41 protein-coding genes and 1 tRNA gene (2 of these 42 cut by a window edge) are annotated in these 57,671 nt (G+C 72.2%); 20 read left to right on the top strand and 22 right to left on the bottom strand.

Annotated elements, in window-relative coordinates; genetic code table 11:
* The 4 genes from WMF24_RS07195 to WMF24_RS07180 all read right to left on the bottom strand — a co-directional run.
* Positions 1 to 1,040, bottom strand: the 5' portion of a protein-coding gene (locus tag WMF24_RS07195; protein ID WP_437735619.1) for a hypothetical protein. The gene continues 547 nt to the left of window position 1, outside the view; the window shows 1,040 of its 1,587 coding nt (coding positions 1-1,040); it begins with the start codon at positions 1,038 to 1,040; the stop codon falls past the left edge of the window.
* Positions 1,041 to 1,121: 81 nt separating this feature from the next.
* The gene (locus tag WMF24_RS07190) at positions 1,122 to 2,651 is read right to left on the bottom strand and encodes an amidohydrolase family protein (RefSeq protein WP_437735618.1); all 1,530 of its coding nucleotides are present in this window, start codon (positions 2,649 to 2,651) and stop codon (positions 1,122 to 1,124) included.
* A 128-nt stretch (positions 2,652 to 2,779) separates the two neighbouring features.
* Positions 2,780 to 2,953, bottom strand: a complete 174-nt coding sequence (locus tag WMF24_RS07185) for a hypothetical protein (protein ID WP_437735617.1) — start codon at positions 2,951 to 2,953, stop codon at positions 2,780 to 2,782.
* 409 nt (positions 2,954 to 3,362) lie between these two features.
* Complete coding sequence (locus WMF24_RS07180) at positions 3,363 to 3,995, bottom strand: hypothetical protein (protein WP_437735616.1); 633 nt, start codon at positions 3,993 to 3,995, stop codon at positions 3,363 to 3,365.
* Between the two features lie 115 nt (positions 3,996 to 4,110).
* On the opposite strand from WMF24_RS07180, the gene WMF24_RS07175 reads away from it, so the two are divergent.
* Positions 4,111 to 4,926, top strand: coding sequence for a TetR/AcrR family transcriptional regulator (locus WMF24_RS07175; protein WP_437735615.1), 816 nt, complete (start codon positions 4,111 to 4,113; stop codon positions 4,924 to 4,926).
* Positions 4,927 to 4,980: 54 nt separating this feature from the next.
* Here WMF24_RS07175 and WMF24_RS07170 read toward each other — a convergent pair whose 3' ends face one another.
* Complete coding sequence (locus WMF24_RS07170; RefSeq protein ID WP_437735614.1) at positions 4,981 to 5,487, bottom strand: winged helix-turn-helix transcriptional regulator; 507 nt, start codon at positions 5,485 to 5,487, stop codon at positions 4,981 to 4,983.
* Between the two features lie 229 nt (positions 5,488 to 5,716).
* Here WMF24_RS07170 and WMF24_RS07165 point away from each other — a divergent pair, with 229 nt between their 5' ends.
* Complete coding sequence (locus WMF24_RS07165; RefSeq protein WP_437735613.1) at positions 5,717 to 6,919, top strand: serine hydrolase domain-containing protein; 1,203 nt, start codon at positions 5,717 to 5,719, stop codon at positions 6,917 to 6,919.
* A gap of 61 nt (positions 6,920 to 6,980) precedes the next feature.
* Here WMF24_RS07165 and uxuA read toward each other — a convergent pair whose 3' ends face one another.
* The 6 genes from uxuA to WMF24_RS07135 all read right to left on the bottom strand — a co-directional run bounded on the left by uxuA (position 6,981) and on the right by WMF24_RS07135 (position 16,874).
* A complete protein-coding gene (gene uxuA / locus WMF24_RS07160) occupies positions 6,981 to 8,036 on the bottom strand; it encodes a mannonate dehydratase (RefSeq protein WP_437735612.1) in 1,056 nt (351 codons plus the stop codon).
* Between the two features lie 348 nt (positions 8,037 to 8,384).
* Positions 8,385 to 11,780, bottom strand: a complete 3,396-nt coding sequence (locus WMF24_RS07155; RefSeq protein WP_437735611.1) for a glycosyl hydrolase 115 family protein — start codon at positions 11,778 to 11,780, stop codon at positions 8,385 to 8,387.
* A gap of 903 nt (positions 11,781 to 12,683) precedes the next feature.
* Positions 12,684 to 12,923, bottom strand: a complete 240-nt coding sequence (locus WMF24_RS07150) for a hypothetical protein (RefSeq protein WP_437735610.1) — start codon at positions 12,921 to 12,923, stop codon at positions 12,684 to 12,686.
* A gap of 25 nt (positions 12,924 to 12,948) precedes the next feature.
* Positions 12,949 to 13,338 (bottom strand): tautomerase family protein, encoded by a 390-nt coding sequence (locus WMF24_RS07145; protein WP_437735609.1) that lies wholly within the window; start codon positions 13,336 to 13,338, stop codon positions 12,949 to 12,951.
* 187 nt (positions 13,339 to 13,525) lie between these two features.
* Complete coding sequence (locus WMF24_RS07140) at positions 13,526 to 14,722, bottom strand: FIST signal transduction protein (protein ID WP_437735608.1); 1,197 nt, start codon at positions 14,720 to 14,722, stop codon at positions 13,526 to 13,528.
* A 223-nt stretch (positions 14,723 to 14,945) separates the two neighbouring features.
* On the bottom strand, positions 14,946 to 16,874 hold the full coding sequence (locus tag WMF24_RS07135) for a D-glucuronyl C5-epimerase family protein (protein WP_437735607.1): 1,929 nt from the start codon (positions 16,872 to 16,874) through the stop codon (positions 14,946 to 14,948).
* Positions 16,875 to 17,287: 413 nt separating this feature from the next.
* Between WMF24_RS07135 and WMF24_RS07130 the strand changes: the two genes are divergently transcribed.
* From WMF24_RS07130 to WMF24_RS07110, 5 genes are all read left to right on the top strand, one after another.
* Positions 17,288 to 20,452 carry a beta-propeller domain-containing protein gene (locus WMF24_RS07130; protein WP_437735606.1) on the top strand — a complete coding sequence of 1,055 codons (3,165 nt, stop codon included), beginning with the start codon at positions 17,288 to 17,290 and terminating at the stop codon, positions 20,450 to 20,452.
* A gap of 205 nt (positions 20,453 to 20,657) precedes the next feature.
* Positions 20,658 to 21,824 (top strand): RtcB family protein, encoded by a 1,167-nt coding sequence (locus WMF24_RS07125; RefSeq protein ID WP_437735605.1) that lies wholly within the window; start codon positions 20,658 to 20,660, stop codon positions 21,822 to 21,824.
* A 228-nt stretch (positions 21,825 to 22,052) separates the two neighbouring features.
* The gene (locus WMF24_RS07120) at positions 22,053 to 23,894 is read left to right on the top strand and encodes a Rieske 2Fe-2S domain-containing protein (protein ID WP_437735604.1); all 1,842 of its coding nucleotides are present in this window, start codon (positions 22,053 to 22,055) and stop codon (positions 23,892 to 23,894) included.
* Between the two features lie 293 nt (positions 23,895 to 24,187).
* Positions 24,188 to 25,045 carry a serine/threonine-protein kinase gene (locus WMF24_RS07115; protein ID WP_437735603.1) on the top strand — a complete coding sequence of 286 codons (858 nt, stop codon included), beginning with the start codon at positions 24,188 to 24,190 and terminating at the stop codon, positions 25,043 to 25,045.
* Positions 25,046 to 25,050: 5 nt separating this feature from the next.
* Positions 25,051 to 26,373 (top strand): GNAT family N-acetyltransferase, encoded by a 1,323-nt coding sequence (locus tag WMF24_RS07110; protein ID WP_437735602.1) that lies wholly within the window; start codon positions 25,051 to 25,053, stop codon positions 26,371 to 26,373.
* 146 nt (positions 26,374 to 26,519) lie between these two features.
* Here the strand turns inward: WMF24_RS07110 and glgX are convergent, their stop codons facing one another.
* A complete protein-coding gene (gene glgX, locus WMF24_RS07105; RefSeq protein WP_437735601.1) occupies positions 26,520 to 28,649 on the bottom strand; it encodes a glycogen debranching protein GlgX in 2,130 nt (709 codons plus the stop codon).
* A 68-nt stretch (positions 28,650 to 28,717) separates the two neighbouring features.
* Entirely contained in the window at positions 28,718 to 28,972 is a 255-nt protein-coding gene (locus WMF24_RS07100) for a hypothetical protein (protein ID WP_437735600.1), read from the bottom strand.
* A 737-nt stretch (positions 28,973 to 29,709) separates the two neighbouring features.
* On the opposite strand from WMF24_RS07100, the gene WMF24_RS07095 reads away from it, so the two are divergent.
* Complete coding sequence (locus WMF24_RS07095; RefSeq protein ID WP_437735599.1) at positions 29,710 to 30,843, top strand: hypothetical protein; 1,134 nt, start codon at positions 29,710 to 29,712, stop codon at positions 30,841 to 30,843.
* A gap of 79 nt (positions 30,844 to 30,922) precedes the next feature.
* Here the strand turns inward: WMF24_RS07095 and WMF24_RS07090 are convergent, their stop codons facing one another.
* Together WMF24_RS07090 and WMF24_RS07085 are read right to left on the bottom strand one after the other, a co-directional pair.
* Complete coding sequence (locus WMF24_RS07090; RefSeq protein ID WP_437735598.1) at positions 30,923 to 32,110, bottom strand: glycosyltransferase family 4 protein; 1,188 nt, start codon at positions 32,108 to 32,110, stop codon at positions 30,923 to 30,925.
* Between the two features lie 14 nt (positions 32,111 to 32,124).
* A complete protein-coding gene (locus tag WMF24_RS07085) occupies positions 32,125 to 33,297 on the bottom strand; it encodes a glycosyltransferase family 4 protein (RefSeq protein ID WP_437735597.1) in 1,173 nt (390 codons plus the stop codon).
* 195 nt (positions 33,298 to 33,492) lie between these two features.
* On the opposite strand from WMF24_RS07085, the gene WMF24_RS07080 reads away from it, so the two are divergent.
* From WMF24_RS07080 to WMF24_RS07065, 4 genes are all read left to right on the top strand, one after another.
* The gene (locus WMF24_RS07080; RefSeq protein ID WP_437735596.1) at positions 33,493 to 34,383 is read left to right on the top strand and encodes a hypothetical protein; all 891 of its coding nucleotides are present in this window, start codon (positions 33,493 to 33,495) and stop codon (positions 34,381 to 34,383) included.
* Positions 34,384 to 34,428: 45 nt separating this feature from the next.
* On the top strand, positions 34,429 to 35,511 hold the full coding sequence (locus tag WMF24_RS07075; protein ID WP_437735595.1) for a nucleotidyltransferase domain-containing protein: 1,083 nt from the start codon (positions 34,429 to 34,431) through the stop codon (positions 35,509 to 35,511).
* On the top strand, positions 35,511 to 36,227 hold the full coding sequence (locus tag WMF24_RS07070; protein WP_437735594.1) for a hypothetical protein: 717 nt from the start codon (positions 35,511 to 35,513) through the stop codon (positions 36,225 to 36,227). Before WMF24_RS07075 ends, WMF24_RS07070 begins: the two co-directional genes overlap by 1 nt.
* Positions 36,228 to 36,557: 330 nt before the next feature.
* The gene (locus WMF24_RS07065) at positions 36,558 to 37,991 is read left to right on the top strand and encodes an ATP-binding protein (protein ID WP_437735593.1); all 1,434 of its coding nucleotides are present in this window, start codon (positions 36,558 to 36,560) and stop codon (positions 37,989 to 37,991) included.
* A 160-nt stretch (positions 37,992 to 38,151) separates the two neighbouring features.
* Here WMF24_RS07065 and WMF24_RS07060 read toward each other — a convergent pair whose 3' ends face one another.
* From WMF24_RS07060 to WMF24_RS07050, 3 genes are all read right to left on the bottom strand, one after another.
* Positions 38,152 to 39,375, bottom strand: coding sequence for a glycoside hydrolase family 113 (locus WMF24_RS07060; protein WP_437735592.1), 1,224 nt, complete (start codon positions 39,373 to 39,375; stop codon positions 38,152 to 38,154).
* Positions 39,376 to 39,426: 51 nt separating this feature from the next.
* A complete protein-coding gene (locus WMF24_RS07055; protein ID WP_437735591.1) occupies positions 39,427 to 41,445 on the bottom strand; it encodes a serine/threonine-protein kinase in 2,019 nt (672 codons plus the stop codon).
* 299 nt (positions 41,446 to 41,744) lie between these two features.
* Positions 41,745 to 42,092 (bottom strand): transcriptional regulator, encoded by a 348-nt coding sequence (locus WMF24_RS07050; RefSeq protein WP_437735590.1) that lies wholly within the window; start codon positions 42,090 to 42,092, stop codon positions 41,745 to 41,747.
* Positions 42,093 to 42,290: 198 nt separating this feature from the next.
* On the opposite strand from WMF24_RS07050, the gene fusA reads away from it, so the two are divergent.
* The gene (gene fusA, locus WMF24_RS07045; RefSeq protein ID WP_437735589.1) at positions 42,291 to 44,402 is read left to right on the top strand and encodes an elongation factor G; all 2,112 of its coding nucleotides are present in this window, start codon (positions 42,291 to 42,293) and stop codon (positions 44,400 to 44,402) included.
* A gap of 131 nt (positions 44,403 to 44,533) precedes the next feature.
* Here fusA and WMF24_RS07040 read toward each other — a convergent pair whose 3' ends face one another.
* On the bottom strand, positions 44,534 to 46,042 hold the full coding sequence (locus WMF24_RS07040; protein ID WP_437735588.1) for a L,D-transpeptidase: 1,509 nt from the start codon (positions 46,040 to 46,042) through the stop codon (positions 44,534 to 44,536).
* 397 nt (positions 46,043 to 46,439) lie between these two features.
* Between WMF24_RS07040 and WMF24_RS07035 the strand changes: the two genes are divergently transcribed.
* A tRNA-Arg gene (locus WMF24_RS07035) sits at positions 46,440 to 46,513 on the top strand.
* A 264-nt stretch (positions 46,514 to 46,777) separates the two neighbouring features.
* On the opposite strand, the gene WMF24_RS07030 is transcribed toward WMF24_RS07035, so the two are convergent.
* Complete coding sequence (locus tag WMF24_RS07030; protein ID WP_437735587.1) at positions 46,778 to 47,812, bottom strand: GNAT family N-acetyltransferase; 1,035 nt, start codon at positions 47,810 to 47,812, stop codon at positions 46,778 to 46,780.
* Positions 47,813 to 47,903: 91 nt separating this feature from the next.
* On the opposite strand from WMF24_RS07030, the gene WMF24_RS07025 reads away from it, so the two are divergent.
* The 3 genes from WMF24_RS07025 (at position 47,904) to WMF24_RS07015 (ending at position 51,182) form a co-directional block, all read left to right on the top strand.
* Positions 47,904 to 49,361: a PLP-dependent aminotransferase family protein gene (locus WMF24_RS07025; protein ID WP_437735586.1), complete on the top strand. Its 1,458-nt coding sequence runs from the start codon at positions 47,904 to 47,906 to the stop codon at positions 49,359 to 49,361.
* A 440-nt stretch (positions 49,362 to 49,801) separates the two neighbouring features.
* Positions 49,802 to 50,308 carry a Kazal-type serine protease inhibitor family protein gene (locus tag WMF24_RS07020; RefSeq protein ID WP_437735585.1) on the top strand — a complete coding sequence of 169 codons (507 nt, stop codon included), beginning with the start codon at positions 49,802 to 49,804 and terminating at the stop codon, positions 50,306 to 50,308.
* 211 nt (positions 50,309 to 50,519) lie between these two features.
* Positions 50,520 to 51,182 carry a methyltransferase family protein gene (locus WMF24_RS07015; protein WP_437735584.1) on the top strand — a complete coding sequence of 221 codons (663 nt, stop codon included), beginning with the start codon at positions 50,520 to 50,522 and terminating at the stop codon, positions 51,180 to 51,182.
* A 284-nt stretch (positions 51,183 to 51,466) separates the two neighbouring features.
* Here WMF24_RS07015 and WMF24_RS07010 read toward each other — a convergent pair whose 3' ends face one another.
* Positions 51,467 to 52,783, bottom strand: a complete 1,317-nt coding sequence (locus tag WMF24_RS07010) for a serpin family protein (protein ID WP_437735583.1) — start codon at positions 52,781 to 52,783, stop codon at positions 51,467 to 51,469.
* Between the two features lie 347 nt (positions 52,784 to 53,130).
* Between WMF24_RS07010 and WMF24_RS07005 the strand changes: the two genes are divergently transcribed.
* Positions 53,131 to 53,616 carry a gluconokinase gene (locus WMF24_RS07005; RefSeq protein WP_437735582.1) on the top strand — a complete coding sequence of 162 codons (486 nt, stop codon included), beginning with the start codon at positions 53,131 to 53,133 and terminating at the stop codon, positions 53,614 to 53,616.
* 19 nt (positions 53,617 to 53,635) lie between these two features.
* On the opposite strand, the gene WMF24_RS07000 is transcribed toward WMF24_RS07005, so the two are convergent.
* Positions 53,636 to 54,955, bottom strand: a complete 1,320-nt coding sequence (locus WMF24_RS07000) for a hypothetical protein (protein ID WP_437735581.1) — start codon at positions 54,953 to 54,955, stop codon at positions 53,636 to 53,638.
* Between the two features lie 324 nt (positions 54,956 to 55,279).
* On the opposite strand from WMF24_RS07000, the gene WMF24_RS06995 reads away from it, so the two are divergent.
* Complete coding sequence (locus tag WMF24_RS06995; RefSeq protein ID WP_437735580.1) at positions 55,280 to 56,533, top strand: twin-arginine translocation signal domain-containing protein; 1,254 nt, start codon at positions 55,280 to 55,282, stop codon at positions 56,531 to 56,533.
* A gap of 207 nt (positions 56,534 to 56,740) precedes the next feature.
* Positions 56,741 to 57,671: the start of a GAF domain-containing protein gene (locus tag WMF24_RS06990; protein WP_437735579.1), read on the top strand. 2,000 nt of this gene lie beyond the right edge of the window; the window shows 931 of its 2,931 coding nt (coding positions 1-931); its start codon is at positions 56,741 to 56,743; its stop codon lies off the right edge, out of view.

Raw genomic sequence — 57,671 nt, 5'->3', positions numbered from 1 at the left:
GTGAACGCCAGGCGACCGATGATGTCCTTCTCGCTGTTGTCGTCGGGCGTGTTCGGCCCGCTCCCGTTGACGAGGCCCACCGCGTACGCGAGGATGGGCGCGCGGTAGTTGTAGCCGTAGTCCACCTGCGGCAGCACGTCGCCCCGGACGATGAGCCCGAGCTCGCGCCGGTTGAGCCCGAGCCTCGTCGTGAACTGCGCGTTCGTGATCACCGGCTTGAGCTCCTCGCTCGCCGGGACCTCCAGCCCGAACGGCAAGAGCTGCTGGCCCAGGGTGATCTGAAGGACCCAGTCCTCGGGGGCGAGCGTGGAGAGCACGGAATACGAGATCTGGGCGTCCAGCAGGTTGAGGAAGCTGTTGTTGCTCGCCTGCTGCGGCGAGGCGCCGAAGCGCAGCGAGTAGGTGAGGTTGCGCCCTTCCTCGTAGTCCTTGTAGAGGATGCCGTTGAACGAGAGCAGCGCGGCGCCCGTGTCGAACGTCACCTTGCGGTCGTTCGACGTCGCCGTGTTCACCGGCTGCTCCGTCCATCCGATGCGCGTCTGGATGACGCCGCCGATGAGGAGGGAGCGGGTCGAGATGGCGGTGTGGAGATCGCGCTCGCGCTGCCACTGGAACTTGAAGTTCTCGAGGTCGGTGACCAGCCCTTGCAGGTCGTCGCGCGTGACGGCGTTGGGGTCGGGCTCGACGAAGGCCTCGGCGGTCGGGTCCCCCGCGGGCGAGGTGGCGGGCGACGGGACGCCCGGGACCGCGCCAGGCGCCGTCGGCGCGGCAGCCGCTGCGCCAGGCGTGGCGGCCGGGGCGGCGCCGGCGGGGGCAGGCGCCGCGCCAGCGGGCGCAGGCGCCGCGCCGGCGGGGGCAGGCGCCGCGCCAGCGGGCGCAGGCGCCGCGCCGGCGGGGGCAGGCGCCGCGCCGGCGGGCGCAGGGCGCTCCCCCTGGGCTCTTCCGGGCTGGTTCTGCGCGCTCGCGTGGCTCGCGCAAAGGACGACGGTCGTCGCGAGGATCGTGGAGAAGGCTGTTCTTGAACGGTCAAGCAAACGCATGAATGGATCCAGGGAGGTTCGTTTTCTCGAGATCACGGCCGCGCGGGGCCGCGCTCGTCGGCCCCGCGCGGCGCCTGTCCGTCAGGCAGCCTTGCTCTTCGGCAGCTTCTGCTCGACCGCGGTGCCGGCGAAGAAGTCGGGGTTCTTGCCGGCGAAGAAGTTGTAAGGATGCGTGAACACGAGGTCGCGGAAGTTCGCCTCCGTGAGCGCCCCCCGCTCCACGAGGCTCCACGTGTCCGCGAGGACCTCGGTCAGATCCGGCACGTCCCAGTGGCCGCTGTCCGACGCCCAGAAGGCGTTGAGCTGCACGCCGAGCGGGTTGACCTTCGTGTTGAACGCGTACGCGATCGTCGGGTCGTCCGCCTCCGAGCCGAAGTAGAAGTTCGGCACGTACCGGTCGCGGATGTCCTCGATCCGCTCGATCCCCGCCGCCGCGAAGTCGTCGAGCGCGCCCGGGTCCTGCGGCTGGCGGCGCGAGTTGTTCGACACCCCGAGCGCCCCGCCGAGGACGGCGTTGATGTCGCCGAGCCGCGCCTCGACCTCCTGGCCGCCGTACTGCTGGTACAGCGCGTAGAGCAGCTTCGCGTCGATGAGGTCAGGGTTGTAGTTCTGGACGGCCCTGCCGTTGCGCTTCTCCCAGTGGCCGACGAGATCGGCGAAGAGCGTCGCGCCCCACGCGGCCCCCCCCTCGAGGAAGCCGACGCGGAGGTCGGGGAACCGCCGGGTCACGCCGCTGAAGAACAGCGACTTCGCGAGCGCCTCGGAGGCGGAGGCGAAGTGGCCGATGTGGTTGTACATGTAGCTCGACACCGAGCTGCGGCTCGTCCACCCCATGCCGGCAGAGTGGGTGGTCAGCACCGTCTTCAGCTCGACGGCCTTGGCCCAGAACGGGTCGTAGTTGTACTCGCTGTCCACGCCGAACGTGTCGAGCCAGTTCGCGTGCCGCGCGACGTCCGGGTGGTGGCGCGACGGGTACTTCTCGGCCACCGCGCGGATGGGCCGGCGCAGGTTGCCCGGGATGAGCGCGACCTTCAGGCCGAGCTCGCGCACGGCGAACTCGAGCTCCTCGACCCCCTCCTCCGGCGTGTGCAGCGGAATGGCGGCGACGGGCGTGAGCCGGTCGGCGTACGGCCGGTACGCGTCGGCGTGATACGCGTTGACGGCGCGGATGAGCACCCGGCGCAGGTCCTCCTTGCCGACATGGGTGGCGAACGTGGAGACGTTCGGGAACAGGACCGCGTAATCCGTCCCCGACTCGCCGAGCCGCTCGTGCAGCAGCCTGGGCAGCGACACCGTGGCGAGATCGAGGGTGTTCTTCGTCGGCAGGGCCCACCACGGCGGCCTCACCGAGCGCTGCGCCGCGCGCTGCTCGGGCGTGAGCTCGTACCACTCGTTGCTCAGGTAGCCGAACCCCCGGTTGATCGCCTGGCGGAACTCGTCGACGTACTTCGCGCCGCCGTACTTCGCGATGTAGTCCTCGAGGATCGGGGCGAACTCGATCGTGTGCAGATCGGTGTCGATGACCGGATAATCCAGCTTGTCGCGCACCGCCCGCGAGCGAGAGGTCTTCTTGCCATCTTTGAGCGAGAGGTGAGAGGATGAGATGCTCATGACGATGTCTCCATGGTTCGGTCGCGCGCCCGCGCGGCCGCAGCAGCGCTGCGCAGCGATCGACGCGCCCCGGGCGGCGCGCCGACGTGGCGCCCGCTCCTGTCCTGTGAACGTGAGAGGCCTTCGGGCTAGAGCGCCGCGAGCGCGGCGCCCCGACAGCGCGTGGCGGTCCATCGCTCGACGTCGACGGCCGCCGCGGCGCGACACCGCACGACGGCGGGCTTGCCCGCGAGGGCGTTCGTCACGGTCGTGCTGGCGGGGACGAGTGAAATCGCGGCGCGCGCGACCACTGGACTTTTCATGGCGGCCTTCAGGTGAGCAGTCGCCCTGACGCGTTGCACTGCGCGGACCAGACCCGCGCGACGGCCACAGAGCCTCGCGCGAGCCTCGGAGGTGCGCCCGCACGACAGCCGCCCGCTCTCTCCTAGGCGCCGTCCCGGGGGAAACGTGAGGAGGCCCAAGTGGACGCCTCCCGGTGGCGAAGGAAGATCAGCGGAGCGCCGCAGGCGCCGCGCCCCCTGTCAGCAGGGCAATTCGACGAACGTTGCTCCGTCGACGCTTTGCACGCGGCGTACCAGGCTTACGTCCGCTGCGCAAGACGCGGATCCGCTATACCGGAGGCCCCCCTGCTGCTCCCGCAGCAGGCGCGTGCTGCGGAGGTGCTGCTGGAGCAGCAGTCGGCGGACGGCGCAGCGCCCTCCTGGAGGTCGGTCAGGTGCAGCGAGCAGCGGTCCGCGCCTCGATGTGGGCGCGGAACGCTGCGGGCGTCCGCACGCCGTGCTCCACGACGGCCGCGTAGATGTCCACGCCGCCGATCTGCTCGGGGTATTCGGGCCGGCGCGACCACACGTCCTTGATCCAGAGGATCGCCTGCCGGAGCGCGGGATCGAGGTCGCGCAGGCGCCGCGCTGACTCGAGCTGCTGGCGCGGGGCGTCCGATTGCCACACCGAGATATCTATCTTCCAGACGTTTCCCGCGGGCGTGCGGTAGCGCAGCACGAGGTAATGGCGCTCGTCCTGCGGCCGCCCCGTCGGGCTGCGCTCCCCGGTCTCCTCGCGGTAATGCACCTCGATGACGCCCGGATGCGCCAGCACCGGCAGGAGCGCGGCGAGCACCTCGCGGGCGCCGGGTGCCCGGCAGCGAACGCCGATGTCGAGATCGCGCCAGACCATGAGCCCGGACGCCGCGCTGCCGATCTGCTCCGGCACGCCGAGGCGCGACGCGCAGGCGAGCAGATCGAGCTGCGCGAGCACCTCGGCGGCCTCGGCCTCAAGCGCCGCCTGACGCGCCCAGAGCGCGTCGGCTTCCTCGGAGGAGAGTCGGGTGGGGACATCGTCTCGCATTGACGTGCTGCCTGGAACCCGCTCATACTGCCATCATGCGGCGTTCCGTAATCTGTGCGGTACGATGTACGATGGAGGGGGCCTCCGTCAAGCCCGACGCCTCGGGAGCGGCTCGATGAGCAAGAGCCCCGCGAAGCCGGCGAGCAAGCGCGCGCCGCGCGAGGCCGAGGCGCGGTCGCCCGACCCGGCCCGGACGCTCGCGCTGCTCTGGGGCTCTCACGGCAAGCCCGGGCGTTCGGGGCTGACGGTGCGCGCCATCGTGTCGGCGGCCATCGAGCTCGCCGACGCGGGCGGGCTGGAGGCCGTCTCCATGCGCCAGCTCGCCGATCGCCTGAACGTCGGGACCATGTCGCTCTACACCCACGTCCCCGGCAAGGCCGAGCTGACCGATCTCATGATCGACACGGTCTTTGGCCATCTCTACGACGACGTCGACGCGCCGTCGCGGCAGCCGGGCGGGTGGCGCGCGTCGCTCCGGTACATCGCCGAGCGCAACTGGGCGCTGTACCAGGCGCACCCGTGGCTCCTCGAGATCGTCACGGCGCGCCCCGTGCTCGGCCCGAACGTCTCGCTCAAGTACGAGGCCGAGCTGCGGCCGCTCGACGGCCTGGGGCTCACCGACGTGGAGATGGATTCGGTGCTCACCCTGCTCCTCATGCACGTCGAGGGCACGGCGAGGACCCTGGCGAACGCGAAGCGCACCCGCCAGGAGAGCGGCATGACGGACGTGGAATGGTGGGTCGCCACAGCCCCGCTTCTCGACAAGGTCATCGACGCAAAGCGGTTCCCCGTCGCGACGCGCGTCGGGCAGTCGGCGGGTCAGGCGTATCAGGGCGTGTCGAGCCCCGAGCACGCGTTCCGCTTCGGCGTCGATCGCATCCTCGACGCCGTCTCTCTCCTGATCTCGGAGCGACAGCGCAGCTCGACATGAGGAGGATCGGCGTCCACGAGCACGCACGGCCGGGCGGATCGCCGCGCGAACGCGTCACCGCCGCGCCGCGCGGCGCGCGCAGACCGCCTCGTAGGCCGCCTGCAGCCGCTCGGCGACGGTGGGCCCGTCGCGCTTCGCCGGCGCGCCGAGGTGGGCCTCGCGCAGCTCGGCCATGAACTGATCCCACATCGCCGGACCGCCCTCCTCCAGGAGCTGCGCGCGGATGCTGAGCTCCTCGCTCACCGGCATGTACCGGCGCCCCCAGGCGCCCAGGTGCGCGAAGATGGGCACCAGGGCGATCGCCTTCTCCGTCAGGCTGTAGACCGCCTTCTGCCTGTGCGTGGGATCGTCGGCCTTCGTGATCATCCCCGCGTCCTGGAGCGACTTCAGGCGGTCGGCGAGGATGTTGGACGAGATCCCCTCCTCCGAGCGGGTGAGCAGCTCGCGGAAGTGGCGGCGGCCGCCGAACATCATGTCGCGCAGGACGATCAGGCTCCAGCGATCCCCGAACACCTCGAGAGAGAGGTTGATCGGACAGCCCGATCGGTACGTGCTGCTCATCGGCGGCTCCCCGTCAAAAACCGGTTGCACTTTCGCAACAGATGGCGCACCCTGCAACCGGTTGCATTATACAACTGGTTCCAGATTCGTATCACGAGCGCCGATGTGGGCTGAAGGCGAGGGCGCGACGCCGGCGTGCGTCGATCGCCGCCGCGTGCTGGCGGGGATCGCGGCGCTGTTGGCCGCAGGGATGGGGGGCGCCTGTCGCCCCGGAGAGGAGGAGCGTGCGATGAGCGAGGGCGGGTTCTCCGAGGCGGGGCTGGAGCGGATGCACGCGGCGATGGCGGCGCACGTGGAGCGGGGCGACCTGCCCGGCGCCGTCACGCTGGTCAGCCGCGGTGGCGCGACGCACGCCGACGCCATCGGCAAGATGGCCTTCGGCGGCGCCGGGCCGGTGCAGCGCGACACCCTCTTCCGGATCGCGTCGCTCACAAAGCCCATCGCCGGCGCGGCGGCGATGATGCTTGTCGATGACGGCGCGCTGCGGCTCGATGAGCCGGTGGACTCGCTGTTGCCGGAGCTCGCGAACCGCAGGGTGCTGAGGGCGCTGGACGGGCCCGTGGACGACACCGAGCCAGCGCGGCGCCCGATCCTTGTCAGCGACCTCCTCACGCTGCGCATGGGCGTCGGCGCGATCATGGCGCAGGGCGACCATCCCATCGTCCAGGCCATGATGGACAGGGGCGTGGCGGTCGGGCCGCAGCTCCCGGACGCGCCGAGCCCCGACGCCTGGCTGGAGAGCCTGGGCTCGCTGCCGCTGATGCGTCACCCGGGCGAAGCGTGGATGTACGACACGGCCCTGAGCGTGCTGGGCGTGCTGATCGCCAGGGCCGCTGGCCAGCCGCTGGAGGCCTTCCTGCGCGAGCGCGTCTTCGAGCCCCTGGGGATGAAGGACACCGGCTTCAGCGTGCCCGCGGACAAGCTTCATCGCCTGCCGGTCTGTTATGCTCGAAACCCCGAGACAGGGGCGCTCGATGTCTTCGATCCCGCCGGATCCGAGAGCCGGTTCAGCCGCGCGCCCGGCTTCCCGTCGGCCGCCGGCGGCCTCATCTCGACGGCCGACGACGTCCTCGCGTTCGCCAGGATGATGCTGAACAGGGGCGAGCACCGGGGCAAGCGGCTCCTCTCCGAGCGCTCGGTCGCGCTCATGACGACCGACCACATCACCCCGGACCAGAAGGCCATCTCGCCGTTCAGCCCCGGCTTCTGGGAGCGCCGCGGCTGGGGCTACGGGCTGTCCGTCGTCACCAGATCGGAGCCGGGCGAGCCGCGCGGCCTCGGCTGGGACGGTGGATATGGCACCTCGTGCTACTGGGATCCGCAGACGGGCGTGATCGGCGTGCTGATGACCCAGCGCCTGATGGATTCGCCCAGCGCGCCGCCCGTCTTCGTGGACTTCTGGCGCTCGACCTACGAGGCGGCGGGCGCGTGAGCGCAGGGGCACGGCCGCCGCCCTGCGGCTGGCCCCGCGCGGCCCCCTCCGGAGAGCACTATCAGACAGCCGCCTTCGACGACAGCTTGCACGTGGCCTCCCACAGGCCGTTGATGTAGACGAGGCCCAGCGCGCGGTCGTACAGCCCATATCCGGGCTTGCCGGTCTCACCCCAGATCATGCGGCCGTGGTCCGGACGCACGTAGCCGTCGAAGCCGACGTCATGGTACGCCTTCACGATGGCGGCCATGTCGAGCGAGCCCTCGCACGACAGGTGGGCCGACTCGAAGAAGGTGCCGTCCTCCTGGACGGCCACGTTGCGCAGGTGGCCGAAGGGAATACGGCCCATCCCGCCGAACTCGTACACCAGCGACACGATGCTGTTGCACAGGTCGGCGCCCAGCGATCCGGAGCACAGCGTGATGCCGTTGGCCGGAGAGTCCACGGTCTTCACGAGGCGCATCAGATCGTCGCGGTTCTTGACGATGCGCGGGAGGCCGAAGATCGGCCGGGGCGGGTCGTCCGGGTGCATGGCCATGCGGACGCCGACCTCCTCGGCGACCGGGATGATGCGCCTGAGGAAGTATTCCAGGTGCTCCCACAAGGCCTCTTCCCCGATGTTCCTGTACGCGTCGAGGATGGCGCGGAGCTGCTCCGGCCGGTAGCTCGTGTCCCAGCCGGGCAGCGCGATGCCCTGCTCCGGGTCGATCTGCGCGACGGCCTGCGCGTCGAAGGCCAGGGTCAGCGAGCCGTCGGCGAGCTCCTTGGCCATCTCCGTGCGGGTCCAGTCGAAGACGGGCATGAAGTTGTAACAGATCACCTTCACGCCGGCGGCAGCGCAGTTGCGGATGTTCTGGCAGAAATTCTCGATCAGCCGCTCGCGGCTCGGCCTGCCGAGCTTGATGTCCTCGTGCACCGGGACGCTCTCCACGACCTCGAATTTGAGGCCGGCGCCCTCGATGCGCGCCCTGAGCGCCTGCAGCTTCTCGACCGGCCACACCTCGCCCACCGGGACATCGTAGATCGCGGAGACGATACCGTAGATCCCCGGGATCTGGCGGATGTACTCGAGCCGCACGGGGTCGTCCTCGCCGTACCAGCGAAACGTCATCTTCATCGTTGCGATCTCCTCAGGCGACGTGCTCGGCGAGCGAGCGCGGCGCGGCCCCTCCGCCCGGCCCCCGGGCCGGTCAACCTTCGTCCAGGTACGGAGCCTCCACGTCGCGCGTCTCACGGCTGCCCACCGCGACAACGCGCTCGATGGTAGCTCCGGCCCCCCGCCGCATCAACCGCCCGTCGTCGAATCGGCCCACCCCCCCGCGCGGCCCGCTCGCTCCCCTGGCGACGACGCTCGCCCCGCCTCGCGACGCGGCCCATGCCGGCGCGCACGAAAGACGAGGGCCCGCCGCGCACCTCGTGCGCGGCGGGCCCTCGGGTCGCCCGCGGAAGGCGCTCTACGACTCCGCTACTCCGCGCCGCTGCCCATCCAGTAGCTCTCGGGCGGACCCAGGTAGCTGTCCTGCACGCCACCCGCGTCCACGACGATCTTCTGCAAGATCACGCCCGGATGGACCATCCAGAACTTCAGCGTGTGCTCGCCCGGCTCGTCGATCGTGAACTTCGCGCGCATGATGTTGGCGTTATCCGAGGTGTGCCGCTCCCAGATCTTGTTCCCGTTGCCGTCGAGGTCGATGGCGTAGGTCGTGTTGATCTTCTGGACCTCGCCGTCGTCGATCGACACGCCGTACTGCAGCCCCTCTTCCCACTTCTGGAAGTTGTTCCTGGGCGAGACGTACACCCAGACCGTCACCTCGCCGCTGCTGAAGAGGTGCATATCGTACTCGAGGCGAGGCGACTCGCCGCCGGGCTCCTGGGGCTCCACCGTCACAGGGAACGGCGTCATGCCCGCGCCGGTGCGGCCGATGTCCGGGAGCCGCTTCCACCAGACGTCCTCCGTGCCGACGGCGCGGCTGTACCGCTCCGCCTCCATCGACACGTAGCCGTTGGCCTCGATGTAGCGGTTGGGCTTCCAGGCGACCTTCCTCGGGTCCTCGACGCGCGCCGTGACGACCACCGAGCTGCCGTCCGACCCGGTGACCGTGATCGGGATGTCGAGCGGGAACGTCAGCGGCAGCCACCGCGACGGATCCTCGGGATCGGGGTAGCTCGTGGGGGCCATCGTCCAGTCGACCCTCACCGTCGCGCGCACCTCCTTGTCGACGACGCCGCGGCTCGGGTAGATGGTCAGCCACGGCGGGCACGGGGTGTTCGCGGCCCAGCCGGAGGGGCACTCGACCGGGAGATCGGCCTCGATCGTGTACTCGAGCGGCTCGCTGCCGCGGTTGAACACCTCGATGTACTGCTCGGGCTGGGTCTGGTACGGGCTGAACACCGGCAGCTCGGCCTTCGCCTCGCTCCCGTCACCCGCCCCGTTCGCCGTCCAGTAGTTGCTCGATCCGTCGATCGCCACGCCGAGCTCCGCCGCCGCCGGGACGGCGATGGACACGAGCTCGGGCCAGATGAACTCCTGGATGTTGTTGTACTGGTACTCGGGCTGCTGCCAGGACGGGTTGCCCGGCGCGCCGTAGCCGATGTGCGGCTGCGTCTGGAAGCCCTCCCACTTGCCGTCGGCGAGCTCGTGATTGTAGTAGTAGGAGAGGGCCAGATCGTCCTGGAGCCGCTCCTCCGCGATGACCGCCATGTCGTTGGTGGCGGCGCGCCCCTGCTGCGCGTAGAGCCGGTTCTTGAACCCGGCCAGGCGCAGCGCGTACAGGTTGGCCGTCGCCTTCACCTGGTAGAGCACGAGCTGGAAATAGGCGTCCTGCGCCTCGTGCGGCAGCAGGTGGGCGACGAACTCGGCCTGCGTGGCCAGCGCCTCCCACTCCTCCGTGACCCGCTCGAGCTCGCGGTAGCTCGTGAGGCTGAACGGGCTCGCGCTGTCGTCGTAGGTGACGGCCGCCGTGTCGGGATCCGGGACCTGGGTCGTGGGCTGGGTGAACAGGAGATCGTAGTCGACGGTGATCTTCCGGTTCGTCAGCTCCGGCTTGCGATCCGACTGCAGCAGCGCGTAGCTGTGCAGGATGTCGGCGATGATGTCCGAGTGCTCCGGGCCGAACTGCTGCTCGGTCCACTGGCGCTCCCACTCGCCGAGCTTCTCGACCGGCCAGCGCGCCGGGTTCCAGGCGTAGTCGAGGAAGAACTGGAGCGGGAGCTCCTCGTTCTTGAAGTCGCCGACGTTGACCACCCAGAGCCGATCCACACCGTAGCTGTAGGCGAGGTGGAGCTGCTCCCAGATGTTGGGCAGGAGGTTCGTGTCGACCCACTTGTAGTTACGGCCGCCGCCGACGTAGTCGAAGTGGTAGTAGAGGCCGTAGCCGCCCTCCCGCTGCTCACCCGGCTTCGGCAGGCGCTTCATGTTGCCCCAGTTGTCGTCGGCCCAGACGACGGTGACGTCGTCCGGCACGCGGATGCCGGCGTCCCAGTACCCCTGGATCTCCTTGTAGAGCGTCCAGACCTGGGGAATCGTCGTCACGTCCTCGCCGGTCACGTCGGCGAGGATCTTGCGCTGGGAGGCGATGATCTCCTCCATCAGCGGGATGCCGTCCTCCGGGGGCAGGCTGACGTCGCCCGGGCCGCGCATGCCGAGGGTGACGACGCCCTCGATGTTCTCATCGACCATGCGCTGGATGCCCTTCGTCCAGTGCTTCTTCAGCGCCTCGGCGTTCACCGAGAAGCGCCAGTCGCCGGTGCCGCCGTACGGATCCGTCTTCGGGGTGACGACGTTGCCGTTCGCGTCCTTCACCTCGGGGACCACGTGGCGATTCCACTCCTCGATGCCCTGCATCATCGGGGCCTCGTGGGAGGTGCCCATCACGATGCCGTAGCGCGTCGCGGTCTTGTGGTTCTCGGGATCGTCCTCCCCGAAGGCACGGCCCCACACGGCGGGCCAGATGTAGTTCGCCTTCATGCGGAGCGCGGCCTCGAAGACCTTCTCCCAGTAGAGGTGGTTGAGCCCGCCGGGGTGGTTCGGCGCCTTGCCCGGCCCGAACATCTTGGCCGCCCAGTTGCCGGTCGCGGGGTTCTCGTCGTTGATGAAGAAGCCGCGGAACCTCACCGCGGGCTCACCCTGGGTGTGGAGCCCGGGCAGCACGTACAGCGCTTGCTTCTTCTGGGGCGGGACGTCATCCCACCAGTAGAGGGGCGACACGCCGATCTGCGAGGAGAGATCGTACGCGCCGAAGATGGCGCCGCGCTGGTCGCTGCCCGCGATGACGAGCGCTCGCTCCACGCCCTCCATCGGGTCCTCGACGATCTGGGTGACGAAGGTCTCCCACTTGCCGGTCACCCCGGAGACGTCGAGCTTGCCGTCCTCCTCGAGCTGATCGATGAGCGGGCTCCTGCCCAGCGTTCCGATGAGGACCACCTCGGTCGCCGACTCGGGGACTTCCTCGAAGACCTCGGCCTCGATGTCGGTCACCCGCTGGATGTCGGCGGCGAGATCGCCCGCGACGCGCTTCACGCCGTCGTAATCGTCCTCGCTGACGACCAGCGGAGCGGCCTTGCCGCCCGCGGCCAGGGGAAAGCGACCCGCTCCCCCCTCGGTCGAGACGTACCTGGCCGGCGCGGCCTCGGCCTCGTCGACCGGGTCGACCGTGCCGCCCTCTCCCGGCGGGCCCTGCGGGCCCTGCGGGCCCGGCTCGCCCTGATCGCCCTTCGGTCCCGCCGGCCCCTGCTCCCCCGGCTGGCCGTTCGCGCCGTCCGACCCGCAGGCGGTCAACGTGGCGAGCGACAGGGGAATCAACAAGCAGAGCAGCGAGGGTCCGATCCGACCCTTCCTGATGGTGGTGCGTGCGTAGCTCATGACGGTGCTTTCCTCGTTGGTGCGGCTGACCGGTGTCGTCGGCCCGCCCGCGCTGCGCGCCGGCCGCGACATCCGGCGCTTGGGCCGGCCGCACGTATGCAATTGTCCAAGTCCCTCTAAGACGAGCGCCTGCGGTGATCCGGGTCGTGTTGGTCGGCGAAGCCGCGAGCCACGCCGTCGACCGTGGCTGGATTTTTCTTCCAGGAGTGTCGACACACGAGCCCGCCAGAAAGAATGAACCGATGAGTCCGGAGCGTAGCTTTATGCCCGCGGAGAGCCGTTCTGATCACACAATCTGCTCTCCCGACACAGGATGTAAGCGGCGCAACCCCCAATGCGCCGCCACAGCGAAGCTCGCCGCCATGATCGACGGCTCATGAGCAATCCGGAGCGCGCAACACAGCGTGTGCGACCGATCGACGCGTCGATGACGAGGCGATCTGCGCCGCCCGACGCGCGGCCGGCACGCCGCCTGCGCCGCCTCATCACGCGATCGTCATTCTCGATCTCGCGATGCTGGGCCCCGCTGGCTGTGGCGTGGAGACCGTCCCTCGCCGCGGGGACAGGTACTCGATGGTCCGTCGCTCATCCAGGTGGGTCGGCGGATCGCACAAGGGATCTTCGATCACCCGCGCCCGGCATGGCGGTTCGGCCTTGACATCCTCGAGTCGTTTTGCCTCTCTCCTCCTCTGCGCCGGCTCCGCCGGTGCCGGTGCCCCCGACGCCGCCACCGGCCCTGCCCGCGCCCGCGCCGATCGCAGCGGAACCGCCGCCCGGCTCATCGCCCGAAGAGCGGCCGGCTGCGGCGCGCAAGGCGAGAGGACGCAGGGCAAGAAAGCGGCGACCCATGCCCGGCAGTGTACACCGAGGGCCGGGGAGCTGGAAGCCGTGTGTGGCGCGCTGCTACCCGGCGATGGCAGCCGATCGCCCGCGCGGGAGCCCGGGGCCGGCCGGGCGGGGAGCCGGCGCGCCGGCCGGCCATGTCTTGACGGCGGCGCTCTCCCACCGGGCGTACAGATCGGGGCGCGTGACGAGCAGGAGCGCGCCAGCCGCCGCGGCGCGCCGGGCTGCGGCGTCGATGCGCGCGAGGTTCGCGCCCACCTGCCCGGGGACGGCGCTGGCCTGGAGCACGGCGAGCTTCACGCGGAGGAGCCCGGGCGGCGGGAGGCTAGAGGTTGACCTTGTAGTTCAGCTTGACCTCGTCGCCGTGCATGCCGCGGAAGCCCCAGTCGTGGGGCGGCGACTCCGAGATGCAGATCTCGATGTCCTGGTGGTCGATGCCGACCTCGTCGCGGATCCTGTCGAACAGGAGCCGTACGAGCTTCTTCTTCGTCTCGACGCTGCGGCCGGTCATCATCGAGATCTCGATGATCGTGTAGGCGTCGGTGCGCCCGCCCGGGGCGAGCATGTCCTCGCGATCCATCGGGAAGAAGCGGTGCGCCCGCTTGTCCTGCGGGAGCTGCAGCGCCTCCATGACGCAGGCGTGGATCACCCGCGACAGGGTCTCCTTCACCGGGTTGAGCCTCTCCTTGATTCCGTAGATCTTGACCTGAGACATCAACGATTCTCCTGGATCACCTGGCCATTCGAGCCGCGGCTAGAACACCGATCATGTTGAGCGAGCGAGAAATGAACCGCCAAGGCGCCAAGGACGCCAAGAAGAAGACGACGAGATCTTGGCGCCCTTGGCGCCTTGGCGGTTCGAAATTCTGCTTGTTTCAGGCGGGTTCAACCCGTTTGTCGCGCTAGGTCGCCGGCTGCCCGAGCAGGACGACGGCGATGGACAGGTTGGCGTGCTGGTTCTTGCCCCGGACGAAGCACCCCTGCTCGCCGAACGTGAAGCTGCCGAGGAACGGCGTCGGGCCGAGCGCGGCGGTCATCCCCTGGACCACGCGCTCGATGTCGTCGCGCACCGCGAGCATGCAGCCGGCGCAGAAGATCACCAGCGCGCCCTCGGGCCGGAACGAGGGCCGCGCGGACGCGAGCGCGGCGCCCGCCACGGACTGGATCCGATCGAGCACGTCCTCCCGCGTACCCTTCATCAGCACGAGCTCGTCTCCCTCGTTGATGTGCACGCCGAAGGTCAGCGCGTTGTCCTCGTCCACCGCATTGGGGTGGATGAGCACGAATTGCGGGACCTTGCCCGCCCAGCCGGCGGGCCTGCCGAGCGGGCAAAGCGTGCTCTCCGCCGCGATGGATCCGCCGCCGAGCTGCGCGGAGAGCGCGCCGCCGGTCCAGCGGTTGTAGACCTCCGCGGCCGGGAGCCCGTCGATCTCGGGCACCCGCCGGCCCTCCGAGCGGGTCACCCAGCCCCGGTGCTCGGTCGCCGTGTAGCCGGAGCCGAACGCGAAGGCGAGCTCGCCCGAGGGATACAGGGCCGACAGGAGGACCGCGTCGCGGTGCGCCGCCCCGCGCGCGAGCTGCGACAGCACCCCGCCGAGCGAGTTCGCCGCGGAGGAGCCGCCGAACACGGGCACGTCGGGCCCCGCAGCGTCCTCGATCCCGCAGAGGACTTGCTCCTCCACGCCGGGCGGCGCGGTCAGCCAGAACAGCGCCGGCGGCTTGCCGCCGCGGCCGGCGTCCTCCATCGCGCGGCGCGCCGCGCGGGCGGCCGCCGCGCGGGGCGATTCGCCGACCGGCTCGGCCGCCGTGCCGTAGGCGCCCTGCGCGTCCGCGATGCCGAACACGGCGAGGCCAGGGCCCCCGGCGCCGTGGATCCCGGCGGAGGTCATGACCGAGAGGCAGGAGCTCGATCCGTGGACCCGCACGGAGGACGGCAGCGCCGCCGTGGCGCGCGCGAGCTCGCTGAGATCATGGGATTCGGTGTAGCTCAGGACGACGTGATCCGGCTCCCCGCCCAGGCTCGCGCGGAGCGCCGACATGGCCTCCGCGAGCGCGGCGTCCGCCGAGCCCGCCGAGGAGGACGCGGTGGCGATCCGCATTCGCGCCGCAGCTTGCTCGGCGCCCGCCCGGCCCGCACGGGGAGCCTCCTTCACGTCGCCATTCCCCGCGGGAAGAGCGGCGCTTTCCCTGCTCAGATCGCTGCTATCCATCGGCATCTTGACCTCCTGCCGTGCCCCCCCAGGTCGGGTCGACCACGCCCGATCCATATACACGAACCCGCGCCGACCCCGGCCGGATTCGAGCGCTGGAATGAGGCCTGCCTCAATCGTCCGGGTCCTCGCCCTTCGGCCCGGACTGCCCAGCGGCGGCCTCGTCGTCCTCCTCCCCGTCCTCCTCGGAGAGCTCGGCGCTCGCCGCGCCCGTCGCTTCCCCGGCGAGCGCCATGCGCTCGGCGAGCGGCCGCTCCGGCAACGTGAGCAGCGGGCCATCGCCGAGCTCGCCCATCATGTTGAGGTACGCGTTCATCGCGTGACACACCGAGTCGGTGCGCACGTAACGATCCCGGACGCTCCAGAACACCCCGCCGGCGGACGCCCGCGGGTTCTTCACCACGAACGAGTTCTCCGGCCCGTACGTGTATTGCAGGAGCAACCGGATCGCGGCGACCACCGCGTCCTTGTACCGCTCGCAGCCGTCCATGCCCTTCTGGCGGCAGTGATGATAGACCTCCGACATCACCTCGGCGAGCCAGCCTGTCCCGCTGCTCGACAGCGATCGCTGCCAGCGGCCGTAGCGGTAGGCGTCCTCGGGCCTGCGCCACTGCCGCTTCACGAGGTCGTCGGCGCAGCGGAACACGGCCTGCTCGGCGCGCGGATCGCCGCTCGCCTTCGCGAAATCGAGCAGCGACTGGACGGCCCACGAGCTCGAGATCGGGTTGGGCTTCCTGTAGTCGTCGCCGAGGAAGCAGCCCTTCTTGGCGATCCTGGCGAGCACGAAGTCCGCGGTCTGCGCCGCGGCGTCGAGGTATTTCTTGTTGCTCGTGGCCCGGTAGGTGCGCGACAGCGCGGAGAGGACCTGTCCGGTGTAGAGCGTCGACTCCTTGCCCTGGACCTTCCACGCGCCGCCTTCTTGCCCGCTCAGGGCCGAGCGCACGCTGCCGTCGGGCCGCTGCATCTCGATGAGCCAGTCGGCCGCCATCACGGCGGACTCGAGGTATTTCTTCTCCTTCGTCAGCCCGTGGAGCTCGAGCAGCGTGAAGATCGTCTTCGACGCGGTGCCCACGACGAGCCGGCGCTCGGGCCGCTTGCGCTCGAGGTCGAACGCGTAGAAGAAGCCGCCGGCCGTGCGATCGCGCACCTCGCGGCTCTGCATCGCCATCATGAAGCCCGCGGCCTCGGTCGCGAGGCGGAGCAGGCGGTCGTCCGGCTTGTAGGCGTGCAGCTTCAGCAGCGTCAGCGCCGTGGACGCGGTGTAGATCGTGTGGAGCTCGTCCTCGAACCGGTCCGAAGGGGCATGGTAGTACTTGTGAACCCCCTTGTGCTGCGGGTCGATGACGCGCAGGAGATAGCCCTTGCCGTCCTCGATGCGCTTCGCGAGCAGGGCCTTGTCGAGGAAACGGACCGGCACGAGGCCGTGCGTGAGCTCGACCGCCTTCCCCTTCCCCTCGACGCTCTCGACCATCGACTGGTGATGATCCGGCAGCTCCACGACGAGCCGCGCGCCGTCGAGCGCGTCGCGCGCGCCGCCAGCCGCCGCGAGCGCCCGGCGCGCGGCGCCCTTCAGCGCGACGCAGAGCCCCGCGTCCGACGCGTCGCCGCGCGCGATCTGCTTCCCTTCCTGGAAGCCCATCACGACAGCGCGGAAAGGGCGATTGGACGACAGGGACAGATCGCATGTCACCTTGTCACCGCCCGCCATCACCTGGCGAACGAACGCCATGGTGCGATCGCGGAAGGTGGCATTGTCGAGCTCGGCGCCCGCGCCGCCGCCCTCCGGGAGCTGGATCGCCGGGTCGGGCACCCGGGACAGATTCGCGGCGATCTGGGTCGCAAAGCGGTCGTCGCCCGGCGGCGCGGCGGCCCTCCGGGCCTGCGGGGCGCCGGTCGACGCGGCCGGGGCGGCCGACGCGGCCGCGGGCTTCGCCGCTGCCTCGTCGGCGCGCTTGCGGCTGTCGCATCCGGTCGTGAGCGCCGAGGACACAGCGGCGAGCGCCGCCAGGGTTGCGATGGTGAGAGCGCGTGAAGGCGGCATGGACAGGTACCCCGGAAAGCAGCGAGTTCGACGCGTATCAGCAACTCCGAGGCTCCGCAAGACCGAAGCCGAGCGGGGCACGCCGGCTCGCGGATGTCGGACGTGCGGACGCGTGCCCGCGCGCCCCGCTCGCTGTCGGCGTGTCGGCGACACAGCGATGCTCACATCGGCGCCGTTTGTGCGCAAACGACTGCCTGTCTTGCACGTACGCGTGCCGCCTGTGACAACCGCGTAGCAGAGCGATTCCTCGATGTACCCAGGCCATTTCTCGCTTGCGTCGAACGTCGCGCGGGGGCGATATAAGCGAGTTTCGCTCCCTTATCGGATACGAGAGAAAGGGGCCAGGTGGCGGGATGAGATTCTTAACACAACGCAACGCGGCGTTAACCTGCTGGCTCGGGGGGTCGCTCCTCGTGATCGGCCCGGGATGCACGGCCGGCGCGGATCGCGCCGAGGTAAGCGGCACCGCGGAGGACGCGGCCGAAGTCGCCGAGTTCCTCAGCGGGACGACGTCGTTCGTGTCTGCGGACGATCTGCCCAGGGTGTTCTACGGGGAAGAGGAGGAGGAAGAAGAAGAAGAAGAAGAAGAGGAGGAGGAAGAAGAGGAGGAGGAAGAACGCGAGCTCGAGGAGGGCGATATCTACCGGGTCCTCCGGGACGGGCACCTCCTGAACCTCAACGGCTATCGGGGCCTCCAGGTCATCGACATCCACGATCCGGAGAGCCCGACGCTCGTCGGGCAGATGCCGGTCGCCGGGACGCCGGTCGAGATGTACGTCGACGGCGATCGCGCCGTCGTTCTGATGAACAACTGGGTCGGGTTCCGCGCCACGCCGGGCAGCCTCGCGGTGGAGCGCCGGGAGGGCGGGGCCGTCCTCCTCATCGACATCTCCAACCGGAACGCGCCCGAGCTCCTATCGCAGTTCGACGTGCCCGGGTACATCGCGACGAGCCGGTACGCGAACGGCGCGACCCGGGACGCCCTCTACGTGGCCAGCACCGAGTGGGGGTGGGTCGACCTCGGGAACGGCAACTCCGAGTATCGCAACCAGGCGGTGGTCAAGAGCTTCGACGTGACCCGGCGCGGGCTCGTCGAGCGCAGCCGGCTCGACCTCGGCGGGTACGTGACGGGCGTCCACGCGGAAGGCGACGTGCTGCTCGTGGCGCGCGGCCCCGAGGACTGGGATCACGAGAACAGCCAGGTGTCGATCGTCGACATCTCGAACATCGACGGATCCATGACGCTGCGGGACACGGTCACCGTGGACGGCTACGTGCGCTCGCAGTTCCACATGGACTTCCGCGACGACACGCTGCGCGTCTTCTCGGGCCCGCAGTGGGGCGGGGGGACGAGCCACCTTCAGACGTGGGACGCGTCGGATCCCGACGACCTCGCGCCGATCGACAGCGAGGACTTCGGCGAGGGCGAGTCGCTCTACGGCGCGGTCTTCCTCGACGACCGGGCGTTCGCCGTCACCTACTTCCGCACGGATCCCTTCCACGCCTTCTCGATCGATCCCGACGGGAACGTCGAGGAGAAGAGCGAGTTCATCGTCTCCGGATGGAACGATTTCCTGCGCCCGGTGCTCGGCGCGACCCGCCTCATCGGGATCGGGGTGAACGACGAGGGCGGGACGCGCAGGCTCGCGGCCAGCCTGTACGACATCACCGACCTGACAAACCCGAACCCGATGATCGCGCGCTCCGAGGTGGCGGGGAACGACGACGGCTGGAACTGGTCGGAGGCCAGCTGGGACCACCGCGCGTTCACCGTGCTCGACGGGGCCGTGAGCGTGGCGGCGCCGACCGGCGAGATCGAGACGGGCCTCGTGCTCCTGCCGTTCACCGGGTACAGCCGGGAGAGCGGCCGGTGGAGGATGAACTCTGCCGTGCAGATCTTCACGTACTCGAGCGCGACGCTGACCCGCCGCGGCGTGATGAAGCACGCCAGCCCCGTGCGCCGCACGTTCCGCGCCGGCCCGGACACCGCGGCGAACGTGTCGGAGACGCAGCTCAGCCTCTACGATCAGCGCGATCTCGACGACCCGAAGAAGCTCGGCGACCTCGATCTCGCGCCCAACTACGCCGCCGTCCTCGGATACGGCGATCACCGCGTGCGCATCCGCAGCCCCGAGCAGGACTCCTGGGAGCGCGACGCCGGCGAGATGGCGGTGGCGGAGGTCATCGCCGCGTCGGACGTCGCCGACGTCGCGGCGCCGCTCGCGACCTTCCCGGTCACGCCCGAAGCGAGCTATTACAAGGTCGGGGACGACCTCCTCGCCGTCGTGACCTCCAGGTACGTGGGCTGGCCCAGCTACGAGACGACGATCAGCGTCGTCGATCTCTCGGATCCGGTGCGGCCGCGCGCCGCGGGGCAGCTCGTCACGACGGATCTGCCCCCGAGCTACGGCGCTTATTATGATGTTTACGACTACGTGCCGACGAGGCTCCATGTCACGAACCGGTCGCTCACGTTCGTGAGCAAGACCGGCACCTGGACCGACATCGGCCCGGCAGAGCATTGCCAGTCGTACGTCGCGTACGAGCACGGCGAGAGTGCCTGCTCCGGCGTGGACAACTGCACGTACATCACGGGGCTGCGCACCTGCCACGCGCTCGAGGGCGGGCCGGAGTACTGCGAGGGCGGGTTCGCGACGTGCACGACGCGGCTCGTCGAGGGCGAGGACGACTGTACGCCCATCGCCGACGAGGCTGCGCTCGACGGGCTCCTCGAGTCGTATTGCTACGACGGCACGGCGCGCCGCGAGGTCACCGGGATCACCGTCCACGTCGTCGACCTGTCGGACCCGGATCACCCGGCGGTCGTGCCGCCCCTCGCGCTCCCCGCGGACGAGTCCGGCGTGAGCTCGCTGGCGCACAAGGGCGACGTCTACGTGTCCGTCAAGCTGCCCGCCGCCGTGCCCGACGACCCGCGCCCCCACGCGCGCTACTTCCTCCGGCGCGTCGACCTGTCGCGCCCCGCGGCGCCCGTCCTCGGCCCGGCGATCAACGTCCCTGGCGAGGTCCTCGCGATCCGCGGCACGAAGGTGTTCACGCGCGACAGGGTGTGGGGGAGCCACTTCATCGAGCCGGCGATCGCGCGATCGACGCTGCACGACGGGCGCGCGCACCTGAACCACTACCAGGAGCTCTTCGGCAAGACGATCAACAACACCCTCCTCATCGACGAGCACCAGCGGGCCCTCATGATGTACGGCGACCGGATCTGGCCGTCGTACTGGCGGTGGAGCTACGGCTACGAGGCGGACACCCTCGCGATCCTGCGGCCGAGCGACACGAGCTCGTCGACCGGGTTCGACGTGCTCTCGGAGACGCCGATCGATGGCTGGATGACGCTGATGCCCTTCGTCGCCGAGCGCCGCGCGTTCTTCAACGTGGATTACGGCACGCTGATGGTCGACTACGAGGACCCGCGCCGGCCCGTGGCGCAGGCGTTCTTCATGGGCGCGTGGCAACCCCAGGTGCTCGTCGACAGGGCCCAGGACGAGGTCCTTGTCAGCGCGCAGCGGTACGGCATCCACCAGCTCGACCTCGACGTCACGAACCTCCTGCAGTAGCGCGAAGCGCCCCTCCCCCTCGGCAGCGCGTTGAGCGCGCCTCCCCCCAACCTCCAGACAAGCCGCCACGCCGGCACCGGGCCCATCGCGGCGCGCTCGTCGATGGCAGGCATCTGCCCAGCAGAGCTCGGCGAGGGCCCCGCCTCGCCGGCGCGCGCCCCCAGGCCGGCGCTGCGGGCGCCGCGCGGCGCGCTATCTTGCCGGCATGGGACCCGCGCAGATCAAGGGCAGGAACGTGGACATCAAGATGTGGACCCGGCCGGAGGAGGTCGAGCCGGTCGCCCTGGAGCAGCTGCGCAACATCAGCGCCCTGCCCTGGGTGTTCCACCACGTCGCCGCGATGCCCGACGTCCACTTCGGCAAGGGCGCGACCGTCGGCTCGGTGATCGCGATGCGGGACGCTGTCGCGCCGGCCGCCGTGGGCGTGGACATCGGCTGCGGCATGGGCGCGCTCCGCACGAACCTCACGGCCGCCGACCTGCCCGACGATCTCAAGCGGATCCGCGGCGACATCGAGCGGGCGATCCCCGTGGGGTTCGCCGCCCACGACGCGCCGCCGAAGGAGTTCGCGAGCCTGCCGCTCTGGGAGGAGTTCTCGAGGCTGACCCCGAAGGTCAAGGGCCTGTTCACGAGGGCGCGCTGTCAGCTCGGCACGCTGGGCGGCGGCAACCACTTCATCGAGCTCTGCCTCGACACGGAGGGCGGCGTGTGGCTGATGCTCCACTCCGGCTCTCGCAACATCGGGAAGGAGCTCGCCGAGATCCACATCGCCACGGCGAAGAAGCTCGCCCACAACCGCGACCTGCCCGATCGCGACCTCGCCGTGTTCCTCGCCGGCACCCCGGAGATGAAGGCCTACCGTCACGACCTCTTCTGGGCGCAGCGCTACGCGCGCGCGAACCGCGAGGCCATGTTCCACCTCGCAGAGGGCGTCCTGCGGCGGCACTTCCCGCAGCTCGAGATCCAGGAGGCCATCTATTGCCACCACAACTACGTGGCCGAGGAGCGCCACTTCGGCGAGGACGTGCTGGTGACCCGCAAGGGCGCGATCCGCGCGGGGCGGGGCGAGCTCGGCATCATCCCCGGCTCGATGGGCACGCGCTCGTACATCGTCCGGGGCCTCGGCAACCCCGAGGCGTTCGAGAGCGCGTCGCACGGCGCGGGGCGCAAGATGAGCCGCGGCGAGGCGAAGCGGCGCTTCACCGTCAAGGACCTCGCCGCGCAGACCGCCGGCGTCGAGTGCCGCAAGGACGGCGGGGTCCTCGACGAGATCCCCGCCGCGTACAAGCCGATCGAGCGGGTCATGGAGGACCAGCGCGATCTCGTCGAGATCGTGGCCGAGCTGCGGCAAGTGATGTGCGTGAAGGGGTGAGAAGGGGGATGTAACATCGAGGCGGCGAGCCGTCCGGGCGGGCGACCGGCGCGGCGATGGGCCGCGCCCGACGCGCCCGACGCGCCCGGCGCGCCCGGCGCGCCCGGAATGCTTTCCCGCCTTTTCCACGGCGCGCGCCGCATTCGCGCCCCCCGCCCGCCGTCGCGTCGGCTACGATGCGCGTCGCCGGCGCGACGCACGCCGCGTGCGCCGCCGCGCGGAGACGTCATGAAGTCGGACTGGATCGATCTCGGCCCCCTCTCGGAATTTCCGGCCGAGGAGCCGGTGCTGCGCAAGGACGACGCGGGGCGGCGCTTCGCCTGCGTGCGCCGGGGTGGAGAGGTCCACGCGCTCGACGATCGGTGCCCGCACCAGGGGTACCCGCTCTCGCAGGGCGCGCTGCGCGGCGGGGTGCTGACCTGCGCGTGGCACAACTGGAAGTTCGACGTCGCCACGGGCGCCTGCTCGTTCGGCGGCGAGGCGGTGCGCCGCTACGCGACGCGGGTCGACGGCGGGCGCGTGCTCCTGAACCGCGCCGTCGACAGAGCGGCCGAGGTGCGGCGCCTCGTCGCCGGCCTGCGCGAGGCGGTCCTGCGCGACGATCCGGCGCGCGCCCTGCGCGAGGGCCTCCGGCTCGGGGCGCTCGGGCTGCACCGGGGCGCCGCGACCGGCCTCGGCAGCCTGCACCTCGCGTTCGAGGTGCTCGCGAGGGACGGGGCGGAGCGCGCCGAATACGGCTTCGATCACGGCCTCGCCGTGCTCGCGGACCTCTGCGCCTGGGTCGAGCGCGGCTGGGTGCCCGCCGAGGAGGCGTTCGTCGTCGCCGCCCACGCGATCGGCGAGGCGTCGGCGCGGCTCGGCGCGCGCGGCAAGGGCGCCGGCAAGGCCCGCGGGAGCTCGCCGCTCGCGCGCATCGCCGAGTTCGAGACGGACGAGCCGGCGAAGGTGAGCGAGGCGCTCGAGGCGGAGCGGCGCGACGAGGCCGAGGCGCGGATGCGCGAGCTCGTCGAGGTCCGCGGCACCGCCGGCGCGCGCCGGGCGCTCCTGCCCTTCGTCGCGCAGCACCTCCACGACTACGGGCACGGCGCGATCTTCCTCTCCAAGGCGCTCGAGCTGGCCGAGCGGTTCTCCTCCGCCGCCGACGAGGTCCTCGCGGCCTCGACGGTGCAGCTCGCCTGGGCCACGGCCGACACGAGCCTGCCGCCCTTCGCCGCCACGCGCGCCGCGCTCGCGCGCGTCGCCGAGCTGCCGCTGCGCGCGCCGCCCACGCCTGACGCCGCCGCGGGCACCGCAGCGCCGGCCGGCGCGCCGCTCGATCCCGCGGAGCGCGCCGCCTTCGAGGCGGAGGTGCTCGCCGGAGAGCGCGAGGCCGTCGAGGCGGCCGTGCGCTGGCTCGGGCGGGGCGCCGGTCCGCTCGCGCTGCTCGGCGCGATCGGGCACGCCGCGGCCGTGCGCCTCGCGCGCTTCGACGCGGCATGGGAGCAGCGCCTGGACGCCGAGGTCGGGGTGCTCGACGTCACCCACGCCGTCACCTTCGCGGAGGCGGCGGCCGCGCTCGCCCGCGGCGCGCTCCCGCACGAGGCCGCGCAGCTCGCCGTGCTCGCGGCCGGCTTCGTGGGCAAGCTCCGGAGCGCGGACGCTGTCGCGCCGGCCGCCGCCGCGCCGCCTGCCGCCGCGCCGCCTGCCGCCGCGCCGCCTGCCGCCGCCGCTCCGGCGGCCGCCGCGCCACATGCCGCCGCGCTGCTCGAGGCGGCGGCGGCGCGCGACGTCGGCGGGGCGCTCGCGATCGCGCGGCAGCTCGACGCCGAGGGGCGCCGCCGCGCCTACGCCGAGCTCGCCCCGTTCGCCGCGTTCGACGCCGCCGTGCGGCCGATCTTCACCGCGCACGCCGTGAAGACGCTCGAGGCGCTCCACCGGCTCGAGGCGTCCGATCCGCAGCCCGATGGCGCTTACCTGGAGGCGCTGCTCGCCTGTATCGTCCCCGTCCGGCGAGAGCTCCACGTGCGGCGGATCGCGGCCGTGGCGAGGAAGTTCATGTCCGATGGCCGGCCCCCGGAGGGGCTGTATTGAGCGCGCAACGCCGCGCCGCGAGGGGCGCCATCGCGACCGACGCGCGCGCCGGCGCGACGTGACCGGCGACGAGCGCGAGCGGCGCGTGTCGCGCGCTCGCCGCGCTCGACACAAACACGTGTCAGGGCCGTGAGGAGAGGGCGATCGGCGCGCGTCGAGCGCGCGCCCGCGCCGGCGCGACGTGACCCGCGCCGCCCGCGAGGCCGATCCCGCCCTGTGGCCAGCGGCGGACGCTTCATGCATACTGGCCGTGCATGCGGCTCGAGCCCGGTTCCCACGTAGCGCCGCACCTCATGCTCGTGAGCCTCCTCAGGATGGGGGGCATCGGCAGCATCTGGGCGGCGCGCCACCTCGGGCTCGGCAAGGACGTCGCCGTCAAGTTCATGTCCGCGTCGCTCGCGACCGACCCGACCGCGATCGCCCGGTTTCACCGCGAGGGCGCGCTCATGGCGAGGCTCAAGAGCCCCCATGTGGCCGAGGTCTACGAGCACGGCGTCGCCGAGGACGGCCTCCCGTACATCGTGATGGAGCTGCTCCGCGGCGAGGAGCTGTCCGATCGGCTGGCGCGCGCCGGTCGCTTCTCGCTCGAGCAGACGGTCGCCCTCGTGTCGGAGCTCTGCGCGGGCCTCGCCGCGGCGCACACGCTCGGGATCGTCCACCGGGACATCACGCCGGAGCACGTCTTCCTCGCCGACGTCGGCGGCAGCCCCAGCGTCAAGCTGCTCGACTTCGGCGTGGCCCGGGGCGATCTCGACTGCGACGGCACCACGCTGACGGCCACGGGCGCCGTCGTCGGCAGCCTCGTCTACATGAGCCCGGAGCAGTTCTTCAACCCGAGGCAGGTCGACGGCCGCTCGGACCTCTGGTCCGTGGCCGTCATGGCCTACCAGGCGCTCACCGGCGCTCCGCCGTTCGAGGAGAAGGGGCTCGAGGCCCTGCTCGGCGCCATCCGCATCGGCAACTTCCCGCTCCCGAGCGCGCGCCGCCCCGACGTCGCGCCCGCCGTCGACGCGTGGTTCGTCAAGGCGCTGTCGCGCGAGCCCTCGGGCCGCTTCGACACCGCCGAGGAGATGGCGGACGCGCTGCGCCAGGCCGCCGCCTCGGGACGGCCGCCCGTGGCTCCGGCGGGCGCGGCCGGCAAGGCGAGCTAGCCGTCATGGCGCGCGCCCGCACCCCGAGCCGCTCCAACCACGAGCTCGTGTTCCGCAGCGCCCGCAAGGGCGAGGAGGGCACGCTCGCCACGGTCGCCTACCGCGCCTTCCAGGCGGGCGATCCCGAGGCCTGGCTGCGGTATTTCACCGAGCACGCGCACCTCGCCCTCGACAACGTGATCGTCGCCGAGACCGACGGCCAGCTCGTCGGGCACGCCTCCTCGCTCGACCTCACGATGAGCTTCGCGGGCGCGGACGTGCCCTTCCAGGGCCTCGCGACCGTGGCGGTGCTCCCGGAGTTCCGCCGCCGGGGCATCGCCGATCGGCTCGTCCGCGAGAGCCTCCGCCGCATGCGCCGGCGCGGCGAGGCGCTCGCGCTCCTCCACCCGTTCCGGCTCTCGTTTTACCGCCGCTTCGGCTTCGGCGTGTGCGAGCTCCGGGACGTCGTGCGCACCTCGCCCGACCGGCTCCCGGACTCCGTGCTGCGCCGCCACGTGCGGGCCTTCTCCCGCCCCCGCGACGAGCCGCTCATCAAGCAGGCCTACGATCTCGCGCGCAACGACACGACCGGTCAGCTCAAGCGGAGCGACTACTGGTGGGACGTGCGCGTGTTCAAGCGCTCCCCGAGCGGCGCGGTCTACGTGGATCCGGGCTCGAAGGCGATCGCCGGCTATCTCCTCTTCGACGTGCCGGAGGGCGGCGCCTACGGCGTCCAGCAGCTCCTCGTCCGCGAGCTCCGCGCGCCGACGCCGGGCGCCTACCGCGGGCTCATCGGCTTCCTCGGCGCGCTCGGCGATCAGTACGAGGTCGTGGAGCTCATGCTCCCGCGCGGCTACGGCGCGCCGCTGCTCGACGAGCCCGGCATCCGCGATGAGCCCATCGCGTACGAGACGGCCGCCCGGCACCCCGGCCAGTGCCCGCCGCCCGTCCACGCGGCGCACCGCCGCAACGTCCTCGGCCTGACGGCGGCGGGCGCGATGGGGCGCATCGTCGACGTCGCCGCCGCGCTCGCGCTGCACCCCTCGCCGCGGAAGCACGGCGTCCGCGGCGCCATCGGCCTCGACGTCGAGGATCCCGTGTTCACGGACGCGCCGCGCGCCTTCGACGTCACCTTCGCGGCGCGCGGCGTCCAGACGGCGCCCGGCAGGACGGCTGGCGACCGCCTCTCGCTCTCCATCGAGCGGCTCACGCAGATCTATTTCGGCGCCACCTCGGCGCGCGATCTCCTGAGCCAGGGCTTCGTTGTGGGCAGCGCCAAGGCGGCGGCGCTCCTCGACGCGGCCTTCGCGGGCCCCCCCTTGTTCCTCGGCGCCTTCAACGGGTTCTGACCGAGCGGCCGCGCCCCCGGCCGCCCCCCGGTCACGCGCCGCGCCGGGCGCGGGTCGAGCGCCGCGCCGGGCGCGGGTCGAGCGCCGCGCCGGGCGCGGATCAGGCGCCGCGCCAGGCGCGGGTCGAGCGCCGCGCCGGGCGCGGATCAGGCGCCGCGCCGGGCGCGGAGGAAGAGCTTGAGCGAGCGCGACTTCAGCTCCGTCGATTCCCCGCCCTTCCGCGTCTCGGTGGCGGCGTCGTCGCAGGTGTCCACGAGGAGCTGCCACGGCCTCGGATCGTCGTCGAACGGCAGGACGAAGCTCAGGTCGCCCGGAGATGCGTTGAACAGCAGGACGAAGTCGTCGTCGACGAGCCGGTCGCCGGACTCGTCCACGTCGTCCAGCCCCTCTCCGGACAGGAACACCCCGAGGGACTGGGTGCACGGGTTGCACCAGTCCTCGTCCGTCATCAGCTCCCCGTCCGGGCGATACCACTGGATATCGTAGGTCTTGCCGCCGCGGATCGGGCGCCCCTTGAAGAAGGTCGAGCGCCTGAGCCCGGGGTGCTCGTGCCGGATGCGGAGGCACTTGCGCGTGAACTCCATCATCGCCCGCGACGGGTCGTCCCAGGTCCACGGCTGCCACGTGAGCTCGTTGTCCTGGCAATACCCGTTGTTGTTCCCCTGCTGCGTGCGCCCCCGCTCGTCGCCGTGGAGGACCATGGGCGTGCCCTGCGAGAACAGGAGAGACGCCATGAGGTTCCGCATCTGCCGGGCGCGGAGCTTCAGGATCTCGGGGTCGTCCGTGGGCCCCTCGGCGCCGCAGTTCCACGACCGGTTGTCGTCCGCGCCGTCGCAGTTGCCCTCCCCGTTCGCCTCGTTGTGCTTCTCGTTGTACGAGACGAGGTCCGCGAGGGTGAAGCCGTCGTGGGCCGTGACGAAGTTGATGCTCGTGTACGGCTTGCGCCCGTTGTTCTCGTAGAGGTCGCTGCTCCCCGTCAGCCGGAAGCCGAGGTCCGACGCCGTGCCGCCGCAGCCGCGCCAGAAGTCGCGCAGCGTGTCGCGATAACGACCGTTCCACTCCGCCCAGCGCACCGGGAAATTGCCGACCTGGTAGCCGCCGGGGCCGACGTCCCAGGGCTCGGCGATGAGCTTCACCTGGCTGAGCACCGGGTCCTGGTGGACGATGGTGAAGAAGCTCGAGAGCTGATCGACGTCGTGCAGGCCGCGCGCGAGCGCCGCGGCCAGATCGAACCGGAACCCGTCGACGTGCATCTCGAGGACCCAGTACCGCAGGGAGTCCATGATGAGCTGGAGCGCCTGCGGGTGGCGCACGTTGAGCGTATTGCCGGTGCCGGTGTAATCGAAGTAGAAGCGCTCGTTGCCGGGGACGAGGCGGTAATAGGTCGGGTTGTCGATGCCGCGCAGGCTCAGCGTCGGGCCCAGGTGGTTGCCCTCCGCCGTGTGGTTGTAGACGACGTCGAGGATGACCTCGATGCCGGCGGCGTGGAGCGCCTTGACCATCTCCTTGAACTGCCGGATCTCGGCGGTCACGTCGTTGCCCGCGCGGTACCCGACGTCCGGCGCGAAGAAGCCTATCGTGTGGTAGCCCCAGTAGTTCCGGAGCCCCTTGTCCAGCAGGAACTTCTCGTGCACGAAGGCGTGAACGGGGAGGAGCTCGATGGCCGTGATGCCGAGGTACCGCAGGTACCCGATCATGGCCGGGTGGGCGATGCCCAGGTACGTCCCGCGGAGCTCCTCCGGGATCTCCGGGTGGAGCATCGTCAGGCCGCGGACGTGCGCTTCGTAGATGACGCTGCGGTGGAACGGGACGCGCGGCGACCGGTCTCCGCTCCAGTCGAAGGAGGGATCGATGACGACGCCGAGGGGGGCGCCGAGCGCCTCCTCCTCGGACATGAGGAGGTCCCCGTCCGGCTGGTCGATGCGGTGGGCGAAGGAGTTCGCGTTCCACTGGACCCGCGACGCGAGCGCCTTCGCGTACGGGTCGAGCAGGCGCACGTGCGGGTTGAACCGCAATCCCCGCTCCGGGGCCCACGGCCCGTGGACGCGGTATCCGTACCGCTGCCCCGGCCCGACCTCCGGCACGTAGACGTGCCACACGAACGAGGTGCGGTGACGTACCGGGAGGCGCTGCTCGTTCCCGTCATCATCGACGAGGCACAGCTCGACGGCCTCGGCGTTCTCTGAATAGAGCGCGAACTGCGTACCGGAACCGTCCCATGTCGCGCCGAGCGGGTACGGGTCGCCGGGTCGCAGTCCCTTGCGCTTGAAAATCATGCTGGTCTCCAGGCCGGGTGGGCCCCCCCGATCGGCCTTTGTGATCTAGGCTACAAACGTGCCGAAGGCTAGGCGGTGTGGACGTGCCGGCTGCGCATGACGTCGGACACGGCGTCCGCCACGCTGCGGGCCATCCCCTCTGCGATGCGGAGCGTCTGGGCCTGATCACCCTCCGGGGTGCACAGCCGGAGGCGCTCGATCATGTCCGCGAGCCGCCGGGCTAGCTCGCACGCCTCGGCCATGGAGGCTGATGACTCGATGGAAGTCCTCCGCGGGGGGAGGGAGACCAGTTCTTCGGTCTGCGTCATCGTGGTTGAAATCATGCCTGGCTCCTTACGCTTCGGTGATGCCTACAGTCAACCACGACCGACTGCAGGCATCATGCCACGGGGTTCCGGTGGGATCGCTCACCGCGGACACAACGGTTGCCGGAGGTCTGCGGAGGCTGCTGCTGCAAAAGCGCCACAGGTGGGGCGATTTGTCTCCCACAGGAGGCGACAACGTTCGCTGGATAGCCAGACGCGAAAATTGTAAGCAGGATGCGCGCCGTCCACGCGCCCCAGGGCGCTTGCTGTCCTGGGCGGCAATGCGGCCGCTGCCAGGGGAATGGTTGAGCTCCCGCGTTCGTGCGCCGATCTCCGCGGCGGGGAGCGGGCGGGCGTGCCGCGAGCGCTCGGGGCCCGTGTCGCCCTGTGTGCCGGAGCGGCTCAGCGGGCCTCCTTGGACAGCACGTTTTCGACGCGGCGAGCGGGTCGGGGGCGCCGCTCCGCCGCGCGCTCATGGCGTTTGGGGCGTGCTGCCCCACGGGCCGCGGTGATTCCGTCCGTCCCGCTGGCGCCCCGGGGCGCGGCGGTGCCGCGGCGGTCGGGTGTTCGCGGTGGGGCGGGTATGCTGGTGTGCGCGCTGAACGGCGCTGGCCGAGCGCAGCGCGTGAGCTGGAGAGGGCGTCTCGCTCGCGGGGCTGGCGACGAGGCGGCTGTAGCAGTGCGCCGTGGTGGCAGGTTAGTATCCGGTCCGCCGCGGCGGCCGCCGGTCCAACGCGTCGCGGTCGAGAAAGCTCATGATCGGAACACTCCAGGCGAAGCTCCAGTATCTGAAGAACAAGAACCTCCACAACTGGCTTGGCGGCTACGCCCGTCAGAGGCTCGAGAACGCCCGCGCTCCGCGTCCGGTCGGCCCGCGGCATCTCCTCTTCGCGGTCTGCGATCACTGGGAGCCTGGGTGGGAGAACGCCACGCCCGAGGTCGGCGACGCGCGGGTGAGGGCCTGGTCGGAGCGGTATCCCGAGATGGCGAGCGCCTACCGCGACGCGGACGGGCAGCACCCGCGCCACAGCTTCTTCTTCCCGGGGGAGCAGTACACGCCCGGGTGGCTCGACGCGCTGGCGGACCTCACGCGTCGCGGCTTCGGGGAGGTGGAGCTGCACCTGCACCACCACAACGACACGGCGGAGAACCTGCGCGCGGACATCCTCAGGTACCTGGACACCCTGGGGAAGCACGGGCACTTCTCGCGCGACGCGGGCGGGCGCATGCGTTACGGGTTCATCCACGGCAACTGGTGTCTGGCGAACTCCGGGCGGGACTCGCGCAACTGCGGGGTCGACGAGGAGCTCCCGCTGCTGTTCGAGACGGGCTGCTACGCCGACTACACGTTCCCGTCGGCGCCGGACGCGTCGCAGCACAACATCGTGAATCAGATCTACTGGCCGACGGGCAACCTGGCGCGCCGCAAGGCCCACACCGTGGGGGCGCGGGCCAAGGTCGGCGAGGTCCTGGAGGACCGTATCCTGATGATCGAGGGGCCGCTCGCGCTGGCGCTGACGCGCCGGGGGAACAAGACGCGGGTGCGGATGGAGTACGGCGCGCTCCAGGCGGTGGACCCGCCGACGCCGGAGCGGGTGAAGACGTGGGTTGATCAGAACATCCATATCGAGGGGAGGCCCGAGTGGGTGTTCGTCAAGGTCTACACGCACGGCGCGCCCGAGGATCAGGCGGAGTCGCTGCTCGGCGCGGGGAGCCACGCGCTCCACCGGGAGCTCACCACCCGGTACAACGACGGCAAGGACTGGGTGCTCCACTACGTGACGGCGCGGGAGATGTACAATATCGCGATCGCGGCGCTCGAGGGGAAGACGGGCAATCCGGGCGACTACAGGGACTACCGGCTGAAGCCGCCGCCCTGCGCGAGCTGACGCTCACGCGAGAGATCCGAGCTGGAGGCCCCCCGCGCGACGAGCTCCCTCCATGGGAGCCGCGTAGATCGGAAGTGCCTCAGCCCGTCGCGCGCCGCTCCCGGAGGACCTCCTCGAGGAGCGCGTGATAGCGATCCCCGACGACATCCCACGAGAGCGCCCCCACGCTGCCCCGGAGCGCCGCCGGATCCCACGTCATGTCCAGCGCACGGACCAGCGCGTCCCCGAGCGCCCGCGGATCACCGGCAGGGACGAGCAGGCCGTTGCCCCCCTGCCCCTCGCGCACGAGCTCCGGCACGCCCCCCACCCGGGTCGCGACGACCGGTCGGCCCGAGGCGAGCGCCTCCAGGACGACATTGGGACAGCCCTCGCGGCGGCTCGGTAGACAGAACACATCGCACGCCGCCATGTAGTCCGGGATCTCCGCAGGGAGCGCCCAGCCGAACAGCCGCACGCGGTCGCCGAGGCCGAGCGCGGTCACCCGCGCGCGCAGCGGATCGAGCAGCTCGCCGCCGCCCACCATCAGCAGGCGCACATCGCGGCGGCCCGTCCGGTCGAGGTGCGCCATCGCCTCGACGAGGACGTCCACGCCCTTCTCGGGGACGTGATAGCCAGCGTAGAGCACCACCCGCGCGTCCGCCGGGACGCCGAGGCGCGCCCTCGGCTCGACCCGGTCCCGGATCGTGAACCGCTCGCCGTCGACCGCGTTGCGCTGCACCACCACGCGGTCCCGCGGCACCCCGAGCTCCACGAGGCGCTCGCCGAGCGCACCGCTCACCGCCACCACGCGCGCGCAGCGCCGGAGCGCCGGCGCGATCTGCGCGCGCAGCGGGGCGCTCCTCGGCTGCTCGTTGATGTCGCTGCCCAGCACCGTCGTGACGATCGGCACCCCCGCGCCCCGCGCGAACGCCTCCGCCGCGACGGTGTCGGGATAGGCCCACGCGGCCAGGATCGCGTCGTAGGGGAACTCGCGGCGCAGCGCGGCCATCGTGCCCCGGAGCGAGGCGTGGATCGCGCGCGCGTGGAGGACCGGCAGCCCCGGGACCGACCAGTAGGTGGGGAACAGCGCGTCGACGCCGGTGTGCGACTCGCGCGTGCCGCCGAGCAGCTCCCGGGACGCGCCGCGCGCCCGCGTCCACCAGGGCGTCGGGGCCACGAGCCGGAGCTCGCAGCGGCGCGCGAGCGCCCGGTACGTGTGATAGCTGTACGGCGCCATCGTCGGCAGCCGCATCGACGGGTAATGGTGGGTGAAGACGAGGACCTTCATCGCGCGCCCGCCTGTCACGTGAGGCTGAAATAGAGCTGCTCGTAATTGCGCGTCATCTTCTCGAACGAGAAGTCGTCGCGGACCCGCGCGTGCCCCGCCTCGCCGAGCCGCCGCCCGAGCGCCCGGTCGCGCGCGAGCCGCTCGATCGCGCCGGCGAGCGCGTCGGGGTCGTCCACCGGGACGAGCAGGCCGTGCTCCTCGTCGCGCACCACCTCCGGCACGCCGCCGACCGGCGTCACGACGACAGGCAGCCTGCGCGCCATCGCCTCGAGCACCGCCAGCGGCAACCCCTCGTCGCGCGAGGGAAGGACGAAGAAGTCAGCGCCGACGAGCAGATCGGGGACGTCCTTGCGAAAGCCGAGGAAACGCGCCTCCTTGCCGTGGATCCCGAGCTCCCGGGCGAGCCCGTGGATGCGGTCGCGCTCGTCCCCGTCGCCCACGATGAGCACCGTGACCGCGACGCCGCGATCCCGGAGCCGCGCGAGCGCCCGCAGCAGCACGTCATGCCCCTTCACCGGGTGGAACGCCGCCGGCATGATCCCGAGGGACAGGCCGCCGGACGCGGTCGCAGCCTCCGCCGACGGGGCTTCAGGCGACGCGGCCTCCGGCGAGGCAGCCCCCGGCGACGCGGCCTCCGGCGGCGCGCCCGCGTCGAAGCCGAGCTCGGCGCGCACCTCCTCGCGCGTCCGCCGCGCCGGGGTGATGTCGATCCCGTTGTGGATCACAGAGATGTTGCCGGCGACGCCCACTGCGCCGCTCTTGTTGGCGGTGTCCTGCGAACAACCCACGACGGCGTCCGTCTCGCGCCACTCGAAGCGCGACGGGACGCGGATGATCCCGCGCGTCTGCGCGTGATCGGTGAAGACGAGCCGCGCCCGCGTGAGCAGCTTGCCGACCGTGGCGTAGTGGAGCGAGGTGGGGTTGTGCGCGTGGAGGACGTGCGGCCGCGCGCGCGCGAAGGCGAGCGCCGCGTGCGCGCCCCGCGCGGCCAGGCGGCCGCGCAGCACCGTGACCGGCAGCGCCCGCTGCCGCGCCAGATCCTCGAGCGGCCCGCCGCGCAGCGCGAGGATCGAGGCGTCATGGCCGTGGCGCCGCTGCGCCTCGGCCAGGCGCAGCACGAAATGCTCCATGCCTCCGCCGTTGAGGCTGCTCACGACATGGACGATCCGCAGCGTCGAAGTCCCCATGTGGCCTGCTACCCGAACCGGGTCTCCTGTTGAAGCGCGACGAGCCGCGCACCGTCACCGAAGCTGCCACCCCGCGTCGCCTGCGCGCCAGCGCTCGTGGCGTCTGGCACCCAGGGTCGCTGGACCACGGTACCACCTCGCGTCGCCGTCCCCTCACCTTTTGATTTGGCGAGCGGAAGCAGGTACTAGACGGGCATGACCCCTGAACTTCGGCGCGCCATCGACCAGGGCATGCGCCGCGTGCCCGGCATGGACGCCGCGACCAGGCTGCTCGCCGCGCGGATCGAGACGGTCAGGGCGCTGCTCGCGCGGCGGCTCGACGAGAACCCGCTCCCCGTGCCCGACGCCGTGACCCCGAGCGAGATCCCGTCCGTCGCGGAGCTCGGCCCGGGGGACAGGGTGCTCGCCGAGCTCGATCAAGACGGGTTCGCCTTCGCCCTCCACCCGGCCGACGTCCCCTTCTTCAACCGCCGGAGCCAGAAGATGCCGCGCCTGCGGTACCGGATCCACGTCGTGCTGCGCCGCGGTTATGTCTGCGTACGAAAGCGCTTTATCGGCCAGCCCAGGAACGCGCCGCTCGACGCGCACGTCTTCTCCCTGCTCGGCCTCTTCTTCTACAACGAAGCGGCGGCGCTCCTCCGGCTGCGCGATCTCCCGAGCGTCCCGAGGATCCGCGACGTGCACCTCACGACGCGCACCCTCTTCATCGACTACGTGCGCGGCAAGACGCTCCAGCAGCACGTCGCCGAGCGGGGGGAGAAGGTGCTCGACATCGACCTGGCGCCGCTCGGGCAGCTCTTCGATCCCGAGCGCGACCGGCGGGAGATCGAGGCGTTCGCGCAGGGCGACGGCGACGCCTACCGCGGCCGCATCGAGCAGATCGCCCGGGCGATGAACGCGCGCGGCGTCGCGCCGCTCGACGTCAAGCTCGGCAACGTGCTCATCGGGGAGAAGACGGGCGCCCTGTACTGGGTCGATTTCGAGCGGGCCGCGATCGAGGGCACCCCCCGCTACCGAGAGCGCCTCGCGGAGCACCATGACCTCGTGAACCGATGGTTCGGGCTCTCGCTCCCGGGCGGGGCGTGAGGCGCGCCGGGCGCGGGCAGGTGCGCAAGTGCCGGTGATGACACGATGACCACACGAGACGAAGGCGGGGCGCCGCGCAGCGCCATCGAGCGGGTCGGGGAGAAGGCGGGGACGTCGTGGCCGAGCATCGAGGCGGCCGCGCGGTTCTCGGCGGAGACCCGGGCGCGGCTCGCGGCGCTGCTCCGCGAGCAGATCCCGTGCGACACGAGCGCGGTGGTCTTCGGCTCGCTCGCGCGCGGCGAGTACACGACCGGCAGCGATCTCGACTGGACGCTGCTCATCGACGGGCAGGCCGACGAGGGACACTTCAGCCAGGTCCAGGCCATCACGAAGATCCTGAGGGAGGCGAAATTCCACGAGCCGGGGCCGACGGGCGTGTTCGGCAACGTGGCGTTCAGCCACCCGATCCTCCACCAGATCGGCGGGCAGGAGGACACGAACAAGAACACGACCCAGCGCATCCTGCTGCTCCTGGAGTCGCTCGCGATCGGCAAGCCGGACGCGCACGAGCGGGTGCTCCGGCTCGTGCTCTCGCGGTACGTGGAGGACGATCGCGGGCTGCACTACGGCAGCAAGCGCGAGATCATCCCGATGTTCCTGCTGAACGACATCGTCCGGTACTGGCGCACGGTCGCCGTCGATTTCGTCTACAAGCAGCGGGAGCGGAGCTCGGGCTGGGCGCTCCGCAACGCGAAGCTCAGGATGTCGCGGAAGCTCATCTTCGTCAGCGGGCTCATCACCTGCTTCGGCTTCGAGCTGTTCGGCAAGGATCGGGCGGCGTGGGCCGGCGAGGGCGGCATCTCCACGCCGGCGCTCGTGCGCTTCCTGAGGGAGCGCATCCGGGTGACGCCGCTGGAGAGCCTGGCCGAGGTGCTGCTGCGGCCCTCGATCTCCGCCGAGACGGCGCGCTCGCTGTTCGACAGCTACGACGCGTTCCTCGCGCTGCTGTCGAACGAGGAGGAGCGCGGCCGGCTGAAGCAGCTACCGCTCGACGACTACCTGGGCCACGATCCGACCTTCAAGCGGGTGCGCGACATCGGGCGCGCGTTCCAGGACGGGCTCAACCGGCTCTTCTTCGAGGAGGACAAGGAGCTCCGCGAGCTCATCCAGAAGTACGGGGTGTTCTGATGCGACCGATGGGGTACTCGACAGGGGCGCTCGCGCTGAGCGACGTCGAGCGCGCGCTCGCGATGCTGGAGGGGAGCTCCGCGACCGCGGTGGAGCTGTCCGCGCTGCGCATCTCGGAGCTCGGGCCGCTGCTCCGGCTGCTCGGGTCGCTGGATCTGTCGCGCTACCGCTATGTGTCGTTCCACGCCCCGAGCCGCTTCGACGCGGCGGAGGAGCGCGCCGTCGCCGACGCGATGGCCGAGGTGGCGGCGCTGGGCTGGCTCGTCGTCGTCCACCCCGACACCCTCCACGATCTCGGGGCCTGGCGGCAGCTCGGCGGGATGCTCGCCGTCGAGAACATGGACAAGCGAAAGCGGACAGGCCGCACCGTGGAGGAGCTCGGGGCGTTCTTCGACGCGCTGCCCGAGGCGTCGTTCTGCTTCGACATCGGCCACGCGCACCAGGTCGATCGCACCATGACGGAGGCGCACTTCCTTGTGCGCGAGCACAGGGCGCGGCTGAAGCAGCTCCACGTGAGCGAGGTGAACGCGGGGAGCCGCCACGACGCCCTGAGCCAGAGCGCGGCCAGCGCGTTCCAGCGGGTCGCCGCGCACGTCCCGGGCGACGCGGCGCTGATCCTGGAGGCGCCGGCGTCGCCTGGAGACCTGGAGCGACAGATGGAGATCGCGCGGGCCGCGCTGTCGCCGCCGAGGGCCGCGGAGAAGGCGCGCGCCTGAGCCTGTCCGCGCCGCCGGGACGGCGCGGGTCAGCGTGGCCGCGCCGCGGGGACGGCGCGCGGGTCAGCGTGGTCGCGCCGCGGGGACGGCGCGGGTCAGCGTGGCCGCGCCGCGGGGACGGCGCGGGTCAGCGTGGCCGCGCCGCGGGGACGGCGCGGGCGCGCCGCCTTTGCGCGGTGCCGGCATCGATCGTGGAGAGCCCAGGCTCGACCGCTTCGCCGGGGCGACCTCGGGATCTTCGGAGCGCCGGCGGACCGGTCCGCGGCGCCCCGCGGCGCTACGCTCTGCGCGCCTTCGGCGCGTCCAGGGCCGGAATCGGGGGAAACAACGATGAAGCTGAAGACGCTCGCGGCCGCGAGCACCGTGTCGCTCGCCGCGCTCGCGCTGCTGACGGCGAGCGGATTGACGCTCGGCACGGCGGCCATGCACCGCGAGGTCACGTGCCTCTTCCACATGGTCCGGGAGGTGCGGACCATCATGGAGCTGGAGGTCCACATGCTCTCCCACGAGCGCGAGAGCGCCCGCGTCGCGCTGACCCAGCGCCCCGAGCACGCGCACGCGCGCGACGCCGCCGAGCGCGAGATGAGGCGGTGGATCGAGGAGCTCCGGGCCAACCCGGTCACCGCGGACAACGCGCACGCCTTCCGCGCCGCCGAGACCGAGGTCGCGCGCTACCTGGACGCGCACGCGCAGGGCGAGGGGGCGACGCCCCCTTCGACGGCGGATCTCGCCGCGTCCGCCAGGGAGGCCGACCGCGCCTACGCCGCGCTCGAGCGGCTGCTCGCGGCCAAGCTCGATGAGTCGCGGGTCGTCCGCGCGCGGGTCGACAGGGTGCTCGGGCTGTCGAACGCCATGAGCGTCGGGGCCGCCGTGGCGCTGCTCGCCGGCATCCTCCTGACGCTCTGGCAGCTCAGCAGGTGCCTCTATCGCCCGCTCCTCGCGCTCCGCGCCGCGATCGACAGCTACGGGGCGGGCTCGCACGACGCCCGGGCGCCGCAGGGCGGGCTCGACGAGCTGCGCGAGATGGCGGTGGCGTTCAACGAGATGGCCGCCGCGCTGGCCGAGCAGCGCCGGAGGCAGCTCGGCATCCTCGCGAGCGTGGCGCACGACCTGCGCAACCCGCTCGCCGCGCTGAAGCTCACCGTCGACCGCCTGCGGCCGGACCGGCCGCTGCCGGCCGAGGAGCAGCTCAGGCCGATGCTCGCCCGTATCGGGAGGGAGGCCGCGCGCTGCGACCGCATGCTCACGGATCTCATCGACATCGCGCGGATCGAGGGCGGCGAGCTCGATCTGCGCCACGAGGTGCGCGACGCGCGCGACCTCGCCCGCGAGGTCGTGGAGCTCTACCGCCCGGCGGCGACCGCGCACGAGCTCGGGCTGTCGCTCCCCGAGGAGCCCGTCCCGCTGCGCTGCGATCCGGTCCGGATCGAGCAGGTGCTCAACAACCTCGTCGCGAACGCCATCAAGTACTCGCCGGGCGGCGGCGCCGTGCAGGTCGCCGTCGCGCGCGAGGGCGCCGAGGTCAGCATCGCGGTCTCGGACCGCGGCGTCGGCATCCCCGACGAGGAGCAGCGGCGGCTGTTCGAGCGCTACTTCCGCGCGCCGTCGTCGGGCGGCGTGGCCCCGGGCGTGGGGCTCGGCCTGTGGGCGGCGCGGCGCATCGCCGAGGCGCACGGCGGCCGCATCGACGTGAGGAGCGCCCCCGGCGAGGGCTCGACCTTCACCCTCCGCCTGCCCACGCCATCGGATGGAACGCCGGCGTAGCGTCCCGTGACGCCTCGCCTGCCTCACACGACAGCAGAGCGGGGGTCACCCGCACAGGAGACGGGCCCAGATCGGCGTTTTCGGCGCGGAAGCGCACTCCTGTGCGCTGAGCACCGAAAACGTCGAGGTGGGCCCGTATCCGAAGCGGGTGCCCCCCGCTCTAGGGATCGAGCTCCCAGCCGAAGACGCCGGGGGTGCGCGCGCGGTGCTTGCCGAGCACCTCGCCGGGCAGCCAGGGGCCGTCGGCGGCCCAGCGGGCGGTGAAGGCGTCGCGCAGCACGAGCTCCGCGAGCTTGCCCCGGGGCGAGAAGCCCCACTCGGCCTCCTGCGAGACGTCATCCGGATCGGCGTAAAGCCGCCAGACGAAGAAGCCGGCGCAGGTGCGCGCGTCGAGGAACGGCGCGATCACCGCGGCGTAGGCCTCGGCCTGCGAGCGCTCGTCGACCACCACGTCCTTCATCCCGTCGGGCCACTCCCAGGGGCGCACCGCCGGGTCGCGCCGCGTCGTGTAGCCGATCTCGGTGAGCAGGACCGGCTTGCCCCACGCGCGCGCCACCGCGTCCACCCCGGCCGCCACCTTGCGCCCGCCGCGCAGGAGCTCCTCGAACGACGCGCCCTCGCGCTCGGCCAGCGGGTAGAACGCGTTGATGCCGATGAGGTCGAGCGCGTCGAAGATCAGCGTGTGCTCGACGTCGTCCCAGTTCGCCGAGTAGGTGAGCAGCCCCGGGTACACGCGGCGCACCGCCTCGATGATGGGCAGGAAGCTCGCGGCGCGCGGCGTGGTCACCCAGCTCCGCAGCTCGACGCCGACGCTGAGCATCTCGGCGCCTCCCTCGCGCGCGACCTCGGCCCACGTGAGCAGGAACCGGCGGTACGACGCGGCCCAGCGCGCCCAGCCGGCGTCGTCGCCCGGGTCGATGAGCGCCCGCCACTCGCCGCTCTCGACCCAGAGGTGCGGGACGAGCAGGACCTTGAGCCCGCGCGCGTGCGCCTGCGCGATCGCCGCGAGCACGTTGCGCCGGTTCTCCTCGAAGGGCGCCTCGAAGACGAGGTCGACGCCGGTGCCCTTGCCGTCCCACACGCGGCCGAACGGGGTCAGGCTGATCCAGGTCGCGCCCATCGCCGCCGCCTCGTCCATCGCCCGCGCGCTCGCCGCGGTGCCGTAGCCGCGGCCGGGGTGCCGCTGGTTCTCGATCGGCCCGATGGTCACGCCCCGCACGCCGCCCCAGCCCGACGTGGACCACCCCGCGGCGCCGTAAGGCAGGTGCTCCGGCGCGATCTTCGGCGCGGCGCTCGCGGGGCGCGCCGGGCCGCAGACGGCCGCGGCCGCCACGGCGAGCGCGGCGCCCGCCGCCCGGGCGAGCGCGCGTACGTCTCGGCTCATCGCTGACACGCGCGCGTTATACCAGGCAGGCGGCGCGCGGTGTCGCGGACGTCACCCGCCGTCCGGTCGCTGCGGGCCGTCGCTCCCCCCGGCAGCCGGCTGCGCCTCGCGCGCGCTCCCCCCGGCCGGCTGCGCCTCGCGCGCGCTCCCCCCGGCCGGCTGCGCCTCGCGCGCGCTCCCCCCGGCCGGCTGCGCCTCCCGTCGGGCCGCGTCACGCTCTCGCAGCGCCCGCTCGGTCGCCTCGCGCCACTTCCGCTCGCGCTCGAGCTTCTCGAGCCGCCGCCGCCGCTCGCGCTCCACCTCGTCGTAGATCGCGTCGGGGCGCCGCGGCTGGAACCCGCCCCCCGGCGCGGGCCGCAGCACCTCGCCGTCGGGGCCGGCGGCTTCCGCCGGGCCCGCGGCGACCTCGACGTCCGGCTCGGCCGGCGGCGGCGCCGGCGCGGGATCCGGCGCCGCCGTCGCCACCACGCCCGGCCGCCGCGCCGCGGCGGAGGACCGCGCCGCCTTCGCCACGCCCCTCGCCGCGGGCAGGGCGCCCTTGCCGGCGTCGAGCGTGCGCGCCTGCACGAGCCAGATGCCGCCGAGCCCCGCGAGCAGGCCGAGCCCCGCGACCGCGATCGCGAGCCGCCGGGGCCACGGCGACGGCGCGCGGCGCACCACCGTGAGCCGCTCGGTCTCGGCCCGCGCACGCGCCCCGGCCGCCGGCGCAGCCTCGGCGCTGGCCCACGGCGCGCCCTCGGCGCTGGCCCACGGCGCGCCCTCGGCGCCGCGCGGCAGGGGCGTCCGCTCGCCCGACGGCCTCTGCCCGGCCCCGCTCGCGGCCGGATCGTGGGGGCGCTCCGGCGCGCTCACCGTGAGGACCGGCGGCGGCGTGCGGCTCGCCCGGAGCTGCTCGCCGCCGTCCCACGACGCGCCCGCGTGGGACACGAGCGTGACCTCGGAGTGGCGCGTGCCCGCGGCCGCGTCCCACCGGGCCGTCGTCTCGAGATCGCGAAGGAGGTCGTCGGGCGACATCCTCGGCAGGTCGGCCAGCGTGTCGGGCGCCCACTCGTCGTAAGCGGCCGCGGGCGCCGGGGCGGGCGTCGCCATGCGGAGCGTCTCGTCCTCCGACCGGAGCACCTCCCAGACGCGCTCGGCCGCGTCCTCCGCGCCCTCGCCCCCGAAGCGCGCGAGGGCGAAGGCGAGCTTCGCGACGTCCGGGGGGCGCGCCTCCGGGTCCTTGTCGAGGCAGCGCAGCAGCAGCGCCCGGAGCTCGGGGGGCTCGACGTGCGCGGGGAACGGCGAGGGCGGCTCGTTCAGGACCCGGGTGCAGATGTCGAGCTCGGTCGGGGCCTCGAACGGGCCCGCGCCGCAGAGGAGCGCGTACCCGACCGCGCCGATCGACCAGATGTCGGCGCGCTCGTCGATGCCGCCCGCGGACCGCATCTGCTCCGGCGCCATGTAGAGCAGCGAGCCGCGCATCGCGCCCGAGGCGGCGTTCGGGCCCTCGCTCTCGACGCCGCAGGCGACGGCCGAGACGGCGAAGTCGAGCACCTTCACGCTCGGCGCGCCGGCGCCGATGCTGAGGAACAGGTTCTCGGGCTTGATGTCGCGGTGAAGGAGCCCGGCCGCGTGCGCCTCGGCGACGGCCTCGCAGATCTGCAGGAGGTACTTCACCGCCTCCCTGACCCCGAGCGGGCCGCGGCGCCGGAGGTAGCTCGTGAGATCGGACCCCTCGAGGTACTCGGTGACGACGAACGGCACGCCGGCGTCGACCCCGACGTCGAGCACCCGCGCGACGTACCTGCCCGAGAAGGCGCGCGCGGCGCGGGCGCCCCGGAGCAGCCGCTCGACGGCGTGCCGGTTCTGGACGATCGCCGGATCGACGCGCTTGAGCGCGACGTGCCGGCCCGACTCGAGATCGACGGCGAGCTGGACGACGCCCAGGCCGCCGGCGCCGATGCGGGCCTGCACCGCGTACCTGCCGGCGACGACCTCCTGCCTCCCCGGGCCGCCCTCGGGCGCCCGCGGCGCGTCGCTCCGCTCCCGTGCGGCCGCGCGATCCTCTGCTCTGGGCTTCAGCGACGTCAACGCACTGCCTCGGTGTGTCCGCGAGCTCCGCGGAGGGAGTCAAACCTGTCCTCTGAATAGCAGATCCAGAGTGCTGCTATCGCGTCCATGACGTGTCGTCTAGCGGCACTTCCGCTCGAAAGTGCCCTTTCCGTGCGCAGCAGGCTGGCCGGCCAGCCGGCCGGGTGGCCGGCCAGGCTCGCTGCCGCGCGGCCATCCCCAGCCGCGCAGTCCATGCGCCGTCCTGGCCATCCGGTATGGGGCGTCGGGTCATCGGTCACCGCGTCATCGCGTGATCGCGCGCCGCGCCGCAGCGCGGTTCACGGCGGGAGCCCCAGCGCGAGCGCTACGAGGGTGTCGATGCCGCTGATGACCAGGACGATCGCGGTGGCAGACGCGGCGCCGAGCCCGAGGGCCATCACCGCGCGCCAGCAGCGTGTCCGGCGCGTCGTCATCCGATCGCGCCGCCCGAGATGGACGCCGCGCGTGACCCAGCACCACCCGAGCATGGACAGCGGGCCGAACGCATAGAGGGCGGCGCCCCACGTCGCTCCGTTCCAGCAGGCATTTCGCTGCTCCGCCGTGAGCCTCCGGCGGTCCCAGAGCTGGAGCGCGAGCGGCAGCGCGATGCCGAGCGCCATCTGGAGTGCGAGGCGGAGAGCGCTCATGTCGCGCACCGAGGCGCCGCGCCCGAGCGCCGCTCAGGCAGCGCCGGACACGCGCTGTCCGCTCGCCGCGGCGCGTCGCGGCAGAGCTCGGGTGAGCGAGGCGCCGCCCGTCTCCGCTGTCCGACGGCGTCGAGGAAAGCGCCGCGAAAATCGCGTACCGGCCTTCTCGTTGCCGACGGGGATTGATACGAACGAGGAATGACAACGACTGAGGCAGGGGACATCAGGAACGTTGCAATCATCGGACACAAGGGGGCTGGGAAGACATCGCTTGCGGAGGCGATGCTGTACGTGGCGAAGGCGACAGCCAAGCTCGGCAAGGTGGACGACAGGACGAGTGTCCTCGACGATACCGCCGAGGAAAAAGAGCACGCTTGCTCGTTCGAGGCGAGCGTCGCGCACCTCTCCTGGGGAGGGAAGAAGATCAACCTCGTCGACACGCCCGGAGAGGGGAGCTTCCTCGCCGAGACGCGGCTCGCCCTCGCGGCGGTCGACGCGGCCATCCTCGTCGTGAGCGGCAAGGACGGCGTCCAGCCGATCACCGAGCGCGTCTTCGGCTGGGCGAGGGAGGCGGGGCTGCCGTGCCTGATCGTGGTCACGAAGGTCGACGCCGAGAACGCCCGGCCCGACGAGGTGCTCGCCGACCTCCGCGCGCGCCTCAAGGCGCCCCTCGCGATCATGGAGGAGCGCATCGGCGACGGGCTCCAGTACCGGGGGGTCGTCGCGGTCCGCACGAGGAAGGCCTGGCTCGACAAGCCGGAGGCGCCCGCCGCGGCCGCGGGCTCGGCCGTGCCGGGCGACGTCGCGGCCGCCGTCGAGCGGGCGCGGGGGAAGCTCGTGGACGACGTCGCCGGCAGCGACGACGACCTCACCGAGCGCTACCTGACGGAGGGCGATCTCACGCAGGAGCAGCTCGATCAGGGGCTGCGCGCCGCGGTCCGCCGGGGGGCGCTCGTCCCGGTCTACTTCGCCTCCGGGGTGCGCCCGAGCGGCGTCGCCGCGCTGCTCGACGGCGTCGTCGAGCTCGTGCCGCCGCCGACCGAGCACCCGACGTGGAGCGGCGTCGTCCCGAGCGGCAAGCCCGGGGCCGCGCCGCAGCCGGCGGAGCGGCCGGCGTCGGCGGACGCGCCCACGGCGGCGTTCGTCTTCAAGACGTCGATCGATCCGCACGCCGGCCGCACGTCGTTCGCGCGCGTGCTCTCCGGCGTCGTCCGGCCCGACGCCACGCTGGTCAACGCGAGCACGGGCGCCGCCGAGCGCCTCGGCAAGATCCACAGCGTGGTCGGCAAGGACCACAAGCAGGTGGACGAGGCGCGGGCCGGCGACATCGTCGCGCTGCACAAGCTGAAGGCGACGCTGAGCGGGCACACGATCTGCGACGAGAAGCAGCCGTTCCAGCTCGTCGCGCCGGAGCTGCCGCCCGCCCTCTTCTCGCGCGGCGTGAGGTTCGACGCGAAGGGCGGCGAGGACAAGGTGGGCAACGCGCTCCACCGGCTGACCGAGGAGGACCCGGGGCTCAGCGTTCACCAGGACGCGGCGACCCGCGAGCTCGTCGTCTCGGGCCTGGGCGCCCTGCACCTGGAGATCACGGTGGAGCGCATCCGCCGGCGGGTCGGGATCGACTGCCGGCTCGGCCCGCCGCACATCGCCTACAAGGAGACGCTCACGCGGAAGGCGACGAACGTCGAGGGCAAGCACAAGAAGCAGACCGGCGGCCACGGCCAGTTCGGCGTCTGCTACATCGACATGGAGCCGCTGCCGCGCGGCGGCGGCTTCGTCTTCGAGGACGCGGTCGTGGGCGGCGCCGTGCCGCGGCAGTTCATCCCCTCGGTCGAGAAGGGCATCGTCAAGGCGATGTCGAAGGGCGTGCTGGCCGGCTACCCGATGGTCGACGTCAAGGTGCGGCTCACCGACGGCAAGTACCACGACGTCGACTCGTCCGACGCGGCCTTCCAGATGGCGGGCAGCAAGGCCTTCAAGGCCGCGGCCGCGCAGTGCGGGCCGGTGCTGCTCGAGCCCATCGTGCGGCTCTCGGTGACGGTGCCGAGCGCCGCGATGGGCGACATCATCGGCGACATCAACAGCCGCCGCGGGAGGATCATCGGGACGGACTCGATCGAGAGCCAGACGGTCGTGAACGCGTTCGTCCCGCTGGCCGAGGTGCTCGAGTACGAGTCGAAGCTGAAGAGCATGACCCAGGGCAAGGGCACGTTCACGATGAACGTCGAGCACCTGGAGATCTGCCCGCCCGTGATCCAGGAGAAGGTGATCAAGGAGAGCGGCTTCAAGGCGGAGGTCGACGAGGACTGAGCGGCCTGCGGCCTCACCGAGCTGCCCGGCCCGCGGCAGGACGCCAAGAAGAAGACAAAGTCTTGGCGTCCTTGGCGTCTTGGCGGTTCGAAGTTCTGCTCGTTTCAGGCGGGTTCAACCCGTCTGTCGCTCTAGGGATGGATGTGGACGAGGGTCCCCTCCCCCGTCGTCTTCCCCGCGCTGACCCCGTGCCACCCCTCGGGCACCGGCGGATCGGTCCACATGAACACCCGGCGCGCGTCGATCGGCGACAGGTTGATGCACCCGTGGCTGCGCGGCTTGCCGTAGTCGTCGTGCCACGGCGCCGCGTGGATCGCGTAGCCCCCCTCGAAGTACTGCACCCACGGCACGTCGCGGAGCTCGAACTTGTTGTCGACCTCGTGCGCGTCCATCGTCGTCGTCACGTGCTTGTCGCGGATCCGGAACGTCCCGCGCACCGTCGAGAACGTCTTCTTGGGGTCGCCGAGCCCGTCGCGGCCCGTCGCCGCCGCGGTCGCGTAGACCGGCTTGTTGCCCTCGTAGAGGACCAGCGTCTGGGTGAGGATCGAGATGTCGACCCACTTCGTGTCCCCCTTCGCGAACCACGGCAGCTCCGAGGGCTTCACCGCGATGGCGACGTCGGAGTCGCGCACCCACGTCCCGTCCTTCGCCTCGACGAGGCGCGCGCCGCCGACCTTCCTCGAGCGCCCCGTGAGCTGCACGGCGGTGTGCCAGGGCAGGTCGCCCGCCTTCTCCATCTCGCCGCCCGCGATGTCGTAGCGCTTCGCGCCCTGCCGGTGCACGAACGCGAGCGGCAGCTCCCAGCCCTTCGTCATGTCCACGCCGTGGAACGTCGAGCCGCGCGCGGGCTTGAGCTTCGACGTGGGCACGAGCCGCGCGTCGGTGGTCAGCGCGAAGCGCCGCCCGTTGTCGCCCATGAAGGTGTCGATGAGCGCGAGCCCCGCCTTGCGCGCGATCCGGTTCGTGATGACCGCGTAGCCCGGGACCTTGAACGACGAGATGTTCGGGAGCTGCCGCCCGCCCTTGAAGAACCAGGGGATCTCGTCGCTGCCGTTGCCGCCGAACAGCTCGCTGTCGCTGAGCTCGGGCGGCTCGGCGGGCGGCTCGCCGACGGCGTTGCCCAGCGCGTCGAGCGGCACGTCGTTCGCGCCGACCTTGATCTCGTCCCACTTCTTCTTGAGCTTCTTGTAGCTGCGGAGGTGCCGCTCCAGGCTCATCTCGTACTGGAACTGCTCCTTCTTTGTCGGCATCCGGTAGTAGTTCGGCGCGATCGCCCGGACGAAGGCGTACGGGTACGGCATCGGCTTCGACAGGTCGGGCCGCCGCGTGAGCGCCCGGAGGATCGGGTGCTGCATGTCGGTGGTGGCCTCGTCGCCCGCGCAGACGTACCCGGCGGGCAGCACGCGGTAGTAGCCGCCCTGGCAGTCGTCGAACGCGACCGGCTTCTCCCCGCGGGGCGCCGTCCCGCCCGCGCGGAGGTAGCCGAGCTTGGCCGAGCGGCGATCCGCCTTCTCGTAGATGGGCGCGACCATCTGCGCGGCGCCGATGCGCGGCCCGTCGGGGCGCGGGAGGGTGGCGGGGTCGTTCTCGGCGGCCGTCTGGGGCGCGGCCCCGGAGAGGCTGACGATGCCCTCGGGCATGGCGCTCTCCCCGCTGCTGCAGGCCGGCAGGACCGGCAACGCGAGGGCGGCGACAGCCAGGGCAAGCGGGAGAGGGCCGCGCGAGGGGGCCTGGAGCGCAGAGCTTCGCTGTCGGGCAACCATGACCCGGGGATGCCGGACAGACGGGCCGGTGGCCAAATTTTGGCCTTCGATCCGCGGCCCGAAGGCGGGCGGCGGCCGCGCCGCGCGGCGTTGCCCGCGGGCCCTCGCGGGCGCTCCCCCGGGGCCCCCCGCCGGGGCGCCCGCCGCGGGCCATGCTCGGCGGCGACGCGGCGACGCGGCGGCGACGACGGCGATGCGCGATGGTGCTGGAATGGGGTTGCGCTGGAGCCCGGCGTTGGGTAGGTTCGGGGCCCTCGCGAAACCCCGCGAGAGTGCGCCACTAGCTCAGCTGGATAGAGCGTCGGCCTCCGGAGCCGAAGGCCAGTGGTTCGAATCCACTGTGGCGCGCAGGGTTCTCGTCGTTCTGTCGCAAAGCTCGACGGAGCAGACAGCACCGCCTCGCGGAGCGCTCAGCGAGCTCCGCTCCCCTTCCCGCCTCCGGTCACCGCTTCACCGCTGGCTCGCCCTTTGTCGTCCGGCGCCGGCAGCCGCCCGGCGAACCTGGCGCCCGCGACGGCTGGGTCAAGCGGGCACGGCTCGGAGAGGCCGCCCGGAACGACCCGCCGAGATCCTCGACCGGCCCCAGCAGCCCGGCGCGCCCCTCCCGGGGGTCTATCCCCTGGCGAGGACCATCTCCGTCGAGGTGAACGGCGGCGGCGGCAGGTCCGCGCGGTGCCGGAACCCGAACCGCGCGTAGAACGCGTGCGCGTCCTGGGTGCCCAGGTGGACGTTGCGCGCGCCGCGGACCGCCGGGTGGTCGAGCAGGAGGCGCACGACGGCCTCGCCCACGCCGAGGCCGCGCAGCGACGGGGCGACCATCACGTCGTACACCCACGCGCGCTTGCTCCCGTCGCTGATCGCGCGCGCCGTCGCCACGAGCCGGCCCGCGCCGTCGCGCGCGCCCACCCACGCCGGCGAGCCGAGCTGCGCCCGCGCGAGCGCCTCGCGCGGCACGCCCTGGTTCCAGTACGCGCCCTCCAGCAGATCGACCGCCGCGTCCACGTCGCGCGGCCCGAGCGCGCACGCGAGCGCGCAGCCCGCAGGCGCCCGCAGGAACTCCGGCAGCGGCGTGTCCGGGCACGCCGCGCGGAGCACCTCGATCGCCCCGGGATCGCCGGCCGCCCCGCGCTCCCAGAGCCTCGCGAGCAGCCGCGCCCGCTCCTCGGGCGTCCGGTTCTGCGCGAGCTTCGCCTTGCCGTCGAGCCGCGCGAGCGGGACCGCGAGCACGAGGATCCCGGCGATCGCCTTGCGGTAGAGCGGGCTCGCGGCGTCGAGCGGCGCGTACCCGCCCTCGGGCTGGTGCTTGCGCATCAGCGCCTCGAGCACCTCGGCCTTGTGCTCCGGATCGTCCACGCGCTCGATCACCCCGTGCGCCTGCGCGCTCCGGTAGAGCGTCGTCGCCGGACAGGCGCGCTCCGGATCGGTGAAATAGCTCGGGATCGACGCGACGATCTGCTCGCACGACACGACCGCGGGCCGGCCGACGGCCTCGGTCTTCTCGCCCGCGGGCGCGCCGTGGAACGCGATCGCCCCCCGCACGAGGACGCCGTGCACGGTCCGCAGCACGGGCTCGCCCTCCGCCGTCGTCGAGCCCACGTGCACCACCGGCGCGAGCCCGAGGAGCGCCTCGGCCTCCGCGCGATCCATGCGAAATATCTCCCTGCGCATGCGCGCAGACTGCCCCGCGACTGGACCATCCAAAAGATCCGGTTCGGCGATTTCTGCTAGACCAGTCCGCATGGCCTGGGAGCTCTCGCTCGCGGTCGATCCCGCCTCCCCGCAGCCGATCTTCCTGCAGATCGCGCGCGCGCTCTCCGACGACATCCGCCGCGGCCGGCTCCGCGCGGGCGCCGAGCTCCCGGGCAGCCGCGCGCTCGCGCGGTCGCTGTCGGTCCACCGCAACACCGTCCTCGCCGCGTACCGCGAGCTCGCCGCCGAGGGCTGGATCGAGGCGAGCGCCGCGCGCGGCACCTTCGTCGCGGCGGAGCTGCCGGCGCCTCCGCCCCGCCGCTTCGCCCGGCGCGCCGCCGCCCGGACCGAGGTGCCGGCGCGGCTCGGCTTCGACCTCGGCGCGACCTCGCTCCGGCCCTTGCCGCTCGTCCCCGAGGGCACGCTGCGCATGAGCGGCGGCCTCCCCGACATGCGCCTCGTCCCGACGACGGCGCTCGCGCGCGCCTACCGCCGCGCGCTCCGCGCCGAGGCGAAGCGGCTGCTCGACTACGCCGATCCGCGCGGCCACGAGCGCCTCCGCGCCGCCCTCGCCGCGATGCTCTCGGCGGTGCGCGGCCTCGCCGCCGGGCCGGAGTCCGTCCTCGTCACGCGCGGCAGCCAGATGGCGCTCGACCTCGTCGCGCGCGCGCTGATCGCGCCCGGCGACGCGGTCGCCGTCGAGTGCTACGGCTACCGCCCCGCGTGGGAGGCGCTCCGCCTCGCCGGCGCGCGGCTCGTCCCGGCGCCGGTCGACGCCGCGGGCGTCTCGGTCGACGCGCTCGCGGAGCTCGCCGCTCGCGAGCGCCTGCGCGCCGTCTACGTCACGCCGCACCACCAGTACCCCACGACCGCCGTGCTCGCGCCCGGCAGGCGCATCGCGCTCCTCGAGCTCTGCCGCAGCCGCCGCGTCGCGATCATCGAGGACGACTACGATCACGAGTTCCACTACGACGGCCGCCCCGTGCTGCCGCTCGCCAGCGCGGACACGGCCGGCGTCGTCGTCCACGTCGGCACGCTGTCGAAGATCCTCGCCCCCGGGCTCCGGCTCGGCTTCGTCGTCGCGCCCGGGCCGCTGATCGAGCGGCTCTCGCTCCTCCGCACCTTCGTCGACCGGCAGGGCGACCACGCGGTGGAGCGCGCCGTCGCCGAGCTGCTCGAGGACGGGGAGGTGCAGCGCCACGCGCAGCGCGCGCGGCGCATCTACCGGGCGCGGCGCGACCTGCTCGTCGAGGCGCTCGGCGCGCGGCTGGGCCACGCGCTCGACTTCCGCGTGCCCGCCGGCGGCATGGCGCTGTGGGCCCGGGTCGACGCCGCGATCGACGCCGACGCGTGGGCCGAGCGCGCGCTCGCGCGGAAGGTGGCGTTCTCGGCGGGGCGGCGGTACGCGTTCGACGGGAAGAAGCGCCCCTTCCTGCGGCTCGGCTTCGCGGCGCTCGACGAGCGAGAGATCCCCGAGGCCGTGGACAGGATGGTCAAGGCGCTCTGAGCGGCCGGCGCGGCGGACAGCTCACCATCCCTCGCACGGCGAGGCCGGGCGACAGCCGGGAGATTCCCTATCTCGCCGTCGAACGCGATCACCTTCATCTTCTCGGGTATCGTGTTCATCCTCAAGCTCCGATACGCCTGAGCCGCCCTCCTCTCCGCCGCCTGCCGACCCCCGCCACCACGCTTGCGAGGGGGCCAACATCGCTGGACCGCCCTTCCGGTCGAGGCCTCTCCTGCCGATTTTACTGAAGCCAATATTTTTCAGCCTTGCTTGACAGAGCATTTCTCACGTCCTACTACCTCGTCCAGTCCGAGGCAGCAGACGAGGGTGCAGTTCCTCCAGCGGACCACGTCGGGCTTTGCGTGCCTGGGGCAGGGGCTCGGATCTGCGTCGAGATCGCCGCGTGCCATGGACTTCCTTTTATCCGACGAGGTTGATTCATGAGACGATTCGACGGACTGGGTGTTCTCCTCGCTCTCGCGGCGTCGGGCTGCGCGGTGACCACGGACCTGGACGGCGCGGCGGCCGGCGCGGCCGAGGGCGCGATCGCCAGGGAGGCGGTGATCTCATGCCCCGCGGCGCTCGGCCGCGCGCCCGAGGGCGCGGCGGCCGGCGGCGCCGCGCGGGCTGCGTCGATCGACGTCGGCGCGTGCCCGTACGACACGCCGCCTCCGATCGCCAACGAAGGAGAGAGCTGCGGCGGCTTCACCCGGGGCCCCGCCCCCGTCTGCGCCGAGGGGCTGTATTGCGACTACACGCTCGAGGACGTGTGCGGCTGGGCGGACGCGTCGGGCGTCTGCCTGGAGCGGCCTGCGTCCTGCACAGAGGAGTACATGCCTGTCTGCGGCTGTGACGACCGGACTTACGCGAATGCCTGTCTGGCCGCGATGGACGGCGTCGCCGTCTACCTGAAGGGCGAGTGCGTGGGCGAGCCGAAGAGGGATTGATCGAGCGCCCCCGCCAGCGGGAAGAGCAGGAAAGAGCGCCTCTCCGCACCAGAAGAAGACCGCCAGGCTGTCCCCGCGAGATACCGTGTGTCCCCGGCCCCCCCGGGCGCGCTGCGCGGCCGGACGGTCGATGGATACGACACCTCACGATGCCGTGCTGGCTTGACCGCGCCGGCGCCCCCTCTCACGATCGCACGCAAGGGGGACCACAATGAATGGCGCGGTGCTCTACGACCTCGCGATGCGGCTGCCGCTCGCCGTCCTGATGCTCTATAACGCCCTGTTCGTCGGGCGGGATATCCACGCTCATCTGTTTCTCTCGCGCGAGCCCGCGGGGCTCACGTACGGGACGACGCTGGCCGCGCTCCTCGCGACGGAGGCGTACCTGCTCCTCGTCGCGACGCTCACGCTCGTGCGCCTCCGCCCGGTGCGCAAGCTGGGGGGAATCGTGCCGCGCGTGACGGCGCTCGTCGCCGGCCTGCTGCCGGCGAGCCTGGCGTGGCTGCCCAAGGTCCCGCCGACGCCGGGGCGACAGGCGCTCGGGACGCTGCTCCTCACGGCGGGGCTCTCGCTCTCGCTGGTCAGCCTCGGGTGGCTCGGCAAATCGTTCAGCGTCATGCCGGAGGCGCGCCGCCTCATCACGAGCGGTCCGTACAGGCTCGTGCGCCATCCGCTGTACCTCGCCTCGTTCATCCAGGGCACCGGCGTGATCCTGCTCTATCCGTCGCTCGCCGCGGCCCTGATCTACACGGTCGAGGTGGCCTTGCAGGTCCTCCGCATCAGGTACGAGGAGCGCGTCCTGCGCGAGACCTTCCCCGAATACGGGGACTACGCGCGCCAGACCTCCGCGCGGCTCGTCCCGGGCCTTTACTGACGGCCGCTCACTCCGGCCGGTTCACCGGCCCGAGCCGGCCCCGAGCGTCGTTGTCCCTCCCCGGCGCCCCGATGCAAAATGCCACGCCTGTCGCAGGGGCGCCCGGCGCCGCTGGAGGGCGCGCGACACGGCCGCCGGTCCACCGCGATTCACGAGGTCTCCCGAGGCGCGGCGCGCTCGCGGCCAGATCTCGAGAGGAAAAATGCCTCGACGGACACGGCGGCAGGCGCAGCTGCACGGGGACCGGGGAGCGGAGGCTCCGCGCGAGGGGCGGACTCGACCGCTCACTGGGTCGGGTCCACGACGCGGCCGACGAACAGGATGGCGCCGGTGGCGATGTCGCGGATGAAGAAGAGGAACGGGCGGTCGAAGCGGATGGTGGCGGGCGCGGGCGCCGTCCTCTCGATGATGACCACCGCCGTCGCCGCCGCCGCCTCGGTGCCCGCCTCGTCCACGGAGATGAACGCCTTGTGGAGCACGTCGCCGATGAAGAGCCCGCCCTGCCCGTCGATGCCCGAGAAATCCGCCAGGCTCGTGAACGCGATGGGCATCCCCCGCGCCACGAGCGGCTCGACGAGGTCCAGGGTCGACTCGAACTTGAACCGCGGCAGCGTCATCGTGACGCTCCGCGTCCCGAGCGAGGCGAGGACGCCCTCGAGCCACTCCCTGTCCATCTCGGCCCCGCGCGCCCCGATGTCCGACGGCAGCACCAGCACCATCGACAGCTCGCCGCCGTCATAGGGCAGCTCCAGCGCCTGGAAGCCGTCGCCCTCGCCGTAACCGACCTGCGCGCCGCCGGTCATCATCGGCACGGAGACCGCCGTGCCGTCCAGCAGCGTGAAGTCGCCCGGGGCCGTGTCGTCCTCGTCGAAGGGGAACTGCCATGCGGCGTTGAAGTAGACGGCGTTCGTCACGACGAGCCGGGTGGCGGGCTGGATGGCGCCCTCGGGGAGGATGTCCTTGATCCGGTCCTCGGTCCGCTCGGCCACCCAGCCGTTGATGATGCCCCGCGCCTGGTCGGGCGCCTGCGCGAAGTCGACGACGTGCAGCCCGGCCCCGTAGCTCTCGGCGAGCACGTCGAGGAACGACGGCGCGATCGAGGCGCCGACCTGCCCCCAGAGCGCGTTCGCGACGTTGAGCCGGAACCCCTCGCCGTCCTGCCCCTCGGCGCCCTCGCCGCGGCTCGCCAGCGCCAGGTCGAGCGCGTTGAACGCCGGGTGCAGCCGCTCCTGCGGCAGCGTGAAGCGGAGCGCGCGCATCATTTGCGCCTCGGTTTCGCCTCGCGCGCCGGCGTACGTCATCGCGAGCGCGCTCGAGACGCTGTACGGCGAATAGATGAGGTTGCTCCCCCCGCCCGCGAGCGTGCTGTAGAGGTCGAGCGCGAAGGCCGTGTTGCCGGCGACGAGCTCCCTTGTGTCGGCCTCCGGCACAGAAGGCTCGCGGACCCGCGCCCTGTCCGCGGCGACGACGCAGCCGGCTGTGTCGGGATCGCGGCACGCGGACGGCGAGGGCTGCGGATCCGGCGCGGCGCTGTCGAGGGTGCAACCCGCGAGGAGCAGGGAAAGGGGCAACAGGGCGACGGGGAGCGAGGGCCTACGCATGCCGCCCGGCAGAGCAGAGGGCGTGCCGGAGCGCCGGGGACGGCCGCAACCCGGACGCGATGGCCGCTCCGGCAGGCCGGCGGGGCCGCAGCCCGGGCCGGCAGGGCCGCAAACCGGGCCGGCGGGGCCGCAAACCGGGTGCGATGGCGCGCCGGACCGGGCCGCAGCCGGGCGCGGAGGCCCGCGGGGGAACGGCGGACCGTGAACGCGGGCGCTCGCGGAGGCCCGGGGCGGCTCACCGTGGCGCTGGCGCCGGCAGGCGAGACGTGCGCCGCGGCCGCGCGTGGTAGCATCGCGCCGGCCATGCGAGGAGAGCGAGAGACGGCCCCCACGGAGGCGCGGCGCCCGTGATCGTCGTCGTGATGGGCGTGAGCGGCGCCGGGAAAACCACGGTGGGGCAGCGCCTCGCGCGCGACCTCGGCTGGGAGTTCGTCGACGCCGACGACCTCCACCCCGCCGCCAACGTCGAGAAGATGCGCGCCGGCAAGCCGCTCGACGACAGGGACCGCGCGCCGTGGCTGGCCGCGCTCTCCGCGTGCATCCGCCGCCTCCTCGACGAGGGGCGCGACGCCGTGCTCGCCTGCTCGGCGCTCAAGGCCGCTTACCGCGCGCAGCTCCTCGTCGACCCCGCCCGGATGCGCCTCGTGCACCTGACCGGCGAGCCCGCGCTGATCGCCGCGCGCCTCGCGACCCGGAGCGGCCACTTCATGCCCGCCGGCCTCCTCGCGACGCAGCTCGCCGCGCTGGAGCCGCCCGAGGACGCCCTCCGCGTCGACATCGGCGGCACCCCGGACGAGATCGCCGCCGACATCCGCCGCGCGCTCGGGCTGTGAGCCGGGCGCCTGTGCGCCGTCAGTCGGTCTCCGTCACGCGGCTGACGAACAGCGCGCCCTGATCGCTGGAGAAGCTCGCGCTCCCGAGCGCGAGCGTGCCCCGGAAGAACCCGGCCATCATCGGCTTCTCCCACGGGTCGAGCTCCAGCCCGACGATCTGGACGTCGACGCCGAGGCGCTGCGTCCACTGCGCCTCGCCATCCTCGCTGAGGCCGGCCGTCCACGCGCTGCACGCGCCGGCGTCGCAGAGCGCGTCGCCGGCCAGCACCACGCCCCGCTCGCTCGCCGTGACCTGGCGGGGGCTCTGCGCGTCGAAGCGCTTCACCCAGAGCACCTCGCCGTCGTCGCCGATCTTGGCCAGGAACGGCCGCGGCCCGCCCGGCAGACCGGGGTCGCCGAAGACGCCGTTGCCGGAGAGCAGCGCCGCGCCGTCCGGATCCACGGCGATGTCGTAGGCCATCTCGAGCTGCTCCGACGAGCCGCGGAACCGCTTGTGCCATGCGACATCGCCGTCCTCGTCCAGCTTGGTGACGAACGTCGCCGAGCCCCGCGCGTCCTGGGCCGCGAGGATCGCGTTGCCGTTGTCGTCGACCTCGATGCCGATCTCCTCGGTGTCCGAGCCGCTCGGCGGCAGGCTGGCCCACACGAAGCGGCCCGAGGCGTCGAGCCGGACGACGAAGGTGCCGAGGCCGCGCCGCTCGATCCGCGCGCCCCGCGCGCCGCCGACCCTCGCGGCCCCCTCGAGCTTGCCGAGCACGCGCACGTGGCCGTCGCGATCCACGGCCAGCGCCGTGCCGCCCAGGATGGCGTCCTCCTCGCCGGAGATCTGCGCCGCCCAGCGGACGGCGCCGTTCGGGCCGAGCTTCGCGACGAACAGGTCGGAGCCCCAGGACGAGCCGGCGGTGAGCCGGTGCGCGCCGAGCTCGAGGGTGCCGGTGAACGCGCCGAGGACGAGCGCGCTGCCCCCGCTCCCGGCGACGACGTCGATGGCCCGCTGCTCCCCGGCGTCGCCGAGCTGCGTGGCCCAGAGCAGGTCGCCGCACGCGTCGAGCCGCGCCACGAAGGCGTCGGACTCCCCCGCGCTCTCCAGCCGGGTGCCGCCGAAGGCGAGCTCCCCCTCGAAGGAGCCGGCGAGCAGCGTGCGGCCCGACGTGTCGACCGCGAAGCCGCGCAGGGTCGCGCTCGCGCCGGCGAACTGCCGGACGAACGAGCGCCGCTTGCAGGCCGGCAGGGCGCGCGCGGACACGCCGGGCTCGGCCGCGCGCTGGACGCCCCCGTCGCGTTCGACCGCGGCGTCCTGGCACAGCCCCGCGCCGTCCGCTGCGCCCGTCCCGCACATCGCGGAGGGCGATCTGTGCTCTGCGTTCGCCCCCGCCGGCGCGGCGCCGTCGCGCCCCGGCTCGCTCTCCGCAACGCCATCCGCAACGCCCGAAGCGCAACCAGCTCCCCAGCAGATGACCCCACAGAGCGCGCTCAATGCCCCCAAGACAGACCGCATACTGCACTTCTCCTCTCCCGTACCGACCGGGCAGGTTGGAAACATTGCAGGATGTGGACCAAGGCCGGTCCCTTTCAAAGATCTCGCGAGTACGCACAATCCAATTTCTCTGGATCCATGCGAACTCATCTGGGATGGCCCCGTCCGATCGGTTACAACCGCTTCATGTTCTCTTCACGCCGCCATTTCCTTTCCATGACCGCCGCGGCGGGCTCGATGGCTGCGCTCGGCTGCTCGCCCCCGACGAAGCCCAGCTCGCCCGCGGCCGCCGGCCCGGGGAGCGCCACGCCGCGCGCGCCCGGGCCGGCCGAGCCAGCCGCGCCGGGATCGTCCGAGTCGCCGTCGCCGTCCGGGAGGTCGTCCGCCAAGAAGACGCTGCTCGTCCTCGGCGGGACAGGCTTCCTCGGCCCTGCCATCGTCGAGGCGGCGAGGGCGCGCGGCTATACCATCACCCTCTTCAACCGCGGCAAGACGCGGCCTCACCTCTTCCCCGATATCGAGAAGCTGCACGGCGACAGGGACCCGGCCAAGGGCGATGGGCTCAAGGCCCTCTCCGGCCGCGCGTGGGACGCCGTCATCGACAACTCCGGGTACGTGCCGCGGATCGTCAAGGCGTCGGCGGAGCTGCTCGCCCCGAGCGTGCGACAGTACGTGTTCATCTCGAGCCTCTCCGTCTACGCGAGCCACACGACGCCGGGCGCGGACGAGACGGCCCCTGTCGCGACGATGCCGGATCCCACCGTCGAGGCGATGGGCAAGGACTTCGAGAACTACGGCCCTCTCAAGGCGCTCTGCGAGCAGGCCGCCGAGGCCGCGATGCCCGGCCGGGTCACGCGGGTTCGCCCCGGCTTCATCGTGGGTCCAGAGGACCCGACGGACCGATTCACGTACTGGCCTGTCCGCGTCGACAAGGGCGGAGAGGTCCTCGCGCCGGGCGCGCCGCTCGACCCGATCCAGATCATCGATGTCCGCGATCTGGCCGAGTGGCTCGTCACCGTCGTAGAGAACCGGACGACTGGCATCTTCAACGCCGCCGGGCCCGGCGAGCCGCTCACGATGGGCGGGCTGCTCGACGCGTGCAAGGCCGCCTCGGGATCGGACGCGCGCTTCACGTGGGTCAGCGCGAAGTTCCTCGAGAAGCCCGGCGGCGAGCCGGTCGACCTGCCCATCTGGGCGCCCGCCGAGGGCGAGACAGGCGCGTTCCACCTGCGAAGCGCCGAGCGCGCGCGCAAGGCAGGGCTCGAGTTCCGCGCCGTGCAGGACACGGTCAAGGACACGCTGTCGTGGTGGAAGACTTTACCGCCGGAGCGGCAGTCGAAGCCGCGGGCCGGCCTCTCGCCGGAGCGCGAGGCGGAGCTCCTCAAGGCGTGGCGCTCGCGGAGCGCGCGGCCGAAGAAGACCGGGGCGCTGCCGCCGTAGCGCGCCCGTGCCGCCTTCAGGTAGGATGCGGAGGCACGAATCCAGCGGACGTCGCGCCGCTGGAGGAGCCCGCCGTCGCGGGCGACGATCCCTCCATGGCCCCCTACCCATCTACGATCACGAAGGAGCTCCCTGCGAGCAAAGGGGCCGCCGCGCGGACGCCCGGAGCTCTCTGCTGGCGCCCCCGCGATCGCCTCGGAGATCGTGATGAAGCTCCTCTGCAAGCCGGCTGACGAGCGCTTTCCGGGCGCCCAGGCGCTGAAGGTCGATGTCGAGGCGTGCCTGCGGCGCTGGGATGCGCGCGCGGGCACCGTCTCGTGGGACCTCGGGGCCCTCGCGGAGGCGCAGCTCCTGGACGACGGCGCCTCGTCCACGCAGCGCACGCTCGACCGGCTCTCGCCCGCCGCGCGGCGCGCGGTCGCGCTCGGCGCCTGCATCGGCCACGAGGTCGACGCGGCCACGCTCTCGCAGCTGGCCGAGCAGCCGCAGGCCGAGGTGAACGCGCTGCTCCGCGAGGCGGAGAGCGCCGGCATCCTCGCGCCGCGGGACGCGAACGGCGCCCCCGGGCCGCTCGATGATGACGCGCTGCGGCTGCGCTTCCTTCACGACGGCGTGCACCAGGCCGCCTACGCCGCGCTGCCGGACGCGGAGCGGCGCGCTGTCCACCTGCGCCTCGGGCGCATGGCCGAGGCGCGGTCGCAGCGGCAGCGCTCGGACGAGGCGCTCTTCGAGGCGGCGCAGCACCTGAACCTCGGCGCGCCGCTGATCGTCGAGCCGCGCGAGCGCGCGGAGCTCGCCGCGATGAACCTCACCGCCGGCCGCAAGGCGAAGGAGCGCGGCGCGCCCCCCGCGGCGGCCGACTTCTTCGAGGCCGGGATCTCGGCGCTGCCGGACGGGAGCTTCAAGCGGGATCACGAGCTCGCCTTCTCGCTGCACGCGGAGGCGGCCGAGTGCGCGTACCTCGGCGGCCAGATCGAGCGGGCGGAGGCGCTGCTCGAGGTGCTCGCGGCCGAGGCGCGCTCGGACCTGGAGCGCGCCCGGGCGCACGAGCTGCGCATCGCCGTGTACACGACGCAGGGGCGGCTCGAGGAGGCGCTGGCGCTCGGGAAGACGGCGCTGGCGATGCTCGGGGTGCCCC

This window comes from Sorangium sp. So ce1335, from assembly GCF_051521615.1.
Classification (GTDB): domain Bacteria; phylum Myxococcota_A; class Polyangia; order Polyangiales; family Polyangiaceae; genus Sorangium.
The sequence above is the reverse complement of the archived record's forward strand: the minus strand, read 5'-3'. Positions and strand labels throughout refer to the sequence as shown.

What these genes read in the sequence shown, in the direction of transcription:
- WMF24_RS07190 (WP_437735618.1), bottom strand. Translation starts at nt 2,651, where the DNA reads ATGAGCATCTCATCCTCTCACCTCTCGCTCAAAGATGGCAAGAAGACC.
- WMF24_RS07185 (WP_437735617.1), bottom strand. Translation starts at nt 2,953, where the DNA reads ATGAAAAGTCCAGTGGTCGCGCGCGCCGCGATTTCACTCGTCCCCGCC.
- WMF24_RS07180 (WP_437735616.1), bottom strand. Translation starts at nt 3,995, where the DNA reads ATGCGAGACGATGTCCCCACCCGACTCTCCTCCGAGGAAGCCGACGCG.
- WMF24_RS07175 (WP_437735615.1), top strand. Translation starts at nt 4,111, where the DNA reads ATGAGCAAGAGCCCCGCGAAGCCGGCGAGCAAGCGCGCGCCGCGCGAG.
- WMF24_RS07170 (WP_437735614.1), bottom strand. Translation starts at nt 5,487, where the DNA reads ATGAGCAGCACGTACCGATCGGGCTGTCCGATCAACCTCTCTCTCGAG.
- WMF24_RS07165 (WP_437735613.1), top strand. Translation starts at nt 5,717, where the DNA reads ATGAGCGAGGGCGGGTTCTCCGAGGCGGGGCTGGAGCGGATGCACGCG.
- uxuA (WP_437735612.1), bottom strand. Translation starts at nt 8,036, where the DNA reads ATGAAGATGACGTTTCGCTGGTACGGCGAGGACGACCCCGTGCGGCTC.
- WMF24_RS07155 (WP_437735611.1), bottom strand. Translation starts at nt 11,780, where the DNA reads ATGAGCTACGCACGCACCACCATCAGGAAGGGTCGGATCGGACCCTCG.
- WMF24_RS07145 (WP_437735609.1), bottom strand. Translation starts at nt 13,338, where the DNA reads ATGTCTCAGGTCAAGATCTACGGAATCAAGGAGAGGCTCAACCCGGTG.
- WMF24_RS07140 (WP_437735608.1), bottom strand. Translation starts at nt 14,722, where the DNA reads ATGCGGATCGCCACCGCGTCCTCCTCGGCGGGCTCGGCGGACGCCGCG.
- WMF24_RS07135 (WP_437735607.1), bottom strand. Translation starts at nt 16,874, where the DNA reads ATGCCGCCTTCACGCGCTCTCACCATCGCAACCCTGGCGGCGCTCGCC.
- WMF24_RS07125 (WP_437735605.1), top strand. Translation starts at nt 20,658, where the DNA reads ATGGGACCCGCGCAGATCAAGGGCAGGAACGTGGACATCAAGATGTGG.
- WMF24_RS07120 (WP_437735604.1), top strand. Translation starts at nt 22,053, where the DNA reads ATGAAGTCGGACTGGATCGATCTCGGCCCCCTCTCGGAATTTCCGGCC.
- WMF24_RS07115 (WP_437735603.1), top strand. Translation starts at nt 24,188, where the DNA reads ATGCTCGTGAGCCTCCTCAGGATGGGGGGCATCGGCAGCATCTGGGCG.
- WMF24_RS07110 (WP_437735602.1), top strand. Translation starts at nt 25,051, where the DNA reads ATGGCGCGCGCCCGCACCCCGAGCCGCTCCAACCACGAGCTCGTGTTC.
- glgX (WP_437735601.1), bottom strand. Translation starts at nt 28,649, where the DNA reads ATGATTTTCAAGCGCAAGGGACTGCGACCCGGCGACCCGTACCCGCTC.
- WMF24_RS07100 (WP_437735600.1), bottom strand. Translation starts at nt 28,972, where the DNA reads ATGATTTCAACCACGATGACGCAGACCGAAGAACTGGTCTCCCTCCCC.
- WMF24_RS07095 (WP_437735599.1), top strand. Translation starts at nt 29,710, where the DNA reads ATGATCGGAACACTCCAGGCGAAGCTCCAGTATCTGAAGAACAAGAAC.
- WMF24_RS07090 (WP_437735598.1), bottom strand. Translation starts at nt 32,110, where the DNA reads ATGAAGGTCCTCGTCTTCACCCACCATTACCCGTCGATGCGGCTGCCG.
- WMF24_RS07085 (WP_437735597.1), bottom strand. Translation starts at nt 33,297, where the DNA reads ATGGGGACTTCGACGCTGCGGATCGTCCATGTCGTGAGCAGCCTCAAC.
- WMF24_RS07080 (WP_437735596.1), top strand. Translation starts at nt 33,493, where the DNA reads ATGACCCCTGAACTTCGGCGCGCCATCGACCAGGGCATGCGCCGCGTG.
- WMF24_RS07075 (WP_437735595.1), top strand. Translation starts at nt 34,429, where the DNA reads ATGACCACACGAGACGAAGGCGGGGCGCCGCGCAGCGCCATCGAGCGG.
- WMF24_RS07070 (WP_437735594.1), top strand. Translation starts at nt 35,511, where the DNA reads ATGCGACCGATGGGGTACTCGACAGGGGCGCTCGCGCTGAGCGACGTC.
- WMF24_RS07065 (WP_437735593.1), top strand. Translation starts at nt 36,558, where the DNA reads ATGAAGCTGAAGACGCTCGCGGCCGCGAGCACCGTGTCGCTCGCCGCG.
- WMF24_RS07060 (WP_437735592.1), bottom strand. Translation starts at nt 39,375, where the DNA reads ATGAGCCGAGACGTACGCGCGCTCGCCCGGGCGGCGGGCGCCGCGCTC.
- WMF24_RS07050 (WP_437735590.1), bottom strand. Translation starts at nt 42,092, where the DNA reads ATGAGCGCTCTCCGCCTCGCACTCCAGATGGCGCTCGGCATCGCGCTG.
- fusA (WP_437735589.1), top strand. Translation starts at nt 42,291, where the DNA reads ATGACAACGACTGAGGCAGGGGACATCAGGAACGTTGCAATCATCGGA.
- WMF24_RS07040 (WP_437735588.1), bottom strand. Translation starts at nt 46,042, where the DNA reads ATGCCCGAGGGCATCGTCAGCCTCTCCGGGGCCGCGCCCCAGACGGCC.
- WMF24_RS07030 (WP_437735587.1), bottom strand. Translation starts at nt 47,812, where the DNA reads ATGGATCGCGCGGAGGCCGAGGCGCTCCTCGGGCTCGCGCCGGTGGTG.
- WMF24_RS07025 (WP_437735586.1), top strand. Translation starts at nt 47,904, where the DNA reads ATGGCCTGGGAGCTCTCGCTCGCGGTCGATCCCGCCTCCCCGCAGCCG.
- WMF24_RS07020 (WP_437735585.1), top strand. Translation starts at nt 49,802, where the DNA reads ATGAGACGATTCGACGGACTGGGTGTTCTCCTCGCTCTCGCGGCGTCG.
- WMF24_RS07015 (WP_437735584.1), top strand. Translation starts at nt 50,520, where the DNA reads ATGAATGGCGCGGTGCTCTACGACCTCGCGATGCGGCTGCCGCTCGCC.
- WMF24_RS07010 (WP_437735583.1), bottom strand. Translation starts at nt 52,783, where the DNA reads ATGCGTAGGCCCTCGCTCCCCGTCGCCCTGTTGCCCCTTTCCCTGCTC.
- WMF24_RS07000 (WP_437735581.1), bottom strand. Translation starts at nt 54,955, where the DNA reads ATGTGCGGGACGGGCGCAGCGGACGGCGCGGGGCTGTGCCAGGACGCC.
- WMF24_RS06995 (WP_437735580.1), top strand. Translation starts at nt 55,280, where the DNA reads ATGTTCTCTTCACGCCGCCATTTCCTTTCCATGACCGCCGCGGCGGGC.